This is a genomic window from Methylomonas aurea (genome assembly GCF_024505045.1).
Classification (GTDB): domain Bacteria; phylum Pseudomonadota; class Gammaproteobacteria; order Methylococcales; family Methylomonadaceae; genus Methylomonas; species Methylomonas aurea.
On sequence record NZ_JANIBM010000023.1, the window covers coordinates 1 to 57,671 of the forward strand.

The following is a 57,671-nucleotide window of genomic DNA, read 5'->3' on the forward strand; positions in this document are numbered from 1 at the left end:
GCGAAGCGGCCGGCCGCTTCGCCCGGGAGCACCGGCACCATCGAACTATTTCAGTGCACCGGGATCGGTTGAGTCCGTTATTGGTGCGGCCATTCCTCGTCGCCGGCCGCGATATCGAAATTGCATCACTCGCGAATCGGGCCAAACAATCTTTACCGCAACCCATTCCAGCGCATTCTGCCAGCGGCAACTCTAAAAAAGGACCGATACCCGCATAATCGCGCCTCAAACCCAAAGTCCAACCGAAAACGTAGCCAAGTTATCCGATTCGCCGGCCAAGCCGCGCAATCGCGCCTGCCCTGGCACCGCATTTGCTTGTAGCTGATACTAACAATCAAACCTGCAAACGCCTGCCAGCTCGGATAGACTGCGCGGCTGTTTGGGAATAACTACACTCACCCGATGACCAGACTCAGCGACTACTTCGAATACCGCCAAGACCAGGACGGCAACTCTTACCTGGCGGTGTCTATCCGCGGCATGACCTTGCTGAAGTTGCCGGCCAGCAATAAAGGCACCGCTTTCACCGAGCAGGAGCGCATCGATCTGGGTTTGGACGGCTTATTGCCGCCGCAAGTGACAACGCTGGAACAACAAATCGAGCGTTTGTATTTCAGTTACCGGCAACAGGCCGACGATATTTCCAAATACCAATTTCTGCGGGCCATCCAGGACCGCTCCGAAGTCTTGTTTTACGCGATACTGGAGCGGCATCTGGAAGAGATGGTCCCCATCGTCTATACCCCGACCATCGGTTTGGCGGTACAAAAATTCAGCTCGCTGTACCGCACCGCGCGCGGCTTGACCCTGTCGCCTAACAACATCGACCGCGCCGATGCGATTTTAAAAAACTACCCTTGGCACGACATCCGTATGATCGTCGTCACCGACGCCTCGGCGATTCTGGGCATCGGCGACCAGGGCATGGGCGGCTTGTCGATTTGCATCGGCAAACTGGCGCTCTATACGGTCGGCGGCGGCGTCTGCCCGTTCCAAACCTTGCCGATCAATCTGGACGTCGGCACCAATCGCGACGAATTGCTGGACGACCCGCACTATTTGGGCGTGCGCGCCAAACGCCTGGGGCGGGAGGCTTATTTTGCGATGGTGGATAAATTCGTCGCCGCCGCCCATCGGATCTGGCCCAGAGCCATCATTCAGTGGGAGGACTTTACCAAGGACGTGGCCTTCGACGTGCTGGCCCGCTATCGCGACAAAGTGCCCTGTTTCAACGACGACATCCAGGGCACCGGCGCGATGGCGCTGGCCGGAATATTGGCCGCCTGCCGCCGGCTTGGCCAAACGCTGACCGAACAGACCATTGTCATTGCCGGCGCCGGCGCCGCCGGTATCGGTGTCGCCAGCGTGATCAAGGCCGGCCTGATGGATGCCGGATTGCGCGAAGCCCAAAGTCGGCAACGCCTGTATGTGGTCGATATATCCGGATTGGTCGTCGCAGACCGGGAACTGGAGCACTACAAACACGGCATCGCCCAACCGGCGACAATCGGCCAAACCTGGGGCATTCCTGAGCATAGCCAGCCCTCGTTATTCCAGGTGGTCAGCCACGCCAAACCCGGCGTATTGATCGGACTAACCGGCGCCGCCGGCTTGTTCGGCGAAGAGCTGATCCGCACCATGGCCGGCAACTGCCTAAACCCGATCGTGATGCCGCTGTCCAATCCGACCGCCAATTGCGAGGCGACCCCGGCAGATATCATTCGTTGGAGCGAGGGCCGCGCCATCGTCGCCACCGGCAGCCCGTTTGCCGACGTCGAATACCGCGGTGCCCGCCATAAAATCGGCCAAGGCAACAACGCCTTTATCTTTCCGGGCCTAGGCTTGGCGGCGATGCTCGGCGAATGCCGCCGTATCAGCGACGCGATGGTGCTGGAATCGGCTTATGCCCTGGCCGACTATATCGCCGAATTCGAACCCGACGCCGGCGCAATCTACCCGCCTATTGCCGATTTGCAGAAAATCAGCAGCTACGTCGCGGAGCGGGTGTTAGCCAAAGCCATCGCCGACGGCTCGGCTAGCCGCGACGACCTCAACCCCACTGACTTGGCCGCATTTATTGCCGCCAACCAATGGCATCCGCGCTATTTGCCGTTTCGTTACGTGGGCTGACGCGCAGTGCCGGAGCGCTCGCACGAATTCTATGGACTGGATTATTTTCCGCGCCGCCGGCAACGCTAAATTGCTAAAATGGCGTTAATTTTGCCGTTGCCAATCCCAAGCTCCTCACCTCGTGCTCAACCTGATCTGGGTCTTTTTCTTCCTGTCGGCGTTCGCCGTCGCCAGTTTCAAGCTATTGCTGCTGGGCGACACTCGAGTGTTTTCGGAAATGGTCGCGGCGATGTTCAGTCTGGCGAAAACCGCGTTCGAAATTTCTTTGGGCCTGGGCGGTATATTGGCGTTGTGGATGGGCATCATGAAAATCGGCGAACACAGCGGTTTCATCGAATTATTGACCCGCGCGCTGAACCCGTTGTTTAGCCGGCTGATGCCGGAAATTCCGCAGGGCCACCCGGCGTTGGGATCGATCACGATGAACATCGCCGCCAATATGTTGGGCCTGGACAACGCCGCTACGCCGATGGGCATCAAAGCCATGCAGGAAATGCAAACGCTGAACCCACGGCCGGAGCAAGCCAGCAACCCGCAAATTCTGTTTTTGGTGATCAACACCTCGTCGGTGACATTGTTTCCGGTGACGATTTTCGCCTACCGGGCCCAGCTCGGCGCCGCCAATCCGACCGACGTGTTCCTGCCGATTTTGATCGCAACCTATGTATCGACCTTGACCGGCTTGCTGGCGGTGGCCTGGGTGCAAAAGATCAACCTGTTAGACAAAGTGGTACTGGCCTATTTGGGCGGCATCAGCGCATTGCTGGCCGGACTATTGAGCTATTTCTCCGGCTTGAACCAAGCGGAGATGCTGGCGCAGTCGTCGCTGGCCAGCCACGTTATTTTGCTCGGTTTGGTGGTCGCATTCATCGCCGCCGCCGTAATCAAAGGCCTCAACGCCTACGAATTGTTCATCGAAGGCGCCAAGCAAGGCTTTCAAACCGCGATCGGCATCATTCCCTATTTGGTGGCGATGTTGGTGGCGTTCGGCGTGTTCCGGGCCAGCGGCGCGTTGACTTTTGTCACCGACGGCGTGCGCTGGCTTGCGGATTATTACGGTATCGACAACCGCTTTATCGACGGTTTGCCGACTGCATTGATGAAGCCGTTCAGCGGCAGCGGCGCGCGGGCGATGATGATAGATACAATGCAGGCCCACGGCGCCGATTCGTTTGCCGGCCGGCTGGCTTCGGTGGTGCAAGGCAGCACCGAAACCACGTTCTACGTGCTGGCGGTGTATTTCGGCGCGGTTAACGTCAAACGCATCCGCCATGCCGCGGCCTGCGGCATCATTGCCGACATTGGCGGCATCGTTGCCGCGATTTTGGTGACTTATTGGTTTTTTGGCTAAACGCCGAACCGGCGGCTCGATTCGCCGCAAAATTTGGAAACGAATAGCAAATGCAGATACATTTAAAAACCCTCGGTTGCCGTCTGAACGAGGCGGAACTGGAAACCTGGGCCCAGGCCTTTCAAGCCAAAGGCCATGCCATCACCCGCAACGTTAACGACGCGCAACTGGTCGTGATCAACTCCTGCGCGGTGACACAAGATGCAGTGAAAAAATCCAAACAATTGATTCGCCGCGTACACCGCGACAATCCGCAAGCCAAACTGGTAGTCAGCGGGTGTTATGCCACCTTGAACGAAAGCGAAGCGGCACAATTGATGGGCGTCGATCTGATTGTCGGCAATAACGACAAAAACCAGTTGGTCGAGCGCACGCTGAGCGAACTGAACATGGACAGCATGCCGGCAATGTCGACCGAACCCGGCGAGGTGTCGTTATTTAGCCGCGGTCGCCAACGCGCCTTCGTCAAAGTTCAAGACGGTTGCCGTTACCGTTGCACTTTTTGCATCGTCACCGTCGCCCGCGGCGAGGAACGCAGCCGCGGCGTCGACGAGGTCGTCGCCGAAATCAATGCACTTCATGCGCAAGGCATCAACGAAGCCATCATTACCGGTGTGCACCTGGGCGGGTACGGCAGCGATATCGGCAGCAATCTGGCCGAACTGGTACAGGCCATTTTGGCACGGACCGACATCCCGCGTCTGCGCATGGGGTCTTTGGAACCCTGGGAATTACCGGACGGTTTCTTCGAGCTGTTCAAAAACCCGCGGCTGATGCCGCATCTGCATCTACCGTTACAGAGCGGCAGCGACAGCGTGTTGCGGCGCATGGCGCGGCGCTGCAAAACCGCCGAGTTTGCCGAATTGGTGAACCAAGCCCGCAGCGCGATTCCTCATTTCAACGTCACCACCGACATCATCGTCGGCTTCCCCGGCGAAACCGAGCAAGAATGGCGGGAAAGCGTCGAATACATCCAGCGCGTCGGCTTCGGCCATATCCATATCTTCAGCTACTCCCCGCGCGAAGGCACCAAAGCCGCCGGGCTGCCCGATCAAATCTCGCAGGACCTGAAACGGCAACGCAGCCGGGAATTGCACGCGCTGGCCGAAACGATGAAACAGGCATTTACCGAAGGCAACCTCGGATGCGTGGTGCCAGTGTTGTGGGAAGGCCAGACCGAAACGTTAGCAAACGGCGACCAACGCTATTTCGGCTATACCCCGAATTATTTGCGTGTGACCTGCGACGCCCCGGCCGGCCGATCCTTGGAAAACCTGATTGTGCCGGCCCGGCTGGAGTCGGTGGCGGCAGACTTCGTCAACACCAGCCTCGCCGAATAAAAAAGGCCGCAAGGCTTTACGCCCAGCGGCCTTGGTTTAGTATCGGAAAAAACTTAATACGGGTTAGGGTCCCACGGCCCGTAACCCTGGTCTTTCAGCTCGTCGAATTTCAGCACGTCGTCTTCCGGCACGTTGCCGTCGTGGATCAGGTAATTGCGTCTGGACAGATAGGCGTTCTTGAAAAACTCGTACCGATCCAACGCCGCTTCGGTCGCGACTTTTTCCAGACCCAACAAATCGGCACGGGCATCGATCACTTTCAACGCACCCGGCCCGATGGATGCGGCGGCGCCTACCCAACCCGGGTTCAAGTAGATGCCGGCATAAGTAAACGGATTCATCGCCGCATCGCCGACCAACCCGAATACGCCGCGCGGCGAGCTGGGTCCGAAGAACGGCAACACCAAATACGGGCCGGTCGGAACCCCCCAGTAACCCAGAGTTTGGTCGAAATCTTCATTGTGTTTAGCCAAGCCTATCATGCTACCGACATCGATCAAACCAGCCACACCGGCCGTAGTATTGACCAGGAAACGCGCGCCGTCGGCCCCGGATTGGGCGAATTTGCCTTGCAGCGCGTCGTTGGCGCAAACACCGATGTCGTCAATGTTGCTGAAAAAATTGGTCACGCCCTGGTCGACGAAATCCGGCGTCACCCAGCGGTAACCTTTGGCCACCGGCTTCATCACGTAGTCGTCGACGCCGTCGTTAAACGACTGTACGCTCCGGTTCCAACTCTGCCAAGGGTCCTTCGGATCGACGGTATGGACCGTCGCACAACCATTGGCCAAAGCCAACAATCCTGCGACCAACCAAACGGCATTTTTATTTTGCATAACAAACCTCGTCAAATTGAATATTGTTTATACCTATCCAAAACTCACGTAACATAGCATACAACCTACTCTTTTTAGCAACCCGCAGCTCGATGCAAAGCACTTTCAATCCGTTAGGCGACCGTTTCAGAGGCTATCTACCCGTCATTGTCGATATCGAAACCGCCGGTTTCAATGCCAAAAAAAACCCGTTGCTGGAAATTGCCGCGGTGATCGTCGAGCCCGATGCAGAAGGGCTGCTACGGGTTACCGAAAAACACCATTGCAATATCATCCCGTTCAAAAATTCCGAACTCGACGAAGCCGCCTTAAAGTTCAACGGTATTGATCCCTACCACCCGTTTCGCATGGCAATCGAAGAAAAAGAGGCGTTGAACAAGTTGTTTACGCCAATCAAGGCCGCCGTTAAACGCAACCATTGCAAACGGGCGATCTTAGTCGGCCACAATCCGGCATTCGATATCAATTTCCTGAATGCCGCAATCGACCGTACCAACCATAAGCGCAGCCCGTTTCACCCCTTCAGCAGCTTCGATACCGCTACCCTGGGCGGCCTGGTATACGGCCAGACCGTGCTAGCCAAGATCGCGCAAGCCGCCGGACTGGATTGGGATAACTCCCGAGCCCATTCGGCACTGTACGATGCCGAACAGACCGCCGAATTGTTTTGCCTGATTATTAACCGCTGGAAGAAATTAAGCGAGTTGGAAGCGCTACAAAACTCGCCGATTAGCGACTTGGCGCACAATAACGCGGCCTCCGGCGGCCTCGCCGAGCTATGAAGCGTTTACGGAAGTTACCAGCACGAACTTAAGCCTGCCGACTCAAAACCGAAGCCAGATTGACCTGTTTCGGACTGTAAATGCACAGAATGACTGGGCCGACACTAAGCATGGCCAGTTTGTGGTCGGCGCCGACGATGACGATTTGCTCGATAGCGCCCAAACTCAGCGAAACTTGGCCGTGCTGGGCGGCACGAATGGTTTCCTGAATCACTGCACCGAAAGCGTCGATATGCGGCACTTCGGCCGATTGCGCCAGAATCAGGCCGTCGTGGTAGGCCGCGCAAGCGGCTATACCTTTGATTTTGACCACCTTATCCACCAGCGCCTGTACGGCGTCGATGAAGGCCGCGCGCTTAGTCCTGGCGGATTCGCTAACGTTGACGATGTCGCCGCCCGCTTGCTTTTGCGCAGAGGTATAGTCTGCGGCGAGCCGGTTCAGCGCCGCCAACTGGGTTTCGAACCAATGCATGTAGGAATCTGCCGAGTGTCTTAATTGGCCAAATAACTGCTGAACAAACGCTTCAAGACCGGAATGGTTTCCTTCAATTCGAAGCGTACCCGGCCCAGCAGCGCCTCGCGTTGCGTGACCAAAGCCAACATGAAACCGGCCTCGATCGGCGTGGATAAGATATAGCCCTCGGAATTTTCGCAAATCACCATGTTGGTGGAATGGTGGCCGACGTGCTGCGCGGCTTTGGCAGCGGCACCGAACACCACCTGCACCGAAGCGCCGATCGCATCGGTGTTGATTTCGAAATCGCGGTGAATATGGGTGACGAAACCGTCGCTGTCGACAATCGCCGCCGCAGATACTCCCTGAATACTCATTAGATTGCGCAAAATCGCATCGATCTCGTTGTTTTGAGATTTCCTGGGATCGAGAAATTGGACGTTACTACTCATGCCGTACTCCTGATTATCGTTTTAATGGGCCCGCCTAGAGCAAATCGACGCGAATCAGGCAGGTCTTATCGCCCAATGCATTGCATTTGGTCTCGGTTGCCTTGACGTTGCGTTTGAAAAACGTCTTGACGATACCGCCGACCATACCGGCCTCGAAATGGCAGATCGGCGCCGAGACGTTATGAATGCCGGCGCAGGAGACGCACTCGTCGACGCGCAACTCCAGCACACCGGCCGACAAATCGACTTTATCCGGCACTACCAGGCCGATGCTTAATTGCCGGCACAACATTTTGATCTTGCCGACGTAGGTCTCCAGATCTTTATCGATGTTGGCCACGGCGATCTGGCCCATGGCTAAGCCCAAGCTCTGGCCTGAGTGGTAAACCAAAGAAGGCGCGCCCTGGCCCAGGATGTCCTCGACGTTCGACCCTAGAGCCACCATCCGCAGGGCTTGAAACAGGCGGATCGGGATCAACGGCCCCAAATCGTTGCGGTTTTCGATTTCGAACTGGCCGGAAATAATGCCGTCGAGAATTTGCTGCTGGGCGATCTGATAATCTGACTTGGTATTTTGTAACATGGCCTCTACTCTCCTCGTTCGGTTATTGGTCCAGGCAATGCAGTTCTACCCTGCGGTTCAGCGCCTGGCCTGCTCTACTGTCGTTGGGCGCCGCCGGCCGCGCCATGCCCTCCGAGGCGGTAACGATGTTTTGTTTTGGAATGCCGCGGGCGACCAGCATCTTTTTCACCACGTTCGCTCTGATCCGGCCGAGCGCGAGATTGCCGGCGTCCGTGCCCAGGTTACAAGTATGGCCCACCAAACGCACTTGGCCGGAACAACTTTGCGCCGCAGAAACCAATTCGTCGACCTTAGCGGCCGACTGCTGAGCCATTTGGCCGGAGTCGAATTTAAAGTACACGGTGAAGCGGGGAACGGCGAAAGTGTCTGCCGCCGCTTTGGAGACACCCGCCGCAGTCGGTTCGGTCGGCAAACTGGCTATCGCGTCGGTTAACTGCTGTTCGCCCTCGATACCTGCCTGTTCCGTCTGCTGCGCATCCGGCGCAGGCCCAGCTTCGGTTTTTGCTTCGGCAACCGGCATCGGAGCCATTGCCGCAGCAGCAGGGCCGGCCGGAGCCTCGGGTTTAGTTGCCGCTATCTCCGGCTGCTGCCGGCTGATTTCGGCCGACGGCTCGACCAGGATTATTGGCTTGCTCAAGGCCGCGGTTCCGGTAGTTGACTCCGGTATTTTCGATAAATCGATCGTCAAAACCGCAAGCAAGGCCAGTAAACCGACCACGCCAACCAACCACGGCACATTGCTGCGCTTCGGCTTTTTCAAAGCTTTTTCCGGTTTGACCCGCAAATTGCCTGAATCCAGCCGTGCTTTATCCAGGGACGGCAGCACGCCGTCCAAGCCGTCGTGATCGAGCGATCGAGTTTTTTTCATGCAATGTCCTTGGTTCCATTCGGCGTGAGCCAGCGAAATTTGCCGGGACGGTTTAAGCAAGCGGTGGCTGATGCTGGTCGGCTATCATATGCAAGTTTACATGCATAATCAAAGTTGACACTACTTCAAACAATTCGACTCGGTGAATTGACAACGAGCAAATGTATAGCTCGCGATTAGAGTCGTTTCCAGCAACACCAACATTATCGAAATAACCATCGTTACCAAGGAATTTGGCTACAATTCGCTGACCCGATTGCTAATACTCGTCGAAAGTTAAATCGCAGAAGAAACAGCAACGATGAGACACGCCCGACATTGATTTTAGAGACCGCTCCATGCCGCACCAACCCGCACCAAACGCCAAAGCTCCCGCTACCGAAAACAGCTCGCCCGCTTGCAATCGTTGCCAGGATCTGGACGAACTGGATTTCGACTTTAGTTTCGCCTACCAACCCATCGTCAATTTTTTCGCCCGCACTATATTCGCCCATGAAGCCTTGGTGCGCGGCATTAACGGCGAATCCGCCGCTTCGGTATTGTCCAGAGTCACCGACGAAAACCGCTACCGCTTCGACCAAAGCTGCAGAGTCAAGGCGGTGGAAGGTGCCGCCAAGTTAGGCATACAGGAATTTCTTTCTATCAATTTTCTGCCGAACGCGGTTTACCAACCGGAAGCCTGCATCCGCTCCACCTTCGAAGCGGCGCACACATACAATTTTTCCAAGGACCGCATCATTTTCGAGGTAGTCGAGGGCGAAGACGTTTCCGACCGACCGCATTTGATCGATATCTTCACCGAATACCGCCGCTTCGGATTCAAGACCGCAATCGACGATTTCGGCGCCGGTTATGCCGGCCTGAATCTGCTCGCCGAATTTCAGCCGGACCTGATCAAGCTGGATATGGATTTGATACGCGACATCCATCTCAACAAGGCCAAACAAGCCATTGTCGGCGGCGTGGTCCAGATGTGCCGCGATCTGGAAATCGAGGTACTGGCGGAAGGCATAGAAACCAAAGCCGAGCGGGATTTTTTATTGTCCTGCGGCGTGACGCTATTCCAAGGCTACTTGTTCTGCAAGCCGGCGTTTCAGGCTATCGGCCAAATTAACCCGGACGCTTGGTGCTGACCGCCAACCGCGCACTAAAAACGTAACGCCCGCCGCTTTGCCCCCCAATCGCCGGGCTGGGCTTGAAACAGGCCGGCGCAACGCGTACCGCAATAGCGGCAATTGCCCGCAGCATCCAGATTCCAATCCGACAACACGTACCAGTCTCTGCCGATCAACAGCTCGCCGCAATGGTGGCAGTAGGTACTCTCTGCCGCCTTGTCGTGCACATTGCCGACGTAGGCGTAACGCACGCCGTTTTGTAACGCAATACTCCGAGCCGTCAGCAACGTCGCCAACGGCGTATGCGGTTTGTCGGTCATTTTCCAGTCGGGATGGAAGGCGGTGAAATGCATCGGCACCTCCGGCCCCAGATTCTCGACCACCCACTGCGTCATCGCCTGCAATTCGGCCTCGGAATCATTTTCTCCCGGAATCAGCAAGGTAGTCAGCTCAAACCAGACCTGGGTTTCCCGCTTCAAATACAACAGTGTATCCAACACCGGCTGCAAATGGCCGCCGGTAATTTTGTGGTAAAAATCCTCAGAGAACGCTTTCAGATCGACGTTTGCCGCATCCATATAACGGTAAAACTCGGCGCGCGGTTCGGCGCAAACGTAACCGGCGGTCACCGCCACCGACTTCAAACCCAGTTCGCGGCAGGCCTGGGCGGTATCGATGGCATATTCGTGAAACACCACCGGGTCGTTGTAGGTGTAAGCCACGCTGCTGCAGCCCTGCTCCAACGCCGCCTTGGCGATTGCTTCCGGGCTGGCGCAACTCATCAAAGTATCCATTTCCCGCGATTTGCTGATATCCCAGTTCTGGCAGAATTTGCAGGCCAAATTGCAACCGGCGGTACCGAACGACAGGATAGGCGTACCGGGCAAAAAATGGTTCAGCGGTTTCTTTTCGATCGGGTCGACGGCAAAGCCGCTGGAACGGCCGTAGCTGGTCATGACGATTTGCTGTCCCAGATTCTGGCGGACAAAGCACAAGCCGCGCTGGCCTTCGTGAAGTTTGCAAAAGCGCGGGCACAAATCGCATTGCACTTTGCCGTCGGCCAGTACGTGCCAATAGCGGGTGGCGGCTGTGTCGGAACTGATTAATGTAGCCATGGTGTTGCTCCTTGAACCTAGCCGAAAAAATCCGGTCGTTACCGGTGCGGATAGCAGTAGAATAACTCCGGAGCAGCCGCGAACTGTAGTTATTTCGACAGCCGCGGCCGGCCCGGGCTTACTGATCGATTACAACTCTAATAAGGATCAGCGCATGAACAGAAAACCAGCGGTCGCCGGCCGCTTCTACCCGGCGCAACCCCAACAACTTCACGCCGAAATCGTCGGCTTTCTGCAGCAGGCCGAACCGGCCGACCCAGTTCCCAAAGCCATTATTGCCCCGCACGCCGGCTATATCTATTCCGGCCCGGTCGCGGCCAGCGCTTATGTACGCTTGAAGCCGGCAGCGGGCTCGATCAAACGCGTGGTATTAATCGGACCCTCGCACCGGGTGGCGTTCCGCGGTCTGGCGGTCAGCAGAACCCACGCCTACACCACGCCGCTCGGCGACGTCCAGGTGGACCGGGCCGCAGTGGAAACCTTGTTACAACTACCGTTCGTCGAATATATCGAACAGGCCCATACCCTGGAACACAGCCTGGAAGTCCATTTGCCGTTTCTGCAGGAAGTCTTGCGGGACTTCAGCCTGGTGCCGATCGTGGCCGGAGACGCCAGCCCGGACCAGGTCAGCCAAGTGCTGGATCGACTGTGGGACGGTCCGGAAACATTGCTGGTGGTCAGCTCCGACCTGAGCCACTACCACCCTTACGCGACCGCGCAACGCATGGACCGCAATACCAGCCAACTGATCGAACAATTGCGCTACCAGGACATCGGCGGCGAGGACGCCTGCGGCAAGGTGGCGGTCAACGGCCTGTTGAAATTGCTCGCCGAAAAAGGCCTGTCGATCAAAACCATAGACCTGCGCAACTCCGGAGACACCGCCGGCGACAAGCAGCAAGTGGTGGGCTACGGTGCCTATGTCGTTGACTGACGACCAACGCCAGCGCTTGTTGGCGCTGGCCCGGCAATCGATCATTCACGGCCTGAAAACCGGCCGGCCGTTAAGCGTCGATCCGGCGCAGTATCCCGGCGAATTATCCGCCCGCCGCGCCACCTTCGTCACGCTGGAACGCGCCGGCCAGTTGCGCGGTTGTATCGGCATGCTCGAAGCGCGGCGGCCGTTGGCGGAAGACGTGGCCGAAAACGCCTTCGCCGCCGCCTTCCGCGATCCGCGCTTCCCGCCGCTGCGGGACAGCGAACTGGCCGGACTCGATCTGCACATTTCGGTGTTGGCACCGGCCGAATCGCTGCCGGTCGAGTCGGAAGCCGACTTGCTGCAACAGCTTCGCCCCGGCGTCGATGGCTTGATTCTGCAGGAAGGCGGCCGGCGGGCAACGTTTCTACCGGCGGTTTGGGACGATCTGCCCGAACCTGCCCATTTCCTGAACCACCTGAAACAAAAAGCCGGCCTGCCGGCCACTTATTGGTCGGATAGCCTGCGATTTTTCCGCTACACCACGGAAAGCTTCGGCTGATCCGCCGCCTTCTTAAAACCCAGTAAATTCGCGGCCTCCAGGCTTTTTTCTTGTTCGAAAAGCCCTTGCAACCTTATAATGGCGGCATTTTCGGCTGATTTCGGCCCGCCTCAATTTACAGGCACCGGCAGCGAACGGATTTCGGCGTATTTGGGTACCATTGAATGAAAAACCACACTTACAAACCCTGCGACTTAGTGATTTACGGTGCGCTGGGTGATTTGTCCAAGCGCAAGCTGTTGATTTCGTTATATCGACTAGAAAAATCGGAATTACTCGAGCCCGACACCCGCATCATCGGCGTCGACCGGCTGGACGAGACCAGCGAAGGCTTCGTCAACATTGCCCGCGCCAGTCTCGATGCGTTTTTGAACAACACCATCAACGAAGCAATCTGGCAGCGTTTTTCTAAGCGCCTGTCTTATTTGAAAATCGACCTGACTCAGCCGGAACAATACCTGCAGCTGAATGCCGTCGTGGAGCCGGACAAAAGGGTCATGGTCAATTACTTCGCCGTTGCGCCATTCCTGTTCAAAAACATTTGCCAGGGTTTGCAAAGCTGCGGCGTGTTGACGCCGGAATCGCGCATGGTGATGGAGAAGCCGATCGGCCACGATTTGAAGTCGTCGATAGAAATCAACGATGCGGTCGCCGACGCCTTTCACGAAGATCAGGTCTACCGGATCGACCATTACCTGGGCAAGGAAACCGTGTTGAACCTGTTGGCCTTGCGCTTCGCCAACTCGATTTTCACGACCAACTGGAACCACAACACGATAGACCACATCCAGATCACGGTCGGCGAAGACATCGGCATCGAAGGTCGTTGGGAATATTTCGACAAGACCGGCCAGTTACGCGACATGTTGCAAAACCACCTGTTGCAAATTCTGACCTTCGTCGCCATGGAACCGCCGGCCGATCTGGAAGCGGAAAGCATCCACATGGAGAAAATCAAGGTCCTGAAAGCGCTACGACCGATCACGGCGCGCAATGTCGAGGAAAAAACCGTACGCGGCCAATATACCGCGGGTTTCATCAAAGGCCAGGCCGTGCCGGGATATTTGGAAGAGGAAGGCGCCAACAAGGAAAGCACCACCGAAAGCTTTGTCGCGATCCGGGTCGACATCGACAACTGGCGCTGGGCCGGCGTGCCGTTTTACATGCGCACCGGCAAACGCATGCCGAACAAGCGCACCGAGATCGTGGTCAACTTCAAGCAGTTGCCGCACAACATCTTTAAAGACAGTTTCCGCGATTTGCCGGCCAACAAACTGGTGATCCACCTGCAACCCAACGAGGGTGTCGAGGTGGTGATGCTGAACAAAGTGCCTGGCATCGACGGCAACATCAAATTGCAGCAAACCAAGCTCGACTTGAGCTTCTCGGAAACTTTCAAGAAAAACAGCATTTTCGGCGGCTACGAAAAACTGATTCTGGAGGCCCTGCGCGGCAATCCGACGCTGTTTTTGAGCCGCGAGGAAATCGAACAGGCCTGGACCTGGGTCGATTCGATCCAGGACGCCTGGGCACACAGCCACAGTGCGCCCAAATCTTATCCGGCCGGTAGCTGGGGACCGATCGCCTCTGTGGCGTTGCTGGCCCGCGACGGCCGCGCTTGGGAAGAGTAACCATCTAAATCCATCACGAGTACAACGATCATGGTTAGAGAATTTTTTTTCGAACAGCGAAACCACTTGTTCACCGCGTTGGTGGCGGAATGCCACGACGTCTTGTCCGAAGCGATCAGCAAACACGGCCATGCCGTGCTGCTGGTTTCGGGCGGCACCACGCCGGCACCGCTATACGAAGCGCTGTCCAAATCCGACTTGAACTGGAAAAAAATCAAAGTCGCTTTGGTGGACGAACGCTGGGTGGACGGCAGCCATAGCGCCAGCAACGAAGCCCTGATCCGCCGCAGCCTGTTGATCAACAACGCCAGAAACGTCGAATTCGTCGGCATGAAAACCGCCGCCGCGACCGCCGCGGCTGGCCAAGCCGAAACCGAAAGCCGTTATCAGGCCTTGCCGCAACCGTTTACTTTGAGCATCGTCGGTATGGGCATCGACGGCCATACCGCATCGTTGTTTCCACACGCCCCCGGTCTGGCCGAAGCGCTGAGCGAAGACAACAAGCAACTGACCGCGGCAATCAACGCCGTACAGAGCGAAGTTACCGGCCCGAACACCGAACGCCTGACATTGACCCGCAACGGACTGCTGAAATCCGAGCGTATCATTATCCTGTTCACCGGCGAGGACAAACTGACCGTATTCGGCAAAGCCCAGCAGCCCGGCCCGGTCGAAGACATGCCGATCCGCGCGCTATTGAACCAGGAGCAAGCGCCGGTCGAATTGTATTGGGCCCCTTGAGCACCCTACATCCATCAGCACGGGTTAGACGCGCATGACCCGAGTATTCTCGAACCCAAGTGAGCCGCGCGTCGCAACCAAATCGGCGTAATTACAGCCAGGAGAGTCTATGCACCCCATTTTAGAAAAAGTCACCGCCGACGTGGTCAAACGCAGTAAGGAAAGCCGTGCCGCTTACCTGGCCCGGATCGAGGCCGCCGTGGAAAAGGGCCCGCATCGTGCAAAACTTCCCTGCGCCAATCTGGCCCACGGTTTTGCGGTGTGTTCGGCCGCGGAAAAAGAAGAGCTGGCCCATGGCCCCAAAGCCAATGTCGGCATCATTTCCGCCTACAACGACATGTTGTCAGCCCACGAGCCCTACAAGGATTACCCGGCATTGATCAAACAAGCCGTGCGCGAGGCCGGCGGCGTGGCCCAGTTTGCCGGCGGCGTGCCGGCCATGTGCGACGGCGTCACTCAAGGCATGCCCGGCATGGAGTTGTCGTTATTCAGCCGCGACGTGATCGCGCTGTCCACCGCCATCGGCCTCAGCCATAACATGTTCGACGCCGCGTTGTACTTGGGCGTCTGCGACAAGATCGTGCCGGGCTTGTTGATCGGTGCGTTGAGTTTCGGCCATTTGCCGGCCGTGTTCGTGCCGGCCGGCCCGATGACCAGCGGCCTGTCCAACAAGGAAAAATCGCGCGCCCGCCAAAAATATGCCGAGGGCAAAATCGGCGAAAAAGAATTGCTGGAATCCGAATCCAAATCCTACCACGGCCCCGGCACCTGCACCTTCTACGGCACGGCCAACAGCAACCAAATGATGGTCGAAATCATGGGCCTGCATCTGCCCGGCGCGTCGTTCGTCAATCCTTATACGCCGTTGCGCGACGAGTTGACCAAGGCGGCTGCGAAGCAGGTGTTGAAATTTACCGCGCTCGGCGACGACTTCCGGCCGATCGCCCACGTCGTCAACGAAAAAGCTATCGTCAATGCCATCATTGGCCTGTTGGCGACCGGCGGCTCGACCAACCATACCATCCATTTGATCGCCATCGCTCGCGCGGCCGGCATCATCATCAATTGGGACGACTTCGACAAACTGTCGAAAATCATTCCGCTGCTGACCAAGATTTACCCGAACGGCCCGGCAGACGTCAACCAATTCCACAATGCCGGCGGCATGGGCTTGCTGATCAAGGAACTGCTGGAGAACGGCCTGTTGCACGGCGACATTCTGACCATCGGCGACCAGCGCGGCATGGCTCAGTACAGCCAGGTTCCCGTTCTCGATGGCGCAGGCCAACTGCACTGGCAAGAGGGGCCGGCCCAATCCCTGGATCCGGAAGTAATCAGCAGCGTCGCCCAACCGTTCGCAGCCGGCGGCGGCTTGCACGTCATGCACGGCAACCTGGGACGCGGCGTCTCGAAAATTTCCGCCGTTGCCGAAAAACACCAGGTGGTGACGGCGCCGGCGATGGTCTTCGACGACCAACTCGACGTGGTCGCCGCCTTCAAACGCGGCGAATTGGAAAAAGATGTGATCGTGGTGTTGCGTTTTCAAGGCCCGAAAGCCAACGGCATGCCGGAGCTGCATAAACTGACGCCGGTGCTGGGCGTGTTGCAGGACCGCGGCTTCCACGTCGGCCTGGTCACCGACGGCCGCATGTCCGGCGCGTCCGGTAAAGTCCCTTCGGCCATCCACATGTGGCCGGAATGCATCGACGGCGGCCCGCTGGCCAAGGTGCGCGACGGCGACATCATCGTGCTCAACACCCAGACCGGCGAAGTCAACGTCCAAGTCGACCCGGCCGAGTTCGAGGCCCGCGAGGCCGAGCCGAACCACGCCACCGGCCATCACTACGGCATGGGCCGGGAATTGTTTGGCGCGATGCGGGCACAGGCCTCATCCGCTGAAACCGGTGCCACCAATTTGTTCTTTGTCGATTGACAAAACCAGCGTTTAACCGATTTGGCCGCGGCAGTGTTCGAGCTAAGTTGAATCGAATTTCAAATATGGGCAACTTTTAGCGGCAGGTGAACATGAAAGCAGATATCGGTTTAATCGGATTGGCAGTGATGGGCCAGAATCTGGTCCTGAACATGAACGACCACGGCTTCAAGGTAGCGGTGTACAACCGCACCACCAGCAAAGTCGACGAGTTCCTGGAAGGTCCGGCCCAGGGCACCCAGGTCATTGGCACCCGCTCGCTGGCTGAACTGGTGGAAAGTCTGGCGTCGCCGCGCAAGGTGATGCTGATGGTCAAGGCCGGCAGCGTCGTCGACCAATACATCGAAGATTTGCTGCCGCTGCTCGCGCCTGGCGACATCATCATCGACGGCGGCAACTCATTGTTCACCGACACCAACCGCCGTACCCAATACCTGGCCGACAAGGGTTTGCTCTATGTCGGCACCGGCGTATCCGGCGGCGAGGAAGGCGCCCGCCACGGCCCTTCGATCATGCCGGGCGGCAATAAAGCCGCATGGGCGGCCGTCAAGCCCATTTTTCAGGCGATCAGCGCCCACGTCGATAACGAACCGTGTTGCGAGTGGGTCGGCGATAACGGCGCCGGCCACTACGTGAAAATGGTGCATAACGGCATCGAGTACGGCGACATGCAGTTGATTTGCGAGGCCTACCAATTGTTGTCCGAAGGCCTGGGCTTGAGTACCGACGAAATGCAGGCGATCTTCGCCGACTGGAACCGGGGCGAGTTGAGTTCTTACCTGATCGAGATCACCGCCAACATCCTGGCCTACAAAGACGAAAACGGCGAGCCGCTGCTGGATAAGATTCTTGATACCGCCGGCCAAAAAGGCACCGGCAAATGGACCGGCATCAATGCGCTGGATTTGGGTATCCCGCTGACCTTAATCGGCGAATCGGTGTTTGCCCGTTGCCTGTCCGCGCAAAAAGACGAGCGCGTCAGAGCCGCCAAAATACTGCCTAAGCAACGTAAAAGCTTCAGCGGCGACCGCCAAGCCATGGTCCAGGCCATACGCCAGGCGTTGTACGCGTCGAAGATCATTTCTTATGCCCAAGGCTTCCGCCTGATGCGCGAAGCCGCCCACGAATACAAACTGGCGCTCAATTACGGCGATATCGCCTTGATGTGGCGCGGCGGTTGCATCATTCGCAGCCAATTCTTGAACAATATCAAGCAGGCTTACCAACGCAACCCCGAACTGGAAAATTTGCTGCTGGCCGATTTCTTCGTCGACGCGATGCAGCAAGCCGAGGCCGGCTGGCGTCAAGCGGTGGTGATGGGCATCGAATTGGGCATTCCGACGCCGGCGTTTTCGTCGGCACTGGCCTACTACGACGGTTACCGCACCGAACGTTTGCCGGCCAACCTACTGCAAGCGCAGCGCGACTATTTCGGCGCCCATTCTTACGAGCGCATCGACCGGCCCAGAGGCGAATTCTTTCATACCGACTGGACCGGCCGCGGCGGCAAGACTGCGTCGACGACATATACGGCGTAATCGCCGGAATCGGAAAGATTGTCATCTGATAAACACGAGTTGGGTTGGCGTAGCGTGGCCCGACAATTAACCGCGGGTGGGTTAGGCTACGCTAACCCGACCTGCCAAATCTGGATAAAGCAATGAGCGTATCAATCAAAGAAGTCATGACCACCTCGCCGGTAATGCCGGTGATGGTCATCAATAAACTGGAAAACGCCGTGCCACTGGCTAAAGCCCTGGTCGAAGGCGGCTTGAAGGTACTGGAAATCACCTTGCGCACCCCAGTGGCGCTAGACGCGATCCGCCAGATCAAAGCCGAAGTGCCGGGAGCGATCGTCGGGGCCGGTACCATCATCAACGTGCAGACCCTGCACCACGCGATCGAGGCCGGTGCTCAATTCATCGTCAGCCCCGGCGTGACCGATAATTTACTGGACGCAGCACTGGAAACCAGCGTGCCTCTACTGCCTGGAGTGATTACGCCAAGCGAAGTCATGCGTTTGTTGGATAAAGGCATTACCGCGATGAAGTTTTTCCCCGCCGAAGCCGCCGGCGGCATTCCGATGCTGAAGTCGATAGGCGGACCGCTGCCGCAAGTCACGTTCTGCCCGACCGGCGGTGTCAATCCGAAAAACGCACCTGAATATCTGGCTCTTAGTAACGTCGCCTGCGTCGGCGGCTCCTGGATGGCACCGGCCGAACTAGTCGACGCCGGCGATTGGACCGAAATCACCCGCCGCGCGGCGGCCGCATCGGCGTTAAAAAAATAATCTGCCGGACGTCGCCATCCCGCCGCTTTGGCCATCGGCCGCCAGCCGATGCATGGCCTTATCAGCTGCCGTTCGAAAATCCATTGGCGGGCGGACGTCCCTCCGGATTACAAATCCGATAACCGTTCCGCCCCCGCTTGATTCAACATTACCGTTGCCGGCCCAGGGCGCTGCCCATGAAAAAACCGCTATTGCGCTATTTTCGCCGCGAATTCAACGCCATGGGGACGCCGTGCGAAATCCAGTTGTTCGCGGCCGGCAAAGCCGCAGCGATGGCCGCCGCCGATGCGGCCATCGCCGACGTTCAGCGCTTGGAAGCGCGTTATTCGCGTTACCGCAACGATAGTTTTTTATCCGAAATCAATCGCGCGGCAGCCGTCGGCGCTGCGATCGAAGTCGACGAGGAAACCGCCGGCCTGCTGGATTACGCCGCAACTTGCTACGCGCAAAGCGACGGCCTGTTCGACATCACCTCCGGTATCCTGCGCCGGGCCTGGAAATTCGATTCCGGCCAATTGCCGGAGCAATCCTTGCTCGACGAATTGTTGCAGTGCGTCGGCTGGCACAAATTGAGCTGGCAACGTCCGTGGCTGACCTTCACCGTGCCAGGCATGGAAATCGACTTCGGCGGTGTAGTCAAGGAATACGCCGTTGATCGGGCCGCGGCATTGTGTATCGCCCATGGTATCCGCCACGGCCTGGTCAATCTGGGCGGCGATATCAAAGTGGTCGGCCCCCGTGCCGACGGCAGCCCCTGGCAGATTGGGATCCGCCACCCCCACCACCCCGGCAGTTTATTAGATACCTTGGCGCTGACAGCGGGTGCGGTTGCCAGCAGCGGCGATTACGAGCGCTGCATAACCCTGAACGGCGCGCGTTACGGCCACGTCCTGAATCCGCGCACCGGCTGGCCGGTCAGACATCTGGCCGCGGTCACCGTGTTCGCAGAATTCTGCGTCGTGGCCGGCAGCGCATCGACGATTGCGATGCTGAAAGAAGGCGACGGCCCCGCTTGGTTGGCCGACCTACAACTGCCGCATCTATGGGTGGACGTGAACGGGTTTTGCGGCGGCTCGCCGGAACTTGGGATTCCGCCATCGACCGGCCAGAAGCGGCAATCCTGAACGCTCAAGGTCCTTCCGGCTCGGTAAATTCGTAGAGTTTGTATTTTTCCACCAAGGGCCGCAGAACCTGCTGGGCAAGCCGCAGATATTCCGGATCTTTCAGAAATTGCTCGTAAGCCTGCCGGCTTTCGAACACGGCGGAAACTGCGACATCGTAGCTGTCGTCCAGCGCAGCGTTGGGCCGGCTACGGCTGACTGCGGCCGGGGTGCCGGCGTCGTAAGCGACCACTCCCGGCAGTCGGGCCAAAGGCCGGCTGGCCGCAATGTATTGCTGGCGCAATTGCTCGTTGCCGGACTGCTTCAACCAAACGACGGCGACATGATGCACTCTAGCGCCGGCTTCCCCGGCTCGAGGCGGCACGGTCTGGGCACAGCCAGCGGCTAACAAGGCCACCAGCAATAAGCAAATTAACGGTTTCACGATCCGCTCTCCTGATCGGGTGAATGGGCCTGCACCAGACTCATTGGCTGCGCAGGCGTTGGATACGTTCTTCGCTGGTCGGGTGGCTGGACAGGTAATCCGAACCGGCGCCGAGTTTTGCGTCTAGGCCGCGTTGCCGGGCGGTTTCCAGTTTCAGCAGCATATCCGCCAGGCGGCCGGGCGGAATCGCATTGGCCTGCAGCGCTTCGGCGGCAAAACGGTCGGCATCGCGTTCGAAATCGCGCGAATAGCGCGCTTCCAGCATCAAGGCCGGCGCCGCAGCCAGCATATTGCTGAAATCGCCGATATACCAGGCCATCGCCAGCCCGACCGCCGAAGCCTGCAACATCTGGCGCAAAGCATGACGCCCGGCAACATGGCCCATCTCGTGCAGCAAAACCGCAACGATTTCCTGGTCGTCTTCCGCCAATTCGACCAGCGCGTCCAATACCACCACGGTACCGCCCGGCAACGCGAAGGCATTAGGACCCAACTCGGCACTGAACCGAAACTCGATTGCGCCGGGCCGACCCGCCGGATCGGGTAACACCAACTCCGCGACTCTGGCTTCGAGTCCGCGCCGCCGATCCGGGCTTAGCCGGCTGGTCTGAAATACTTTACCGTCCAGGTCCGCCAAAACTTCGCGGTCCAGGCTCGCGGCAAGTTCGGCCGGAATGCGTTGTGCCAGCCTTTGTGCGGCGTAGGGCAACCCCCAAAGATAGCCGGCTCCGGCCAGCGCCAGTACCAATAACAAGGCCAATCCCGACCAGCGCCAACTATTCTCCAACACTGCCACCCGGCTGTCGGCGCCCGGGAACAACTCGGCGAAACCGCGGTTGTCGGCTACCTCGCAGCGGGCACCGTCGGCGAACAAAACCACCCGCGGCGTGCTGCCGAGCGGCGGTTGAATCTCAAGCGCGGATATCGCATCGCGGCGGACGATTTCCTTACCTTGCAGCAACAGCTTATCGCCCTCCAAGCACAACGTGACCGGATGGGCCTTGGCGTTGCGGCCATCGTAGTAAACCGCCGCCAACCGCATTTACAAGGCGATATCGAAATCGAACATTTCGGCCATTTCGTCGCCGGCCGCCGAGGCGCCGGCCTGCAGTCCGGCGACGAAATCGTCCATACTGCCCTCCACCAGCACCTGCAGATGTTCGATCCGGTAACGCGCCAGCCGGATATCGGCAAACGGCTTGTATAGGCCCAGGGTCAACACCACCAACACGACGTTGCTCAGCATCAAGCCCAACAATTGGTAGGCGCTGAGATTGGCAACGAAACGGTGTCCGCCCAACGTCGTCGAACCCCAGACCAGATTTTGCAAACGCGCCGTGACGTAGGGATAGGCGAACAGCAACAGCCCCAGATACGTGCCGAGCGCAGCCAACAGCAGGCTCATGGCCGTTAACTGGCCCTCTTCCACTGCGAACCAGCCGTTGCTGCCGAGTACGCTGGTCAACACCATCAATCCGGCGAACAACACCACGCCCAACATCAGCGTCATCAGATAAATGCCGTAGTAAGCGCCGGCACCCGCGGAGAACCTAAACTCGGCGCCACCGTAGGCGCTGTTATTGCGGGTATAGGCCGCCATGCGCTGTTGCGCGAACGGCCACAACAAACCCAAGCTAAGACCGGCCAGCAGCGGCCATAACAAAAACACCAGGTAAGCCGGCCCGATCCGGCCGCGAAACGCGAAACGTAAGCCGCGGTAGCTGGTATTGTGCAATCTGAACCGTAACGACCTTACCAACAACCAGGGGGCCAAGGTCACGATCAGAATCAAAATGAACGCCGCCGCCGTGGGCGCGAAGCTGCTGGCGGCGGTATAGGCAGCGAACAGGGCAAAGGCAACCAGCCGACCTTTCAGGATGGCCTTGGGGTCGCCGTGGTAATCGAAACCCGCACCGGCCAAACGGGTGTGCCGGTAAAAGTACTGGTTACGGCGCACCTTGGCCCAGGCCGAATAGATTCCGAGCGTCGCGATACTCAAGCAAACATTGACGATCCAAAGTCGAAAATACTCGCTGCCGCTACCGCTGAAATGCAGGGGCTGCGCCTGATGCTGTGCCATGTGGACCTCCCTTTGGTTAAAATTTCGGACCAAGCATAGTGCATGTCTTGGCCCTGGTAAAAATATTGGCGTTGGCAATTACGGGCCGTGGCCTATAATGCCTAGCCGGAGCTCTGAGTTGTTCTGCCGTGGTTTAAAACTCAGCCGCAGACCGTGGCCGCCGTAAGCTCGACACCAGCCACTGCTCCCGGTGAAAAATCCTGTCCACCCGGAACCGAATAACAAGAATAACGATGAAAAACAATCAACCTGTCACGCAGCGGGAAATCTCTTACGGCCCGGAAACCACCATCACCTCGGCCACTGACCCGGCCGGCGTCATCAACTACATCAACCAGGATTTTCTGAAAATCAGCGGTTTCGGCCAAGACGAACTGGTCGGCAAAAGCCACAACGTCGTCCGCCATCCCGACATGCCGCCGGCGGCTTTCGCCGACTTATGGCAGACCATTAAAAGCGGCCGCCCCTGGATGGGTATCGTTAAGAACCGCTGTAAAAACGGCGACCATTATTGGGTCGATGCCTTTGTGACGCCGCGCTTCGCCAACGGCAACATCGTCGGCTACGAGTCGGTGCGGGTGAAACCAGACGCGGGTTGCGTCGCCCGCGCCGACGCCATCTACCGGCAATTAAACGTCGGCAAAACACCCGCGGCCGGCAGCGGAGTCGGCCTGGCGGCCAAGCTGGCGCTGGGCTTTGCCGCGATCCAAGCGGCCGGCTGCGCCGGCTTGGCCTTGGCCGGCTCGATTTCGCCGGCTATCGCGGCGATAACCTTCGCCGCCACGGCGGCAGCGGCCTACGCCTGGACCGCGTTGGCGCTCCGGCCGTTAAAGGCCGCCGCCAGCGAAGCCCGAGACATCATCCGCAACCCGTTGATGCAACAAGTCTACACGGCCGACGCCGGCGAAGCGGGCCAATTGCTGTTGGCGATCAAATTGCTGAAAGCCAAGTCCAGAACCATCATTCGCCGCCTGATCCAAGCCACCGAACCGCTAGCCGAAAAAGCCGAAGCCAGCGACCGCGCCGTGAAAAGCGTCAATCTGGCCATGGCGCGGCAGATGGGCGAAATCGAACAGGTAGCCGCCGCGATTCACCAGATGAGCGCAACGGTCAGCGAAGTCGCCCGTAGCGCCGCCCATGCCGCGCAAGCCACCAATGACGCCAACCGCCAATCCCAGGACACTCTGGCCCGGGTGAACGACAGTATCGAGATGATCAACCGGTTGGCTACCGCCGTCGACCAAGCCGAAGCGGTAATCCAGGTACTAGCCGACCGCAGCAAACAAATCGGCGGGGTATTGGATGTAATCCAGGGCATTGCCGAACAAACCAACCTACTGGCGCTGAATGCCGCGATCGAAGCCGCGCGCGCCGGAGAACAGGGCCGCGGCTTCGCGGTCGTGGCCGATGAAGTACGCACCCTCGCCGGCCGCACCCAAAACTCGACCGAGCAGATCCATAAAATGATCGAGGCCTTACGCGGCGGTGCCGACAATGCGGTGCAGGAGATGGCCAAGGTCCGCGAACTGGCTATCTCCGGCGCGGCGCAAGGTAAGAATTCGACGCAACTGCTGCAGGAAATCGGGCGTTCGGTGGGCGTGATCAACGACATGATCGTGCAAATCGCCAGCGCGGCGGAACAGCAGCATGCCGTTGCGGAAGACATATCCCGCACCGTGGAAGCGATCGGCACCTTATCGCGCGAGACCACCAATCACGCCAATCTGGCTAGCGCCGCCAGCGGTAGCGTATCGGAGCTGAGCAAGGAACTGGATATGATGGTCGAGCAATTCGACGACAGATCGAATTAGCCCGCCAACCGCACTATTCCGCCACCTTCCATTTGATATTGCAGCCGATGCTCGGTATCTGCTCGGCACTGACCGGCCGGCCGGCGAGCAGATCGTCCAAGGCGTTGCGCAAATCGGCACCGGTTACCAGCTCGGCGTTCTTCGGCGTCGCCGCATCCAACCGGCCGCGGTAGACGCAAGCCAGATCGGCATCGAACAGATAGATGTCCGGCGTGCATGCCGCCTGATAAGCTTTGGCCACCGCCTGGCTTTCGTCGTACAGGTAGGCGGCAAACGGATTGCCCCACTCGGCCATCATCGCTTGCATTTTGTCGGGCGCATCCTCCGGGTAATTGACGACGTCGTTGGCGCTGATGGCAATCGTCGCTACGCCGGCCGCGGCATATTCGCGGGCGATCGCGATCAGCTGTTGTTTGACGTGCAAAACATAAGGGCAATGGTTGCAGATGAACATGATCAGCGTCGCCCGCTTGCCGCGCAATTCCTGCAACGTCAACTCGCGACCGGTCACAGTGTCGGGCAAACGAAAGTCGGGAGCGACGGTACCGAGCGGCAACATCGCGGAAGCAGTAGCGGCCATAAGAATTCCTGTCTGGATTGAGAAACGGCCGCGATTATAAAACAAGCCCGGTCTGGTTTTAGCCGGAAAATCGCATTAACATCCGTCACCGGTTTCGGTTTATTACAGCTTTATCCGCATATGATCGAATCAGCACACACCGCACGGTTGGCCGGCGCTCCCTATCTGGAAAGCTACGTATTGACCGAAAAGCTCGGCGAAAGCCTGCAAGCCTCGGTTTACAAGGGTTACCACAAGCACGTTCCCGAATACCCGCTAGTGATCAAGTGCCTGAAACTGCTGTCGAGCTGGGAAGACCAATCCAGGCATTTGCGGCAAAAAATCGAACGACTAAAAGTCTTGCACGACCCGCGGGTCAGCACACCGCTGGCGCTGGAATCCGACGACGGCGAGCAATTCATCGTCCAGCCCTGGTTCAACGGCCAACCGCTCAACCACTGGGCCGCGCTAAGGCAAGCCGTGCCGCTCCGCGATTTCTTCGCCCTGGCCTGCGCGCTGGCCGAAATTCTGCAAGCGGTACACGATGCCGGCATCACCCACGGTGGCGTCAAACCGAATAACATTCTGGTCCACAACGGCAATCTGAACCTGCGTTTGACCGATTTCATCACACCGCTGGACATTCGCGACGTCAGCCATTTCATCTACGACCCGGAGTTCGTCCGCAACACGCTGGCTTATACCTCACCGGAGCAATCCGGCCGGATCAATTACCGGGTGGACTTCTCGACCGACCTGTATTCGCTGGGTATCGTGTTCTACGAGTTGCTGACCGGCCGCCTGCCTTTTTTTTCCAACGACCCGTTGGAATTGATCCATTCCCACTTGGCCGAGGAGGCGGTCAAAGTCCACGACATCTGCCCCGGCGTGCCGCGCCCGCTGAGCGAGATCGTCGCCAAACTGACGCTGAAGCAGCCGGAAAAACGCTACCAAAGCGCTTCCGGCCTGTTGGCCGACTTGCTGCGTTGCCAGAAAGAATACGCCGCCGGCGCCGCGGTCGGCGATTTTGCGATCGGTCAGCACGACCGCAGCCGCCGGGTGATTTTCATTTCGAAAATGGTCGGCCGCCAAACCGAAAGCGATTTGATCCGCAGCGAATACGAACAGGTCGGCCGCGGCGAGTTCCGTTCGGTGTTCATTTCCGGGCTATCCGGGATCGGCAAAACCCGCTTGATCCAGGAACTGCAAAAACCGCTAGTCAAAAACCGCGGTTATTTCACGTCGGGTAAGTTCGACCAGTACCAGAAGAACATTCCCTACAGTTCGCTGATCCAAGCCCTGCGCAACCTTATCCGCACCTTTCTAACCGAGAGCGACACCCAGCTTCGGCACTGGCGCGACAAAATCCTGGAGGCGGTGGAACACAACGGCGGGGTCATCATCGACGCGGCGCCGGAATTGGAATTCATCATCGGCCCGCAGCCGGAACCGGCGCATCTGCCGCCGATGGAAGCTCGCCACCGTTTCAATAACCTATTCGGCCGCTTCCTGGCCTGCCTGGCCAGCGCCGAAAATCCGCTGGTGTTGTTCATCGACGATTTGCAATGGTGCGACAGCGCCAGTTTCGACTTTCTGCAAAACCTGTTCGCCAACCACCGCGAACATCCTTTCTTATTTTTCATCGGCGCCTACCGCCATAACGAGGTCGACAATGCCCACCCGCTGACCAAGTTGATCCGCAATGTCGGCGAGCAAGGCGGCCCGTTGCGGGAAATTCGGCTGGAAGCGCTGAGCGACGCCGACTGCCACGAAATGGTGGCCTATATCCTGGACTCGCCGTTGGCGGCGACGGCAAAACTAGCCGAATTCATCGCCCATCTGACCGAAGGCAATCCTCTGTTCGTCAGCGAGAGCCTGGCCTGGCTGTATAACGAAGGCTTGCTCAGCACCGACGCCAACCGCTTCTGGCGCTGGGACATGCGGCGCATCCGCGACTCGCGGATGCCGGCCAACGTGGTCGAACTGTTCGGCGCCAAGGTACGCAAGCTGCCGGCCGAAACGCTGCGTGTCTTGGAGCATTGCGCCTGCATGGGCAACCGTTTCAGTGTCGAGGAACTGGCGCTGGTCATGGATCTGCGCATCGAACCTTTGTTCGAAGCGCTTAAGCCGGTGTTGAGTTCCGGACTGCTACTGGAGAATAAGGCCGATCTGCAGTTCGTCCACGACCGGGTGCAGGAAGCCGTGCTGCAACACGTCGACCCCGCGGCTAGGCCCGGCATTCACTGGCGTATCGGCAACCGCCTGATGCGAGGCATCGCGGTCGGCGGCGATCTACAGTGTCTGGATAACCTGTTTACGATCGCCGCGCACCTGAACCGCGGCCGCCCGGAGATACTCGACAAAGAGACGGCTTATTGGCTGGCCGACATCAACTTCCAGGCCGGCAACAAAGCTCTGGATGCCCTGGCCGGCGAAGCTGCCAACGAATTTTTCCAGAAAGCCCACGATTATTTACCGGAAGATAGCTGGGAAGCGGCCTATGCCCTGACCTTCCGGATATACCAACGCCTGGCCAAAACCCATCTGATGTGCGGCCGCTACGAAAGCTCGGAGGCGTTGCTGAACCGTTTGATCGAGTGCGCGGTCAGCGACCTCGATAAAGCCGAGGCTCTGGCCGAACAAACCACCTCGCTGTCCTCGTTCGGCAACTTCAAGCAAGCCATCGCCACCGCCAACCGCGGCTTGGCTTATTTCGGCAAATCCATTCCCGAGGATGCCGACCAGGCCCGGCAACGCATGCTGGAATTGATGGCCAGCATCGACCGCTGCGGCGACGTCTGGCAGACCATACTGAATATGCCGTTTACCGAACAACGGCAAAGCAAAATCGAGCTGGCTTTTTATAGCGAGCTGATCCCGGATTTGTACATGTGCGGCTTGGTACCGCAGTTGTATTTGTCCGCCGCGCAATCGACGCTGCATTGCCTGGAAGGCGGGATGGACGAATCGGTGATCTATTCGTTTTCGATCATGGGCTTGAATCTAGGGGAACAGGGCCGCTTCGAACAAGCCTTCAAATACCAGGATCTGGCGCACGACTTGTGCGCCAAGTACCCCAATACGTTCGGTGCCACCCGCGGCATGAACGGCATCGTCTGGTGCAACATGCATTCGCGCAGCCATCCGGCGCAAATCGTCGAATATGCGCAAAAAGCCATCCAATGCGGCAAAAACTGCGGCGACCTGTACAACGCCGGCCTGTCCTACGGGCCGTTAATGTGGAATCTGCAAGTCCAAGGTAAAAATCTGCGCTTGGTCGAGGAAGCCGCCGAGGAATGCCTGCAGTTTTCCCGCAAAAACCAATTGTCGTTTTCGGTCGGCCTGGCCGAAGCGGTATTGGCCGGTTGGGTGACACCGTTGAAACCGGAACGGCCGGCAATCGACATGCAGGCGACGCTGCGGCATTGGGCCGAAAACAATTACGTCGCTGCATCCGGCAGTTATTTCGTCTTGCTGGGTTTTGCCCAATATTATCTCGGCGACCATGGCGCTGCGGCCAAGTCCTTGGCCGCAGTGGAACATTACCTGCACGGCCTGACCGACAACGTGTTGAAGCGGATGTGGTACGTGTTCCGCATCCTTAACCGCTTGCGCCTACCGGAATATTTGGATTGGCCGGAAATCGACCGGGAGATCGCGCCGCTGCTGAACTCACTGGAAACCTGGGCTGCGCTGGGGCCGTTGCTGAAACCGTATTTGGCCCTGATTCATGCCGAAATCGCGCGATGCCAGCAGCAGTACCGCGAAGCCCGCAATTTATATCTGGACGCCATTGCTTTGGCTCTGGAATGCCAGTATGGCCTGTTAGCCGGCCATATCTACGAATCGTTGGCCGATTTGCTGGTCAATCAGCATTTGGGCGACGCCGAGCTTTACTACGGCGAAGCCCGCCGCCATTACCGGCTGTGCCGGGCCGATGCGTTGGGCAAGCGCTTGCAGGAACGCCACCCTTACGTCAGCCCGGAAACCGGCGCCCGCAGCATTCCCAAAACGGAGCCCGCCTCAGCCACGCTGCCGAACCTGGATATCAACTATCTGATGAAATCGGCGATGGCCTTGTCGGCCGAAACCGATCTGGCCCAACTAATGCAAAAAATTCTGGCCGTAGTGTTGGAAAGCTCCGCGGCCCAACACGCCTATTTGTTGATCGGCCAAAGCGAAGAATTGTACGTTGCCGCCGAACAGCATGCCGGCAAGAGGCGAGCGCTCGCTAAATCCCAATACAGCCTGAATCAGGCGCAGGGCGTCTGCCGGGCCATTGTCAATTATGTACATAGAACCAGGGAAAAAGTCGTGCTACGCGAAGCCGGCAGCGAAGGCGAGTTTCAAAACGCGCCGGAGGTCGTGGCTTACGGCTTGCGTTCGATTTTATGTCTGCCTGTGGTCAAGCAGACCCAGTTGATTGGCCTGCTCTATCTGGAAAACCGGCTGGCCGACGGCGTATTCACACCGGAAAAAATCCTGATGACGGAATTGCTAACCGCCCAGGCTGCGATCTCTTTGGAAAACGCCCGCCTGCTGGAACAGACCCGGCAGGCTTACAAGCAATTGCAGGAAAACCAGGAACACATGCTGCAGATGGAAAAGCTGTCCGCCTTAGGTACTTTGGTTGGCGGCGTGGCCCACGAAATCAACAATCCGCTGATGGGGCTGATGAATTTCGTCGAATTCGCGGCCGAGCGCAGCGACGATCCCAAATCAAAACAAATCTTGCAGCAGGCGATGAAGCAGATTCAACGGATCAAAAACATCGTCTCCAACATGCTGGTGTTCATGCACAACCAAACCGCGCAAATCGGTAGTTGCTCGTTAGCGGAAGTCCTGGAACAGACCCTACTGCTGATCGGTGCGGAACTGCGCAAGGCTGGCGTGGAGGTGCGTACCGAATTGCCCGAGGGCTTGCCTAACATCGGTTGCAGCGCGGAAAGCTTGCAGCAGATATTGCTGAACCTGCTGATCAACGCCCGCGATGCGCTGGCGGGCTGCGAGCGGCCTACCATTGAAATCTCGGCGGCAATCTCGGAAAAAATGCTAGAGTTGACGGTAACCGACAATGGCCCCGGTATCAGCGACGAAGTGCAAAGCCGCATGTTCGATCCGTTCTTCACCACCAAACCTCCCGGCAAAGGTACCGGCTTGGGCTTATCGGTAACGCGGCGCCTGGTGCAGGACAACGGTGGCAGCATTGCCGTGGAAAGTGGCATTGGCCTGGGTTGCCGCATCCGGTTAAAATTTCACCATTTTTAATAGTAATATTTGAAATTAACGGACCTGAACAATGGTAAACAGCATTTTGGTGATAGACGACGATCCGGCGGTACGCGGCGCGTTCAAGCTGATTTTGGAAGACGAAGGTTACAGCGTACGCGAAGCCGAGAACGGCGAAGACGGCATAGCCATGGTCCAGACCGAACGTCCCGATCTGATTTTTCTGGACCTGCGCATGCCCGGTATCGACGGCGTGGAAACCTTGCGCCGACTCAAAGCGATTGACAATAGCCTGAACGTTTATATCGTCACCGCGTTCTCCGCGGAATTCATGGACCAGTTGAAGAACGCCCACGACGAAGGCCTGCAATTCGAATTGGCGAGCAAGCCACTGTCGGCCACGCAAATCCGTAATATCGCGCAGGTAGTGCAAATTGCCAAGATTCATGAAGAACGCCGCGCCAACCACCACAAACTGGTCTTGACACTATACGTGGTGTCGCTGAATCCGGAAACCCGAAGACTAGTGGAGCAAATCACTGCGGTGTTGGCCGGTATTTACGAACCGGGCCACTGGGTTTTCGATGTAGTCGAGGTACTGGGCATGCCGGAAAAAGCGCTGGAGAAGGAAATCTTCGCGACGCCGATGCTGGTGCGCGACTTGCCGGAACCGGTATTGAAGTTGCTCGGCGACCTGTCGCGAATGTCTTCGGTGATGGCGGCAATCACTACCCAAACTCAGGGCAGCGGCATCCAAGCCGTGATCATCTGAAGCCGGAACCTGGCCTAAACGATGCCGTAGACCCTCAAGCAACTGGAACTGATCTTGGACACCATCACCGACGGCGTGATGGTGGTCGACCCGCAAGGTATCGTACTGTATTCCAACCAAGCCGCCGAACAACTGTTGGAACGCGGCCCGCTGATCGGCCACGTCCTGGCGATTCCGGCTTCCACCGACGAAACCGTTCACCAGGATATTAATCTGATCCGGCCCAGCGGTATCGCTTGGGCCGAAATGCGCTCCGCCCCGCTGGAATGGGAAGCGGCGCCGGCTTTCGTGATTGCGCTACGCGATATCACGGCGCGCAAACAAGCCGAACTCGCGCTGCAGGAAAGCGAATTGCTATTCCATACCTTGTCGAAAATCGCTCCGGTCGGCATTTTTCGCACGGACGGGAGCGGCCATTGCGATTACGTCAACCAGCGCTGGTGCGAAATCACCGGCCTCAGCCATAGCCAATCGCACGGCGAGGGCTGGCTCGGCGGCTTGTACATCGGCGACCGGGAACGGGTCAAGGCCGAATGGGCGGAGTGCGTGGCCAACGCCAAGCCTTTCACGCTGCAATACCGGTTTCAACATAGCGACGGCCATCTGCGCTGGGTTATCGGCCGGGCCGAGCCCGAATTGGACGAAGACGGGAATTTGCGGGGTTACGTCGGCACGATCACCGATATTTCGGAAATCAAAGCCAACGAAGAATCGCTGGGTCAGGCCGCCGCGGTGTTCGAAAGCACCCGCGAAGGGGTCATGGTCACCGATGCCGACCGCCGCATTTTGATGGTCAACAAGGCATTCACGACAATTACCGGCTACAGCGCGGAAGAGGTGATCGGCAACAGTCCGAGCCTGCTCAGTTCCGGCCGGCACGACAGTGAATTTTACCGGGAGATGTGGAGCAGCATCTCGGCCACCGACCATTGGCAAGGCGAAATCTGGAATCGGCGCAAGAACGGCGAAGTCTACCCGGAACTGCTCAGTATCAGTACCGTGCGCGACGGCGACGGCACTGTCTGCCACTATGTCGGCGTGTTTGCCGACATTACCAAACTGAAGGATTCGGAAATGGAGCTCGAATTTCTGGCCCACCACGATCCGCTGACAAAATTGCCGAACCGGATGCTGTTTCTGTCCCGGCTGCAACATATCATCGAGAAAGCCCGGCGCCAGTCAACGCAAATGGCGGTATTGATGCTGGATCTCGACCGTTTCAAGGACGTCAACGACAGCTTCGGCCATCTGGCTGGCGATGAATTATTGCAAATGGTCGCCAAGCGCCTGACTGCTCGCCTACGCAGTTCGGATACCGTGTGCCGCTTGGGCGGCGACGAATTTGTCGTGTTGCTGGAGGAAATCGGCCACCCGGAAACGGCAGCCCACGTCGCAACGCAAATTATCAAGACCTTGAGCCAGACCTGGCGCCTGCCCAGCGGCAACGAAGTGCGCATCGGCGTCAGCGTCGGCATTTCGACGTATCCGAAACACGGTAGCAACCCGGACGAATTGATCCAGCATGCAGATACCGCGCTATATCAGGCGAAGAACGAAGGCCGCAACCGTTTCAAATATTTTTCCGAAGAATTGACGCGGGCGGCCCGCGAACGCATCGATATCGAGATTCGTCTGCGCCAAGCCATCGAACAGGGAGAACTGCGGGTATTCTTCCAGCCACAAGTCCATGTCGAAACCGGCGAAATTCTGGCTGCCGAAGCGCTGGTACGTTGGCATACGGCGAGCGGAGAAACGATTCCGCCGACCCGCTTCATCCCAATCGCCGAGGAAACCGGTCTGATCACCGCGATCGGCAATTGGGTGCTGCGCGAAACCTGCCGCCAGGGCCGGGAGTGGCTGGATGGCGGTTTGCCGCCGTTACGGCTGGCGGTCAACCTTTCGCCGCAACAGTTCCTGCACAGCGATATCCGGGCCGAGGTGACCAAAACCTTGCGCGAAACCGGCTTCCCGGCCCGACTGCTGGAACTGGAATTGACCGAAAGCGCGTTGATGAAACGGGAAAAGGAGGCGATTCAGATCCTGCACAACTTGCACGATTTGGGCGTACACCTGGCGATCGACGACTTCGGCACCGGTTATTCGTCGCTGGCCTATCTGAAATTGTTACCGCTGGATGTGCTGAAGATCGACCGAAGCTTTATCGAGGATATCCCGCACCATACCGACGACATGGAAATCACGGCGACGATCATCGCCATGGCCAAAACCCTGCGTATGCGCGTGATTGCCGAGGGCGTCGAAACTGCGGAACAACTGGCTTTTCTGAAAACCCGCCAATGCGATTTGTACCAGGGCTTTTTGACCAGCGCACCGTTATGCCCAGAGGAATTTTCGGTATTTTTGGCGGCGTACCGCCGGGAGCGGTTGGGGACGGTTTCGTAATCGGCCGCCAAGCGCAAGGCCGATTAAAATGGCCGCCATCCCGGTTTTAGCCAAACCGCGGAAAAAAGTTATAATGCGGCTTTTTAACCCGACCCATAAGGATCAAAAGATGGCCGACAATCTGATTGCACCTTCCATTCTTTCCGCAGACTTCGCGCGCTTGGGCGAAGAAGTCGTCAATGTTTTAAATGCCGGTGCGGATATCGTGCATTTCGATGTGATGGACAACCATTTTGTGCCTAATTTGACTATCGGTCCTCTGGTCTGCGAAGCGTTGCGCAAGCACGGCGTCACCGCACCGATCGACGTCCATTTGATGATCGAACCGGTCGACCGCATCATTCCGGATTTCGCCAAAGCCGGCGCCAGTTACATCACCTTCCATCCCGAAGCCTCGCGCCACATCGACCGCAGCCTGCAAATGATCCGCGACCACGGCTGCAAATCCGGCCTAGTGTTCAACCCGGCCACGCCGTTGTCGTTCCTGGACCACGTACTGGACAAATGCGACATGATCCTGTTGATGTCGGTCAATCCCGGCTTCGGCGGCCAATCCTTCATTCCTTCGGCGCTGGACAAACTGCGCCAGGTCAGAAAAATCATCGACGACAGCGGCTTCGATATCCGCCTGGAAATCGACGGCGGCGTCAAAGTGGACAACATTCGCGAGATTAAAGAAGCCGGTGCCGACACCTTCGTTGCCGGTTCGGCGATTTTCGGCAAACCGGACTACAAAGCCGTCATCGACGAAATGCGCGCGGAGTTGGCTAAAGCCAAATAATCTAGCCTGATAAACAGCCGCTCCGGAAATCCTCTGCAGCGGCTAAACCATCACCCGCCCCACACCGGCCGGCCTAGCCGGCAAAATTAGGACTTTGTAGCGCCATGGATGCGACCCGCTTCGCCGACCCAACCTATCCAACGTAACGCGGCCGAGTTTCCTGACCGATTTACAAACCCGGTGTTGCGGCGAAGTTAAACTTCTAATCCGCAATAGCGATTGATAGAATCCGAATACCGTTTAGCAACCGAGACCAACCATGAGCGTTATTGAAAAAATTCAAAACCAGTTATCCGAAAACCGCGTGATGTTGTACATGAAAGGTACTCCGGAATTTCCGCAATGCGGTTTTTCCAGCCGGGTGGTGCAAATATTGGAGGCGTGCAACGCCGAGTATAGCCATTTCAATATTTTCGAAGATCAAGAGTTGCGCGAAGCATTGAAGGAATATTCGAACTGGCCGACTTATCCGCAGTTGTATATCGACGGCCAACTGATCGGCGGTTGCGACATCGTCACCGATCTGTACAGTAAAGGCGAGTTGGCAGCGATGTTAGCCGCCGCTGGCGCAACCGAGTAAACCGTCCGCAAACATAAAACCCCGCTCGGCTTGCGCTTGCGGGGTTAAACCGGACGATCCGGGGATAATAGGATTATTTCGCGTAATAATCGAAGTCTTCTTTTTTTTCCAACTTGAAGCGCGGTTCGACGTCGATCGTTTGGTCTTTCATCTCCTCTTCGGCTGCCGGCTCAGGCTGCTTGTGCAATTCCTCCAGAAAATCCTTGAACCACTGGCTGCCGATCACCGCCGCCATGTCCGGATCCTGCAAAATGTTCTGCTCATCCGGCAAACTGCCAAACTCGCGCGCGGTTTGCAGCGCTTTCAGACAAGCGTCCTGATCTCCCCGTAACGCATGAATACAGGCTAAATTGTAGGCTGCACTGCCTTTTTGAATCGCTCCGGCTTTTTCGAAAAAATCCTCGGCGAATTTGTATAACTCGGGTTTTGCCGAATCCGGACTGATGCGGGCCAGTTCCATGAAGGCAACGCCGCCGTCGATCGCAGCACCCAAGTAGCTCGGCGCGGTCAACAGGCAGAACGAAAATTTGGAAATTGCGTCTTCGTATATTTCGATAGCTTGTTGCGCTTCCCGACCTCGAGCTTCGTGCAATAACGCAAATCCCCAATGGTATAGCGCTTCGGACACAATCAAATGGTCGGCGATCACACTGGCGAAACCTTGATAGGCGCCTTTATACAGTTGCTCGGCCTTGCTGCCGTCGCTTTTGCGGGCCTGAGCGACTTGTTTGATGGCGGCATCCAAGGTCGAACGCTTCTTAAATGAACTCAACAACGACATGAAGATTCCTCACTTCTGTTTTACAAACCGGGTTGCGATAAAATAGCGCAGCATACTACAACATCCCGCCACAACCGGAAAAGGTAAATGAGCGAAACTATCGCCGAGCTGGAAAAAGCCAAGATGAATCTGGAAACGTCAACGATTCCTTGGTCGGAATTACAGCGTTTTTTTGCGGCCGGCCTGGCGATTGCCGTTGCCGACGAATTGGATTTGATCGAGGTCGCCAGCCAATTTGCATCGGATAACAAAATCCAGGTCGAGGCTTGGCTCAAAGCCGGACAAGTTGGCCACGTTTCCGACGCCCAGGCTTCCACCTGGATCGCCGCCGACAGCTCGGTCTGGGCCGTGGTGGTTAAACCTTGGGTGCTGGTACAAAATTACCGGAGCTGATAGCTTCGGGGAAGGCCAAGGCCCACCGGCAACGCCGGCGGACCGATAAAATCACTCTATCCCGTAATGGCGGCGCAACCAGTAATCGGCGCTGACGAAACGGCCACCACCTAAGAAAAACAAAGCCAGCAGCATCACGAAATAGGTCGCGGCAAATTCAATCCCGTTATTCAAAATCACCAACGCCCCGTTTTCGGTGATCCATTCGTAATCGCCTTGCGCCTGCAAAATCTCCTTGGCTCGCTCCAGACGCTCGATGGCGCCGGTAGTCCGGTCGGTGGCGAAAATTCCGCTGCCGGTGGCGATGGCCAGCCAACCGTTTTGCAGATGCGCCGAGACTGCAGCCACCACCATGATCACCATTAATGGCAGACAGATCGGCCGGGTAGCGAAACCGAACAACAGGCACAAAGCGCCGACCAGCTCGAACAACGCCACCAAAAACACCAGCACGTAAGGTGCCGGCAGTCCCAGCCCCCATTCCGCGTTGCCGAACCACTCCGCCGTATCGGAAAAACTGGCGAATTTTTTGGTGCCCGCCATCCAGAACACCGGCGCCAGATACAGGCGGATCAACAACGGCGCCAGAAAATCCAAAGTCCCGGCTTTGTCGCAGAAGCGGCTGGACAGCCGCATCGCATCCGGTATATTGCCGATCAGTGTCCCAATTACAGTATTCAACGGCGTAATATTCATTAGCAACCTCCCCCAAGTTTTTATTATTAATCTGCCATATGCACATCAGCAGTTCGTCTATTTTTACAGGCATTCCAGTTCAGTTGCCAAATGAATTTTGCCAAACCTTGCTCGCCGCGCCCAATCTGCGCATCGAGCGCATTGTCTCGCGCGGACATTTCACTGAAAAAGACGCCTGGTACGACCAAGCCTGGGACGAATGGGTGATGGTATTGCAAGGCGCTGCGCGGCTGACTTTTAAAACCGCGCCGGCGTTGGAGATGGTTGCCGGAGACTATGCGCTGATTCCGGCGCATTGCCTGCACCGGGTCGAGTGGACCAGCCCGGACCAGGATACGGTCTGGCTGGCTATCCACATCGGCGCTGCCGCTGCTAACGGGGCTTAGCGGCGCCAGCGTTGCCGCGGCGCGGTTTCCGCGGCTGACTGCGTTTGTCCGGCGCGGTCTTTGCGGTACCGGATTGGGCGCGGCGCCCGGTTTGCTGCGGTTTGGGCTGCGCCGCCACCGGCTTTGCCGGCGGCTTGGGGTTGCCTGGCTCCAACGACACCCGAGGGTAACCGGTATCGGCAATGCGCGGGATCTGCCGTTTCAATAATTTTTCGATTGCCGCCAACAGATGCGCCTCTTCCGGGTCGACCAACGAAATCGCCTGCCCTTCCGCACCAGCACGGCCGGTACGGCCGATACGGTGCACGTAATCTTCGGCGACTTGCGGCAAATCAAAGTTAACCACATGCGGTAATTGGTCGATATCCAGCCCGCGCGCGGCGATATCGGTGGCAATCAACGCCGTAATCGTGCCTTTCTTGAAATCGTCCAACGCCCGGACCCTGGCACCCTGGCTCTTGTCGCCGTGCAAAGCCGCACAGCGAATGCCGTCTTTGATCAATTGCTTACATAAGCGATCCGCGCCGTGTTTGGTGCGAACGAAAACCAACACTTGTTGCCAATGGCCGTGACCGATCAAATACGACAATAGCTCGCGTTTATATTCGCGCTGAATGCCGTAAACCAGTTGCGATACGGTATCCGCGGCCGCATTGCGCTTGGCCACGGCAATCTCGACCGGATCGTTCAACAATTGCTCGGCCAACGCGCTGATTTCCGGGGCGTAAGTCGCCGAAAACAACAGGTTTTGCCGTTTTTCCGGCAACAACGCGATGATTTTGCGAATGTCGCGGATGAAGCCCATATCCAGCATCCGGTCGGCTTCGTCGAGCACGAAATGCTCGACGCGGGACAAATCCAAGTGCTGCTGCTGAATCAAATCCAGCAAACGCCCCGGCGTGGCGACGACGATGTCGGTACCGCGACGGATTTTCTGAATCTGCGGATTGATGCTGACGCCGCCGAAAATCGCTTCGGCAAACAAGGGCAGATGCTTGCCGTAAGTTCTGACGCTTTCGTAGACCTGCAGAGTCAATTCGCGGGTCGGCGTTAACACCAACACTCTGACCGGCCGCGGCTTTTGCGGAATCGGCTGCTGCTGCAGGATGTGCAATAAAGGCAGCGTGAAGCCCGCCGTCTTGCCGGTACCGGTCTGCGCACCGGCCAATACGTCGCGGCCCTGCAGAATTACCGGAATTGCCTGCGCCTGAATCGGCGTCGGCGTTTGGTAGCCTTGTTCGGCAACCGCCCGCAGCAATTGTTCGGACAAACCCAGTTCTGAAAATAACATTGATCAACCCATCAGATGGCGTCCGCTGAGCCGGACGCGAAACTATTAGTCACTCAGTGCGCGATTTATCGCCCGGAAAAATCGGCAAACATACACTTTTTATCTAAAATAACCACTCTAACAGGCAAGTTATTCTTTCTAAGGAGGTCCCGCATGACCGAGAAACGCAATCACCCGAGATTACAACCGAAAGGCCTGCAAGCCGGCCTCCGCTTCTACTCCGCCGAACAGGAAATCGCGCTGGATGCCGATATTCTTGACATCAGTTACAGCGGGATTCGCGTCAGGCTAAAACAACCGATTGCGGCGGAAATCATCGGCCATATCAAAATCACGATGACGCTGCCCGAATCCGGCACCTCCTTCAGCGTCCACGGCATCCTGAAGCATCAACAAAACGAAACCGAATGCGGCGTGCATTACGTGGATCACATCGACGGTTCTATCGACGATGTGATGTTCGAATGCATCGAACTGGATAACTCCACCGTATTCATCAAAACCCATTGACCGCTAGCTGGTAATGACGAAGCGCACCGCATCCAGCCGTAACTGGGTATCCTGGATGCATTCGTGAGACAGCATGGTTTTCTGTTTCAGTTGTTCGATTTCTTGCGGCTTGATACCCGGATTGATTTTTTTCAAGCGCACCAACCGCTTGATCTCGCCGGTCAACGCCGCGATCATCCGGTTGCCGCTCTCGGTAATCAACCTTTGCATCTGGGCAGCAGCTAGACCCTCAGCTGCCTGGATCATGTCCTGAATATGCTGGCGCTGGCTGTGCAAAAATTGGGCAATCTGCAGTTTATCGAAGCTATCTCCAGTCTCGGTCAAGCTATCGTGGGCAACGGCCGCCGTCAGATCTTGTTTGTTTTGGTCCACCAGAATGCGGATCGGCGTATGCGGCAAAAAGCGGCCGAGCTGCAATTCGGCCGGCGCGCTGCATTCGGCAACGAACAATAGCTCCAACAAAAACTGGCCGGCTTTCAACTGCGGGTGCTTGACCACGCTGACTGCAGCATTGCCGGTTTCGCTGGACAATACCAAATCCATGGCCGACATGACCATCGGATGCTCGGCCGTCAGAAATTGCATATCCTCGCGCGCTAGAGCTATATCCCGGTTGGTCGTCACTGTCAGACCATCGTCCTGCAGCATCGGAAAATGGGCGATGCGCAGATTTTCGCTGGGCCATAAGATAAAGCAATCCCGGGAATGGTCCTCGACATCGACCCCGTAACAGTCGAACATCGCCTCCATGTAAGGCCACAAAGTGCCGTCCCGCTCGTTCTGGTAGATCGTTTCCACCAATTGCGCAGCCTCCTGCGGCCGGCAGGAATTGAGCTCCAGCAATAAATCACGGCCTTTGTGCAGTTCTTCTTCAACCCGTTGATTCAGATCGCGGGTTTTGGCAATCAACTCGTCGATTGCAGCCGGGGCGCGCACTCGCAACACCTCGTGCAACTCGTTGCCGAGCAATTTCAGCACTTGTGCGGCACCCGAACAGTTGTGCCTGAACGCATCCAAACCTTCTTCATACCAACGGTAGAGCACATGCTGGGCGCTGCCGACCAGATAAGGAATATGGATCTGAATCACGTGCTTCTGCCCGATTCGGTCCAGCCGGCCGATGCGTTGTTGCAGTAAATCCGGATTTTCCGGCAAGTCGAACAGAATCAAATGGCGGACGAATTGGAAATTGCGGCCTTCGCTGCCGATTTCCGAACACACCAACAGTTGCGCCCTGCTCTCTTCGTCGGCAAAAAACGCCGCAGCCCGATCGCGCTCGACGATACTCATGCCTTCGTGAAACACCGCCGCAGTATGGCCGACATGGTGCCGCAGCAACTGTTCCAATTGGATAGCGGTGTCGGCCCGTTTACAAATCAGCAAGGCTTTTTCGTCGCCCAGCGCTTTTAGCTGAGCGACCAGCCAATGCAAGTACGGGCTGTTGGCCAAATCGGCGCTATCCTCACCCTGCAACGGATAGGCATGGCGTTGCCGATCCGGAAATCCCTGTACGGTATGCCGCGAATTGCGGTATAGAATCCGTCCGGTCCCGTGATGGTCCAGCAACAGTTTGATCAATTCCTCCCGCGCGTTGCCGTCGGCCGCATTGACCTCTCTCAGCCAATTATCAACATTGTCGTGCTGCAGCAAACGTTGCAACAGCGCTTGCTGCTCGGCATCCAACCTTTCGCCGGCAATCAACAAATTCGCCAGGCGGGCGACCGGCTCGAACTGGCTTTCCTCGGCCAGGAATTGCTTAAAATCGTAAAAGCGGTCCGGGTCCAACAAGCGTAGGCGGGCGAAATGGCTTTCCTTGCCCAATTGCTCCGGGGTGGCGGTCAATAACACCAATCCCGCCGCCGCCGCGGCCAGTTGCTCGACGAACAGATATTCTTCGCTCGGCGCCTCCGCGCTCCATTCCAGATGGTGGGCCTCGTCGACCACGACCAAATCCCAGCCGGCATCCAGCGCCTGATCGCGCCGCTCGGGGAAGTCGGCGAAGAACTGCTGGCTGCACAGGATCAATTGTTCGTGCTGGAACGGATTGCCCTCGTCGGCAAACGACATGCAGCGCGACTCGTCGAACAGACTGAAACGCAAATTGAAGCGGCGCAGCATTTCCACCAGCCATTGGTACATCAGGCTTTCCGGCACCAGAATCAAGACTCGCTGGCTCAAGCCGTTGATCAAGCGGTGCTGAATGATCAAGCCGGCTTCGATGGTCTTGCCCAAACCGACCTCGTCGGCCAGCATGATGCGCGGCTCGGAGCGGTTCGCGGCCTGGTGGGCAATGTACAACTGGTGCGGAATCAGCGCAGCGCGGGCGCCCTGCAAGCCTATAACGGCGGATTGTTGATGTTGCTGTTGCCGACGCCAGGTCTCGTAGCGCAACAAAAACCAGGCGGTCGGGTCGAATTGGCCGGTAAACAAGCGGTCTTGCGGTTTGTTGAACTGAATATGGTGGTTCAATTCCATTTCATCGACTTGCTGCAACCGGCCGTCTTCATCCAAGCCGATATAAGTCAGCAGGCCGGCGTGTTGCTGCACCTGCTGCACCGTAATCTTGGCGTATTCCACCGATTCGATAACGTCGCCCTCGCTGAACTGTACCCGCGTCAGCGGGGCATTGTCTTTGGCATAGACGCGCCGGTCGCCGGTGGCCAAGAATAAGACGGTGACGCGGTTGGCTTCGGCCTCGACGACCATGCCCAAACCCAGTTCGGATTCGGTGTTGCTGATCCAGCGTTGGCCGGGAATAAATTCGTTCATGTATTTCTTTTTATTGATTGATTTCCAGTCGGTACCGAGTCGAACCATCGGTCCGTCGCCGGATAGCACTTTAGTCCGGCCGGCGGGCATGTCATACCGAAGGCACCATTTGCTATGCCTCGCACATTTCTGCCGTCGGCCAAAACCGGTATAAACTAGGGCCGACAATATTTTAACGCTTAACCCAGCCTCATGACCGCCATGCCAAAACCGATTACACCGCTACTTGCCGCCGACATCCTGATCGAATTGATCGACCATCCGCATCGCCCATTCGTTCTGATCGAACGCAAATATCCACCACACGGCTGGGCAATACCCGGCGGTTTTGTCGACGTCGGCGAAACCGTCGAACATGCGGCGATTCGAGAAGCGAAAGAGGAAACCGGATTGGACGTCGAACTGACCGCATTGCTCGGGCTTTATTCCAACCCGGCCCGGGATTCGCGCAACCACACCGTCACCGCCGTTTACTTAGCAACAGCCCACGGCGAACCGTTGGCAGCGGACGATGCGAAAAATTGCGGATTGTTTACATTCGACAGTTTGCCGGCCGTTCTGGCTTTCGATCACGCCCAGGTAATTGCCGACTACCGGCATTATAAACTGACGGGCGAAGTAACGCCGCTGAGAATATAAGATTTTTCTGATTTTACAACATTGAGGCCGGGCTTGAACCCGGCCGCTACACGCCCGACTCAGGTTTTCAAGCCCAGCACGTCCTGCATATCGAACAAGCCGCGCGGTTTGTCCGCCAACCAAATCGCAGCGCGCACCGCACCGTTGGCAAACGTCATCCGGCTACTGGCCTTGTGAGTGATTTCGACCCGCTCGCCTTCATCGGCAAACATCACGGTATGCTCGCCGACGATATCGCCTGCCCGAATCGTCGAAAAACCGATGGTTTTGCGGTCGCGGGCGCCGGTCTCGCCTTCCCGGCCGTAAATCGCGCAGTCTTTTAGATCTCGCCCCAACGCCGCCGCGACGACTTCGCCCATTCGCAATGCAGTGCCGGACGGCGCATCGACTTTATGGCGGTGGTGGGCTTCGATCACCTCGATATCGGTGTAATCGCCCATCACCTTCGCGGTCATTTCCAACAATTTGAGCGAAAGATTGACGCCGACGCTGAAATTAGGCGCAATCACCATCGCCACGTCGTTAGCCGCGGCAGCAATGCCTGCTTTCTGCGCGTCGGAATAACCGGTAGTGCCGATCACCACTTTTTTTCCGGCCTGACGGCAAATTTCGATGTAATTCATCGACGCGTCGGGACGGGTAAAGTCGATCAACACGTCGAAGCGGTCGGCAGCCGCCGCCAAATCGTCGGTAACGCTCACCCCAGCCGGCGCCAAGCCGGCCAATTCTCCGGCATCCCGGCCGACGGCCAGACTGCCCGGCCGCGATACCGCAACGGTCAATTCGGCTTGCTGGGCGGCCAGTGCCGCTTTGATCAAACACAAGCCCATGCGCCCGGAAGCGCCGGCAACAGCGATTCTTTGCATGGCTTATCCTGTCAGTTTGTCGAAGAAGTTTTTCACGCCATCCATCCAGCTATGTTCTTGCGGACTGTGGTGCTTGCCGCCGCCGGACAAGGATTCGCCGAGTTTCTCGATCAGGGCTTTTTGGTCCTTGGTCAAGTGCACCGGGGTTTCCAGTTGCACCTTGCACAGCAAATCGCCGACCGCCCCGCCTCGGACCGGCTTCACGCCCTTGCCGCGTAAGCGGAACATGCGGCCGGTTTGGGTTTCCGGCGGGATTTTCAACATGACCTTGCCGTCCAGGGTCGGCACTTCCAGTTCGCCGCCCAAACAGGCCATAGGGAAACTGATCGGCACTTCGCAATACAGATTGGCGCCGTCGCGGGTGAAAATCGGATGGTCCTTGACCTGGACTTGCACGTACAAATCGCCGGATGGGCCGCCGTTCAAGCCGGCCTCGCCCTCGCCCGCCAATCGGATGCGGTCACCGGTATCGACGCCGGCCGGCACCTTGACGTTGAGGGTTTTGGTTTCCTGCACCCGGCCCTGGCCATAACATTTCGGGCACGGGTCTTTGATCTGTTTACCGGCACCGCGGCAGGTCGGACAGGTTTGTTGTACCGAAAAAAAGCCTTGCTGCATCCGCACCTGGCCATGGCCGTGGCAAGTAGTACAAGTGACCGGGCTGCTGCCTTTTTTCGCGCCGCTGCCGTTACATTCGCCGCAAGCGACCAGCACCGGCACCTTGACGGTAGCTTCGGTACCGCCGACCGCTTCTTCCAGCGTCAATTCCAGGTTATAACGCAAGTCGGCGCCGCGCTGAACACTGCTGCGCTGCTGGCGGCCGCCGCCGAAAATATCGCCGAACACGTCGCCGAAAATATCGCTGAAGCTCTCCGCTCCGGTAAAGCCGCCGCGACCGCCGCCCATCGACGGATCGACGCCGGCATGGCCGAACTGGTCGTAAGCCGCGCGTTTTTTCGAGTCGGACAATATTTCGTAGGCTTCTTTGATCTGCTTGAACTTCTTCTCGGCCTCTTCCGGATTTTCCTTATTCCGGTCTGGATGGTACTTCATCGCCATCCGCCGATAACTTTTCTTGATTTCGGCTTCGCTGGCGTTGCGATCCACTTCCAGCAATTTATAAAAATCTTCTTTTGCCATAACGAGGAAAACCGCCGGCGGAAACCGGCGGTTAATTAAGATGTTGAATTGAAAGAATGACGGACGCGACCTGAACAGCGTGCGCGTCCGTCCTACCCTCTCTCAGGCCGCGAGAGAAACCGAACGAACTTTACTTCTTGTCGTCCTTGACTTCCTCGAACTCGGCATCGACCACGTTGTGGTCGGGCTCGGCTTGTTGGCCGCCGGCCGCGTGTTCGTGGCCGCCGGCTGCAGCCGCTTCGGCGCCGCCTTTTTGGGCGTAGACGCGTTCGGCCAGTTTACCCGATAGCTCGGTCAGGGCGTTGGTTTTAGCTTCAATGGCGTCTTTGTCGTCGCCTTTCAATACCGCATGCAGGTCTTTGATCGCCGCTTCGATCGCCGATTTTTCGTCGCTGCTGACTTGGTCGCCCAATTCTTTCAGCGATTTTTCGGTGGCGTGAATCATGCCTTCCGCCGCGTTGCGGGCTGAAACCAGTTCCTTCAGTTTGCGGTCTTCGTCGGCGTGAGCTTCCGCGTCCTTGATCATGCGCTCGACTTCGTCGTCCGACAGACCGCTGGAGGCTTTAATGACGATGGACTGTTTCTTGCCGGTGGCTTTGTCTTTGGCCGACACGTTCAAGATACCGTTGGCGTCGATGTCGAACGACACTTCGATTTGCGGGATGCCACGAGGCGCCGGCGGAATGTCCTGTAGGTCGAAGCGGCCCAGCGATTTATTGCCGGACGCCATTTCCCGCTCGCCTTGCAACACGTGCACGGTAACGGCAGTCTGGTTGTCTTCGGCGGTCGAGAACACTTGCGAGGCGTTGGTCGGAATCGTGGTGTTTTTCTCGATCAGCTTGGTCATCACGCCGCCCAGGGTTTCGATACCCAATGACAGCGGGGTAACGTCCAGCAACAACACGTCTTTGACATCGCCGCCCAATACGCCGGCTTGAATCGCCGCGCCCAAAGCCACGGCTTCGTCAGGGTTGACGTCTTTGCGCGGTTCTTTGCCGAACAATTCTTTAACGAATTGTTGCACTTTCGGCATCCGAGTTTGGCCGCCGACCAAAATCACGTCGTTGATTTTCCCGGTCGAGACGCCGGCGTCTTTGATCGCTTGCAGGCAGGGGCCTTTGGTGCGTTCGATCAAATCGTCGACCAAGGACTCCAATTTGGCGCGAGTCAGTTTGACGTTCAAGTGTTTCGGACCGGAAGCGTCGGCGGTGATGTACGGCAAGTTGATGTCGGTTTGCTCGGCTGAAGACAACTCGATTTTGGCTTTCTCCGCCGATTCTTTCAGCCGTTGTAAGGCCAACGGATCGTTGTGCAGATCGATGCCGGTGTCTTTTTTGAATTCACCCGCCAAAAAGTCGATGATGCGCAAATCGAAGTCTTCACCGCCCAGGAAAGTGTCGCCGTTGGTGGCCAGTACTTCGAACTGGTGCTCGCCTTCGATTTCGGCGATTTCAATGATGGAAATATCGAAAGTACCGCCACCCAGGTCATAGACCGCGATAGTGGTGTCGCCTTTCGGTTTGTCCATACCAAACGCCAACGCCGCTGCGGTCGGCTCGTTGATGATGCGCTTGACGTCGAGACCGGCGATACGGCCGGCGTCTTTGGTGGCTTGGCGTTGCGAGTCGTTGAAATAAGCCGGTACGGTGATGACCGCTTCGGTGACTTCCTCGCCCAAAAACGCTTCGGCGTCTTTTTTCAGTTTCATCAACACCCGGGAAGACACTTCCGGCGGCGCCATTTTCTTGCCGTGGCATTCGACCCAAGCGTCGCCGTTGTTGGCTTCGATGATTTTGTAAGGCACCATCTTGATGTCTTTTTGTACCGCGTCTTCTTTGAAGCGGCGACCGATCAAACGTTTGATCGCGAACAAGGTGTTTTCCGGATTGGTTACCGCTTGGCGTTTGGCCGATTGGCCGACCAGGACTTCGTTATCGTTGGTAAAGGCGATGATGGAGGGCGTGGTGCGGGCGCCTTCGCTATTTTCGATGACCCGCGCGGTGCCGTTTTCCAGCACGGCGACGCAGGAGTTGGTGGTTCCTAAATCGATACCGATCATTTTGCCCATTGAAATTCTCCAGACTTGAATAAGGGGTAAGTTAAAAAGTTGTTAGCGATATGCGGTTGATCGTTGGATTTTCAAGCCTGCTCATCGATTTTTGCACTGTCGGCGGGTTTGTCGGCGGCCTTGGCCACCACCACCATGGCCGGGCGCAACAAACGGCCGTTCAGAATGTAACCTTTTTGAAATACGTTCAGTACCGAATTCGGCTCGGCCGTTTCGCTGGGCTGCATGACCATGGCTTGATGAAATTCGGGATTAAACGGCTGACCGAGAGGATCGATAGTCTCGATGTTGAACTTGGCGAACACCGATTCGAATTGTTTGATGGTCAGCAAACTGCCTTCGCGTAACTTGACCACTTCCGGACTGTCGCCGCTTGCGGCTTGAATGCCCAATTCCAGACTATCGAGCACACTGAGCAATTCCTTGGCGAATTTGGCCAGGCCGTATTTGCGCTCGTCGTCCAAATCCTTTTGCACTCGCTTTTTTAGGTTCTCCATCTCGGCCTGAGCCCGCAACGCTTTGTCCAGATTGGCAGCCGCGGCTTGTTGGGCTTGTTCCAATTGCTCGCGCAAGGATTCGATGCTGACCGTTTCTTCCGTTGCGGTTTCTTCGGCGCCGGCTTCCGCCGCGGTCGGCTTAGTTTGCTCTAATACTTCGGCGATCAGTTCGGCGTCCGTCTGCTGTTCGTGACTCGATTGCTGGTGACTCATATTTTCTCCATGGTTCTAATTTTTTGAGTTGGGCTAACGATAGGGGCTATTATTTCGGATTCAAGGCCGCGCCCAATAATTTTGCCGTGACGTCGACGAACGGAATCACCTTCTCGTAAGCCATCCGGGTTGGGCCGATCACGCCGAGCACGCCGACGACTTCGTCGTTGACCGAATACGGCGCGGTCACCAGGCTGCACCGTTCGAACACGCTGTAGCCGGACTCTTCGCCGATAAAAATCTGCACGCCGTCGGCCTGCAGGCATTGGTCCAACAAGTGGATTACGCCGTGTTTCTGGCTGAAGGCGTCGAATAGTTGTTTGAGCCGTTCCATGTCGGACAGCTCGGAAAAACCCATCAAATTGGTTTCGCCGCTCAACACGTAATCGTCGTCTGGCTGCTGCGCAAACGCCAATTGCGCCATGTTGACTGCATCGATCATGCCCTGGTTGACCGAATGCCGATCTTTTTCCAGGTCCTTGACCACCAAGTCGCGGATCTTGGCCAGACTGCGGCCGGTAAACACCGAGTTCAAATAGTTGGCGGCCTGTTGCAATTCGGCGGTAGAGAATTGTTTCTCGGTATGAATGATCTTGTTATGGACCTCTTCGGTATCGGTGACAAAGATCACCAGAATCCTGGTACTCGACATCGGCAAAAATTCGATGTGGCGCAACGAGACGCTGTCGCGGCGCGGCAAGGTTACCACTCCGGCCATTTTAGTGACGTCGGATAGGAGCTTGGAGGCCTTGCCGAGCAAATCGGTGGCGGTTTCGGTCTGGCTGTGCAGACTGGCCTGTAACTGGTCCAATTCAGCCGACGCCAAAGGCCTGACCGTCAGAAGACTATCCACGAACAAACGGTAGCCGCTGACCGTCGGCACCCGCCCGGCGGACGTATGCGGCGAATGGATCAAGCCCATCTCTTCCAAATCAGCCATCACGTTGCGGATACTAGCCGGGCTCAATTTCAAGTTGGGATCTTTCGACAGCAGGCGCGACCCAACCGGTTGACCGTCTTGGATATAACGCTCCACCAGGGTTTTTAGTAAATATAACGATCGTTCGTTTAAATCCTGTCCGCCAGCCACAGTTCGTTACCTTCAAAATTCGTTAGCACTCCACACTGCCGAGTGCCAACAGCAAAGCTATCAGTTGCCTAAAACCTTGTCAATGCTGCAAAAATCTTAACCAATACCCATTCCTGGTTATCGGTGCCAGACAAACCGACTCGGCTTATCTAAACTTAAGCCCCTCGCAAGCCAACGATTGCGACCGATACCCAGTAACCCGAAGCGCTAAACCAGCGAAATTTTGCGCAAACCGCGATTGCCGTGCCACCGCGCCGGTTGGCGGTGAAACTGATTCGATATGGACGGAAACAAAAATATCCTGTTCGTCGACGACACTGAAAATGTGATCAGCGGCATCCAGCGGCAACTTCGCCCTTATCGCGAACAATGGCATTTGTATTTCGCCACCAGCGGTAAACAAGCCCTGGAATTAATGCAGCACCAGCCCATCGATCTGATCGTCTGCGACATGATGATGCCGGAAATGCGCGGCGACGAATTACTTAAACGGGTGGCAGAGGCCTATCCGGGCACGGTACGCATGATCCTCAGCGGCTACGCCGACGAAGAAACCTTGACTCGGGGATTGGAGGTGGCTCACCAATACTTGGCCAAACCGTGCAGCGCCGAAATCTTGCGGGAAACGATCTGCCAAATCTTCAATATCCAGGCTTGCGTCAATAATCCGCGCATCGCGGCGGAAGTCGGCGAAGCCAGCCAGTTACCGAGCTTACCCAAAATCTATAACGAGTTGAACTCCGCGATTGCCGACGAACGCACCACCAGCACTCAAATCGCCGATATCTTCGCCAAGGACATGGTGCTTTCCGCCAAACTGCTGCATCTGGTCAATTCGCCGTATTTCGGCTTGCAGCGCAGGGTATCCAATCTGACCGACGCGATCAATCTGATCGGCCTGAAAAAACTCAACAGTCTGGTGTTGTCGGTACACGTCAAAACCGCCTTTCCGGTCGACGATCAAGCAGCGGAACGCTATATGGAATACTTGTGGCAGGACGCCGGTCGGGTGGCCGAACTGGCTCGCTTGATCGCGCTATCGGAGCAGCAAAGCGAAGACCGGCCGGACCAAGCTTATTTGGGCGGCCTGCTGCACAATATGGGTTTGCTGATCTTTATGTCGCGCGGCGGTCATAAACTCAAAATGCTGATCGAACAAGCCCTAATCAGCGATACGCCGATCGCCGAACTTGAAACCGCCATCTTCGGTTTTACCCGCGCGGAGGCGGCCGCTTACGTGCTGAGTTTATGGAAAATACCACCGCGCATCATAGAATCGATTTTGCTGCAACAACGGCCAAGCGATTCCGAATACGACGGCGTCAACGCACTGACTGCGGTACATGTCGCATCCTGCCTGCTCAAGCCCTCGGCAATGGGCGGTTACGACCGTTTATTCGATATGGCTCTGGATCTAGCCTATTTGCAGCGGCTCGGCAAATTGGACCGTCTAAACGAATGGCGAACGCTGGCCGATAACGTCATGGCATGTTTTGCGACAAAATAGGAGGGCTAGATGGTGGAAATATTGCAAAACAAAATCCTGTGCGTAGATGACGAACCGAATGTTCTGGACACGTTCAAACGCACGTTGGGCCGCCAGTTCGCATTATTCACCGCAAGTTCCGCCGCAGACGCACTGCGCATCCTCGAGCAAGAGCGCGACATCGCCGTGATCGTGTCCGATTACAGCATGCCCGGCACTGACGGCTTGGCATTCCTGAAGCGAGCCGGCGAGATTTCCCCAGACAGCGTGCAAATCGTGCTGACCGGAAACATCGAGTTGGACATCGCCATCAGAGCGATCAACGAGGCCCATATTTTTCGCTATTTACCCAAGCCCTGCCCGCTGGAGGTTACCAAGAAAATCATCGCCGACGCGCTGGCACAATACCGGCTGGTGGTTGCCAAGCGCCTGTTAAGCGAACAATTGGAACAGAAAAACCTGGAATTGTTACAGCGCAATGCAGAGTTGGCCGAAAAACAGGCGCTGCTGGAGCACGAACTGGAGACCGCTAAAATCGTTTGCAGCAAATTCGGTAAAAACGGCTACCAAGTGCCCGACGGCCTTGATTTTTTCATCTCGGCCAAAGACGCGGTGGGCGGCGATTTCATTTTGAACGCCGTCAGTCGCGACGGCCAGGCATTTTACCTGATGATGGGCGATTTGACCGGCCACGGATTACAGTCCGCACTGGGCGGTTTATTAGTCACCGAGATCTTCGACGAGCAATGCCTGGACCATCCGCCGCTGGAACAGTTGGTGAATACGATTAACCGGAAAATGTGCCGCAAATTGCCGACCGGCTTATTTTGTGCGGCATCGCTGATTGCGTTGGATTTGGCGGATGGCCGTCTGCAAGCATGGAACGGCGGCATGCCGGATATTTACTTTTTAGACCAGCAAGGCCAAATCGCCGACAAATTGCACTCTGCGAATCTGCCGCTCGGCATTGCCGCCGACCCTGGTCTTATCGGCAACATTGCCGAGTACGACGTCGGCGGTATCGAATCGGTATTTCTTTATAGCGACGGCGTGACCGATCAAATCGGCGCGGACCTCAACTTATTCGGAGTAAACGGTTTGCAGCGGGCACTGGAGGCCGATCTTGCTAGAGAGAGGCGTATCGACCGAATTGAGGCACAGTTGCGAGCCCATCAGCAGCAACAGCCCCAATCGGACGACATATCGATGGCGGAAATCAATTTGCCGCGAATTTGCCGGGCCTTGGCGATCCGATGAGCGGGTACGGTGGATTTTCGCCAACGCAGTGCGCACCAGAACGCATAACACCGGAGTCTGAGCATGTTCATTGAGGCAGAAGAGCATTACCGGATCCTGGCGGTCGATCCGGACCCGGCGTTGCGCAGCCGACTCGACTTGATGTTCAACGGCAGTGAGCACGCGTCGTTGACATACCGCCCAGAAAATCTGAGTTATATGTTTCTTGGCTGCACAACTATGGTAGAAGCGAGTGCAGCCATCGGCCGCGGCGTCAAGTCCGGACAAATTTTCCAGCTGGTTTTCGTGGAAAACAACCTGCCGGATGGCGAAGGTCTGGATTTAATCCGTCAATTGTGGCTAACCGACGCCGACCTGCATGTCGTGCTATCTACCACCAGTCCAGGGCCGAACTGGGAGCAAATTGTCGCCACATTGGGGGAAAGCGACCAATTGTTGATCTTGGAGAAGCCGTTCAGTGACCTGGAATTGCGCCAAGTGGTTCATGCCGCGCTGCGAAAATGGCAGTTAAGCAAACAGTCGCAAAACGTTATGCGCTACATGGAGCAGCAAATCGAGCAGCGCACCCGCGCTATCGAACAAGCCAACAAAAACCTGCTGCAAGCCGAGAAATTAGCCGCCGTAGGCCAACTCGCCGCCGGCATCGCCCACGAAATCGCCACGCCGGCACAATACGTCGGCGACAATCTGCGAGCCATCGGCGATTTCTTCGCCAGCATCACCCATCTGCTGGAACGGTACCGCACAATACTGTCGGCACAGGCCGACCATCGACAGGTTATCGACGACCTGGAACGTCAGGCCGATCTGGCGTTTATCCTGGAAGACGCTCCGTTGGCCATCGAACAGTCGTTGGAAGGCATTGCCCAAATCGTGCGTATCGTCCAGGCCATGAAGGGGTTTTCGCATAGCGGACAGAGCAACGCCGGATGGATCAACGTCAATCTGGCATTGGAGAATACATTGCTGATTGCCCGTAACAGCTATAAATACGTGGCGGAGGTGGAAACGCATTTTGGCGACGTACCGACCATAGAATGCTTTCCGGGAGAATTGACTCAGGTTTTTTTGAATATCATCGTCAATGCGGCGCAAGCCATTGAGGACGGCAAAAACGGCGGCGGCAAAATCGAAATCCGCACCTCGGCGGTAGACGACTTTGTGGAAATCCGGATCGCCGACAATGGGCCCGGCATTCCGGAACCGATTCGCGACCGCATCTTCGACCCGTTCTTTACCACCAAAGACTTCGGCAAAGGCAGCGGCCAAGGCCTGCATATCGCCTACCGTATCGTCACCCAGCAACACGGCGGCACGCTGAGCGTCGTCAGCGAAACCGGACAGGGAACCGAGTTTCTGATACGGCTGAACCGGCAATTGCGCCGTTAACAGATTGCCGACCGCCTTACCCCGCTATTCCTGAGCCACGAAGCGTTTGCGTTCCTCCGCGCTCTTGCCCAATGCCTTGGCCATCCAGGGCGGCGGCGCGTCGAACACTTTCTGGAATTCCCGCAGTTGGTCGGTCGCTTCGATCACGTCCGGAATTTTGATCGGGTAAATGTCGGCACGGATCACTTTTGCCGCCGCCGGCCCCCCGATCGATTGCACGAACAGCACGTGGCAATCCTTGATCAATTCGGCGCGGAACAGGTTTTTGTCATCGGCGGTATCGGCATCGACCGTAGACCGAATATCCACCAGCCGCAAGTCGTCGCGCGACAACTGGTACACCAGAAAGCGGATACAGGAACCGAAATGGCCGTTCAATAATGCCCCGCTATTCGACGCGATCGCGACCCGGATCGACTCCGGCAAGTCACCGTCCTTGTAAGGCATGATTTCCGGCAGGCCCTCGTCGCCGTCTTCCTCGCCCCACAAGTACCGCACGGCCAGTTTGATATTGGCCAGGCCGATATCGATATCCTCGCCATCCTCCTCGCCGTCGTGGCTACCGATGCCGGTCTTCAAATTGGTCACGGTAATCGACTTCAATTTCTCGTCCGACAGCGGCGAGCCGACCTTTTCGTGCAGGATGCCAATCAGTGTCGCGACATCGACTCCTGGCAGCACGCGCGACGCCAACGCAATCCGCAACGCCAAATCTCGTGATAGTTGTTCCATAGCCTCACCTTTCAAGTTTGTGCTGCTCTTTCCAGTCGGCATAACCGCCGGCCAGGCTGTAAACCGCTTGGAAGCCGAAATCGCCGAACATTTCCGCCAAATGTTCGCTGGCGTGGCCGTAATAGCAGTAAATCAGCAGCGGCTTGGTTTTATCCGCCTTGCGCAGCAGGGAATCGCGCAACTGTTCGTGCACATGCATGGCATTTTCGATATGGCCGGCCCGGTAATCCTTCAGATCGCGGCAATCCAGAATCATCGGTTGCTGCGCGGCTATCAGTTGTTCCGATTCGGCGACGGAAACCGTTTTAAAGTTTTTCATGCTCGCTCCCAACCTGGGCAAAGCCGGGTTAGACCGGACCGTAGCTGGCTTCTCGTTTGACTTCTATGGTCTTGCTCAAAGCCGTTTGGTAATCCACCGTTTCCGCCTTGAATTTGAAATCTTTGGCAGCTTCGTAAACGGTCACCACCTTGTCTTCGGCCGACTGGCCTTTCAGGTCTGACTTTTCGATGTAGAGCAATTCCATGGTTTCGTTCCAAACCATACCTTCGCTGTACGGCAATAATTTGAACTTGACGCCGCCGATTTCGACTTCCAGATTGTCAGCAATGTTTTCTACATAGATCAAAGCCAGGGTTTCGGGCGTCAGTGCGGACTGGTATTTCTCGACAAACACTTCCAGCGAATCCAGTTTGTAAACCACGCCGTTTATGAACAAGATTTTCTCGCTATCGGCCAACATCGCGGCTTGATGAATCAGCAACTTAGGCGGATTACGATCGTTAGGATTCGTGGCGCCCTCACGCATCGCGCCTTCGACCAAAACCAGGTCGCCACGCCAGGCCGAAACACCGGCCATGCTGGTCTTGCCCAACACGGAAGTAATGGTTAAAAGGCCCTGGCTGTCGTAGCTCTCGAGTAACATCGGAAAAGTCTCCTGTCGAATGAATAGAATCGTGTTACTTGAGAACGATGCAAGAGGCTTGCCAGCTTGTTAAACCCTTATCAATATTGGGAATATTGCAGCGACATTCCGGATAACCGGAGGTAAAACAAGCCAATTCGGCTATCCAATGGCTGACATTGTCGCAAACCCGACATCAGGCTTAAGCTTTCGCAGCCCTCTGTGTCGTATTTGCGACGATCCGATTCATTTAGGCGGTTGCAACTGGAGCGGTATCGTTACTAAACCGGCCGCCTGCCCGACTCGTTTTCCAGGAAAATCAAACACCGTCGCCGATATGGACGCCATTCTCCGCACGATTTTCGCCGAATCCGAACCTGGTCTCGCTTGTGACAACTGCAAACTAACCCAGCAAACCTCAATTTCATACCGACCTTTGGAGAGAGGAAATACCGCTTCAGTTTGCAATTGTTGCCTTAACGAAATTAAATTGTTCCCAATTTTCGTTATTTACACAGATACATAACGACAAGTAAGCTCAATCCAGACGTTGCCTGGCAGAAGCGGAAAAATACCGCGCCCAGGCAAATCGATGCATAACACTACTGCACGCGCAGCGTATTAACTTCGATATCGGGTTGAACCATGAAACTACCAGCAGTCAGCAAGGCGATAACGGTCACCGCCGGCATTTATGTTTGTGGCGCAGTAGGCGTTCTACAAGCCGCCGAGAAAAAAACCTACAACCGGCCGCCGTTTGCCGCATTTTCCAGCCAAATGTCCGATGCTTTGCTGGGCAACGACAAATACGAAAAACCGGTGTGGAACCTACACGACAACCTTGGCTTGCCGAAATGGCTATCGCTCGGTCTGGAACAGCGTACCCGTTATGAAACGCTGGACAACGCTTTTAAAGCCAACGGCAAAGGCGGCGACCAGCAAATCGCGCTGCAAAGCGATCTTTGGCTGCAAGCCGCTTTCGATGCCTTCCGCCTCGGCGCGGAATTTCTCGATGCCCGAGCCTTGGCTGCCGACAGCGGTTCCGGTATCAACAACACCCACGCCGACCAAGCCGACTTCATCCAGGGTTACTTAGCCTGGGCCAAACAAAATGTGTTCTACAGCGGTCTCGGTTTCGAAATGGTGGCCGGCCGCCAAACCTTGAATCTGGGCAGCCGGCGTCTGGCGGCGCGCAACGCGATGCGCAACACAATCAACAGCTTCACCGGCGTCAAATTGCGCTTGTTGGACTACGACGCTTGGCAGTTGACCGGCTTCGTAACGATGCCGGTCAACCGCTACCCGACCGCTTCTATCGATTTGCTCGACGAAACTCACGAGTTCGACGAGGAAGACACCCACACCTGGTTTTCCGGCGGTTTTCTGGAGCTTTACAAACTGGCGTGGAATACCAACGCCGAGATTTACTTGTACCATCTGGACGAAGGCGACAGTATCCGCAATCCGACCCGCAACCGCCGCTATTTCACGCCGGGGGTTCGGTTATTCAGTAAACCGGCCAAGTCCAGTTACGACTTTCAATTGGAGACCATCGGCCAGTTCGGCACGGTCAGAGCCACGAGCGGCGCCCGCGACGGCCTGGACCAGCAGCACAGCGCCTGCTACCAGCACGCCGATGTCGGCTACAGTTTCGATGCGCCCTGGTCCCCGCATCTGACACTGGAATACGATTACGCCAGCGGCGACGACAACCCCAACGACAACCAAGAACAGAGGTTCGATACCTTATACGGCGCCCGCCGCTTCGAATTCGGCGCCACCGGCATCTACGGCGCGTTCGCTCGCACCAATATCAACTCGCCCGGCACCCGCATCACATTTTCACCGCGGAGCGACTTGCAAGCATCGGTTTCCCATCGCTTGTTCTGGCTGGCCTCGCCGACCGACAGCAGGGCCGGCACCGGCTTGCAGGATAAAACCGGCCGCAGCGGCGATTCGGTCGGCCAACAATTGGAATTGACGGCGCGCTGGGACGTGAACAGCAGCCTGAATTTCGAAACCGGCTGGAGCCATTTGTTCAAAGGCGAATTCGCCAGATCCGCACCGTCCGCACCGCGCACCCCGGATACCGATTACGTTTACTTGCAAAGCTTGCTAAGGTTTTAACGGAGCTTTCAGGCCCTGCCGAATCCGGCGTCGCCTTCCAGGAAGTCTTCGAGATGTATCGGCCAACAGCCTTCAGCTTCAGCCTGCGTTTTGTCCTGCGGCAGATTGTAACCCCATAGGGCGAATCCGAGCCGCAACTCGGCAAGTTCGCTATGTTTGCGTACGTTCTGCAGAGATGGCAAGCGGTCTTCGACAAAATAAATCGGCCGGCCGGGATGCGAACGTTGCAGACCTTTCAATACCTCCGGCTTGCTCATATTCCGATCCAAGCCGAAAATGCGGTCGGCGGCCAGTTCGATGTCGTTCGCATTCAGGATTTTCTTTACGAAACGCTCCTGCTTGGTAGTAACGACGTACCAGTCATGGTTACTACCCAACCGGTTCAGCTTTTCGGCCATGCCGGCGAACAGCGGATTCACGGCGATCCAACCCGCTTTGTCCTCGGCGATCCATTGGTCGCGCGTATCCCCGAACAACTGTTTCAGCCCCTCCACCGTCAGACCGGCATCCGCCATCAAGGCTTGGGCCTTTTCGCCATAACCGGCGTAGATCGACTCGGTAGTCTCGCCCGCATACAACAACCGAATCACGAGTATGGCTTCGTAGCCGGTTTCTATGATCGGGCGAACGGCGCGGAACTGTTCGACCAACTCCGGCGGAGCAGTTTCCGCCATGCCGTTCCATATCGTGGCAGCGGCTTTCCAGCCGGTCAGCGCGGTTTCCAGTGCGCTGTCGCAAATCACGCCGTCGAAATCCAGCGCGTAAATAATTGAATCAGTCATTAACAAACCAGGGGATGGGAAATAAAAACGCGGTTATTGTACCGAACCCAGCCGCCGATAACCTCGACCGCGTCACTATGCCGGACCAAACCCGGCCAAAAGCAACTATTTCAACGAATTATGCTATAAATCGAATCGGACTACGGCAACGCCATCCCGAATTTCGGCCCGGCACCGCCCCTGTCTGCGCCGTCAATGGACGCCGGACGGCCACTACAACAACGCAGAGTGCGCCCAGTCGGGAAACCGGGCCGGTCGTGCAGATAACAACACTCTTTCAAAGGAGGACCGTCATGTTGGTAATTTTATCGATTCTCGGCGTATCGCTGCTGCTATTAGGCATTTTGATCTGGGCATTCATCCGCCATCGCCGGAAAGCCAGAGCCGGCGCATCGGCGCCAATACCGAAACCAACGCAAACCTCGCTTAAAACCGATCAGGCAGTATCGCCTCCCGCCGAGCCAGCGTCACCCGCAGTAACATCCCCGTCCGCGGAAGCGGTGACCCCACCCGCGCCGGACTCGACTAGTCAGAGTGTAAAGGTGAGCGCGGCTACCGCAACTACGGCAAGTAATGAGCGCGAGCCGGAAGATTCCATATTGCGCCGTCATTATCAAGCCGCCAAACTGGCCGAAAAGGAGGTGCGGACAAATCCCTATCCGACCGATTCAGTTTTGCGCCGTCACTACGATACCGCGCATAAGGCCGACTCAACGGCGGAGCGAAATGCCGATAACCGGCCTAGCCGGGTTGCATCAGAATCAGCCGCGCCTGCCATTGCAACGGTAGCCGCAAAAT

51 protein-coding genes (1 of these 51 running past the window's edge) are annotated in these 57,671 nt (G+C 56.9%); 28 read left to right on the forward strand and 23 right to left on the reverse strand.

The features are described from left to right. The first annotated feature begins 402 nt into the window (after positions 1-402). From NP603_RS14940 to mtaB, 3 genes are all read left to right on the forward strand, one after another. Complete coding sequence (locus NP603_RS14940; protein WP_256611723.1) at positions 403-2,130, forward strand: NAD-dependent malic enzyme; 1,728 nt, start codon at positions 403-405, stop codon at positions 2,128-2,130. Between the two features lie 121 nt (positions 2,131-2,251). Next, the gene (locus tag NP603_RS14945; protein ID WP_256611724.1) at positions 2,252-3,481 is read left to right on the forward strand and encodes a spore maturation protein; all 1,230 of its coding nucleotides are present in this window, start codon (positions 2,252-2,254) and stop codon (positions 3,479-3,481) included. 50 nt (positions 3,482-3,531) lie between these two features. Further along, positions 3,532-4,821 (forward strand): tRNA (N(6)-L-threonylcarbamoyladenosine(37)-C(2))-methylthiotransferase MtaB, encoded by a 1,290-nt coding sequence (mtaB, locus tag NP603_RS14950; RefSeq protein ID WP_256611725.1) that lies wholly within the window; start codon positions 3,532-3,534, stop codon positions 4,819-4,821. Between the two features lie 53 nt (positions 4,822-4,874). Here mtaB and NP603_RS14955 read toward each other — a convergent pair whose 3' ends face one another. Beyond that, complete coding sequence (locus tag NP603_RS14955; RefSeq protein ID WP_256611726.1) at positions 4,875-5,657, reverse strand: MlaA family lipoprotein; 783 nt, start codon at positions 5,655-5,657, stop codon at positions 4,875-4,877. 92 nt (positions 5,658-5,749) lie between these two features. Between NP603_RS14955 and rnt the strand changes: the two genes are divergently transcribed. Continuing rightward, positions 5,750-6,439: a ribonuclease T gene (rnt, locus tag NP603_RS14960; RefSeq protein ID WP_256611727.1), complete on the forward strand. Its 690-nt coding sequence runs from the start codon at positions 5,750-5,752 to the stop codon at positions 6,437-6,439. Positions 6,440-6,467: 28 nt separating this feature from the next. Here the strand turns inward: rnt and NP603_RS14965 are convergent, their stop codons facing one another. From NP603_RS14965 to NP603_RS14980, 4 genes are read right to left on the reverse strand one after another with little or no spacing between them, the layout of a single operon-like run. After that, a complete protein-coding gene (locus tag NP603_RS14965; protein WP_256611728.1) occupies positions 6,468-6,911 on the reverse strand; it encodes a roadblock/LC7 domain-containing protein in 444 nt (147 codons plus the stop codon). A gap of 20 nt (positions 6,912-6,931) precedes the next feature. Then, positions 6,932-7,345, reverse strand: coding sequence for a roadblock/LC7 domain-containing protein (locus NP603_RS14970; protein ID WP_256611729.1), 414 nt, complete (start codon positions 7,343-7,345; stop codon positions 6,932-6,934). A gap of 34 nt (positions 7,346-7,379) precedes the next feature. Next, positions 7,380-7,928, reverse strand: a complete 549-nt coding sequence (locus NP603_RS14975) for a V4R domain-containing protein (RefSeq protein WP_082877652.1) — start codon at positions 7,926-7,928, stop codon at positions 7,380-7,382. Positions 7,929-7,950: 22 nt separating this feature from the next. Next, complete coding sequence (locus tag NP603_RS14980) at positions 7,951-8,796, reverse strand: OmpA family protein (RefSeq protein WP_256611731.1); 846 nt, start codon at positions 8,794-8,796, stop codon at positions 7,951-7,953. A gap of 338 nt (positions 8,797-9,134) precedes the next feature. Here NP603_RS14980 and NP603_RS14985 point away from each other — a divergent pair, with 338 nt between their 5' ends. Further along, positions 9,135-9,929, forward strand: coding sequence for an EAL domain-containing protein (locus NP603_RS14985; protein WP_256611732.1), 795 nt, complete (start codon positions 9,135-9,137; stop codon positions 9,927-9,929). A gap of 14 nt (positions 9,930-9,943) precedes the next feature. Here the strand turns inward: NP603_RS14985 and amrS are convergent, their stop codons facing one another. Next, a complete protein-coding gene (gene amrS / locus NP603_RS14990) occupies positions 9,944-11,026 on the reverse strand; it encodes an AmmeMemoRadiSam system radical SAM enzyme (RefSeq protein ID WP_256611733.1) in 1,083 nt (360 codons plus the stop codon). Positions 11,027-11,180: 154 nt separating this feature from the next. Between amrS and amrB the strand changes: the two genes are divergently transcribed. The 8 genes from amrB to NP603_RS15030 all read left to right on the forward strand — a co-directional run bounded on the left by amrB (position 11,181) and on the right by NP603_RS15030 (position 20,223). Then, positions 11,181-11,960: an AmmeMemoRadiSam system protein B gene (gene amrB, locus NP603_RS14995; RefSeq protein WP_256611734.1), complete on the forward strand. Its 780-nt coding sequence runs from the start codon at positions 11,181-11,183 to the stop codon at positions 11,958-11,960. Beyond that, positions 11,947-12,504 (forward strand): AmmeMemoRadiSam system protein A, encoded by a 558-nt coding sequence (gene amrA / locus NP603_RS15000; RefSeq protein ID WP_256611735.1) that lies wholly within the window; start codon positions 11,947-11,949, stop codon positions 12,502-12,504. The genes amrB and amrA overlap by 14 nt, the downstream gene beginning before the upstream one ends. Before the next feature lie 164 nt (positions 12,505-12,668). Continuing rightward, positions 12,669-14,135, forward strand: coding sequence for a glucose-6-phosphate dehydrogenase (gene zwf / locus NP603_RS15005; RefSeq protein ID WP_256611736.1), 1,467 nt, complete (start codon positions 12,669-12,671; stop codon positions 14,133-14,135). Between the two features lie 30 nt (positions 14,136-14,165). Beyond that, entirely contained in the window at positions 14,166-14,876 is a 711-nt protein-coding gene (pgl, locus tag NP603_RS15010) for a 6-phosphogluconolactonase (RefSeq protein WP_256611737.1), read from the forward strand. A gap of 109 nt (positions 14,877-14,985) precedes the next feature. Then, positions 14,986-16,809: a phosphogluconate dehydratase gene (edd, locus tag NP603_RS15015; RefSeq protein ID WP_256611738.1), complete on the forward strand. Its 1,824-nt coding sequence runs from the start codon at positions 14,986-14,988 to the stop codon at positions 16,807-16,809. Between the two features lie 92 nt (positions 16,810-16,901). Beyond that, complete coding sequence (gene gnd / locus NP603_RS15020; RefSeq protein WP_256611740.1) at positions 16,902-18,347, forward strand: decarboxylating NADP(+)-dependent phosphogluconate dehydrogenase; 1,446 nt, start codon at positions 16,902-16,904, stop codon at positions 18,345-18,347. 122 nt (positions 18,348-18,469) lie between these two features. After that, positions 18,470-19,099: a bifunctional 4-hydroxy-2-oxoglutarate aldolase/2-dehydro-3-deoxy-phosphogluconate aldolase gene (locus NP603_RS15025; protein WP_256611741.1), complete on the forward strand. Its 630-nt coding sequence runs from the start codon at positions 18,470-18,472 to the stop codon at positions 19,097-19,099. 176 nt (positions 19,100-19,275) lie between these two features. Continuing rightward, complete coding sequence (locus tag NP603_RS15030) at positions 19,276-20,223, forward strand: FAD:protein FMN transferase (protein ID WP_256611742.1); 948 nt, start codon at positions 19,276-19,278, stop codon at positions 20,221-20,223. Positions 20,224-20,227: 4 nt separating this feature from the next. On the opposite strand, the gene NP603_RS15035 is transcribed toward NP603_RS15030, so the two are convergent. The 3 genes from NP603_RS15035 to NP603_RS15045 are packed head-to-tail and all read right to left on the reverse strand — an operon-like array spanning position 20,228 to position 22,724. Continuing rightward, positions 20,228-20,644 carry a Dabb family protein gene (locus NP603_RS15035; RefSeq protein ID WP_256611743.1) on the reverse strand — a complete coding sequence of 139 codons (417 nt, stop codon included), beginning with the start codon at positions 20,642-20,644 and terminating at the stop codon, positions 20,228-20,230. 40 nt (positions 20,645-20,684) lie between these two features. After that, entirely contained in the window at positions 20,685-21,686 is a 1,002-nt protein-coding gene (locus tag NP603_RS15040; protein ID WP_256611744.1) for a M48 family metallopeptidase, read from the reverse strand. Continuing rightward, positions 21,687-22,724: a YjgN family protein gene (locus NP603_RS15045; RefSeq protein ID WP_256611745.1), complete on the reverse strand. Its 1,038-nt coding sequence runs from the start codon at positions 22,722-22,724 to the stop codon at positions 21,687-21,689. It abuts the gene before it with no gap. Between the two features lie 233 nt (positions 22,725-22,957). Between NP603_RS15045 and NP603_RS15050 the strand changes: the two genes are divergently transcribed. Further along, complete coding sequence (locus NP603_RS15050) at positions 22,958-24,535, forward strand: methyl-accepting chemotaxis protein (RefSeq protein ID WP_256611746.1); 1,578 nt, start codon at positions 22,958-22,960, stop codon at positions 24,533-24,535. A gap of 13 nt (positions 24,536-24,548) precedes the next feature. Here NP603_RS15050 and NP603_RS15055 read toward each other — a convergent pair whose 3' ends face one another. Beyond that, complete coding sequence (locus NP603_RS15055; RefSeq protein ID WP_256611747.1) at positions 24,549-25,115, reverse strand: thioredoxin family protein; 567 nt, start codon at positions 25,113-25,115, stop codon at positions 24,549-24,551. A gap of 120 nt (positions 25,116-25,235) precedes the next feature. On the opposite strand from NP603_RS15055, the gene NP603_RS15060 reads away from it, so the two are divergent. From NP603_RS15060 to grxD, 5 genes are all read left to right on the forward strand, one after another. After that, positions 25,236-30,362, forward strand: a complete 5,127-nt coding sequence (locus NP603_RS15060; RefSeq protein ID WP_256611748.1) for a trifunctional serine/threonine-protein kinase/ATP-binding protein/sensor histidine kinase — start codon at positions 25,236-25,238, stop codon at positions 30,360-30,362. Between the two features lie 31 nt (positions 30,363-30,393). Continuing rightward, the gene (locus NP603_RS15065; protein ID WP_256611749.1) at positions 30,394-31,095 is read left to right on the forward strand and encodes a response regulator; all 702 of its coding nucleotides are present in this window, start codon (positions 30,394-30,396) and stop codon (positions 31,093-31,095) included. A gap of 42 nt (positions 31,096-31,137) precedes the next feature. After that, positions 31,138-33,498, forward strand: a complete 2,361-nt coding sequence (locus NP603_RS15070; RefSeq protein ID WP_371928874.1) for a sensor domain-containing protein — start codon at positions 31,138-31,140, stop codon at positions 33,496-33,498. A 109-nt stretch (positions 33,499-33,607) separates the two neighbouring features. After that, the gene (gene rpe / locus NP603_RS15075; RefSeq protein WP_256611750.1) at positions 33,608-34,279 is read left to right on the forward strand and encodes a ribulose-phosphate 3-epimerase; all 672 of its coding nucleotides are present in this window, start codon (positions 33,608-33,610) and stop codon (positions 34,277-34,279) included. 259 nt (positions 34,280-34,538) lie between these two features. Then, on the forward strand, positions 34,539-34,859 hold the full coding sequence (gene grxD, locus NP603_RS15080; RefSeq protein WP_256611751.1) for a Grx4 family monothiol glutaredoxin: 321 nt from the start codon (positions 34,539-34,541) through the stop codon (positions 34,857-34,859). Between the two features lie 73 nt (positions 34,860-34,932). Here the strand turns inward: grxD and NP603_RS15085 are convergent, their stop codons facing one another. Beyond that, the gene (locus tag NP603_RS15085; protein ID WP_256611752.1) at positions 34,933-35,640 is read right to left on the reverse strand and encodes a TPR end-of-group domain-containing protein; all 708 of its coding nucleotides are present in this window, start codon (positions 35,638-35,640) and stop codon (positions 34,933-34,935) included. Positions 35,641-35,727: 87 nt separating this feature from the next. Here NP603_RS15085 and NP603_RS15090 point away from each other — a divergent pair, with 87 nt between their 5' ends. Continuing rightward, the gene (locus tag NP603_RS15090) at positions 35,728-36,033 is read left to right on the forward strand and encodes a DUF2288 domain-containing protein (protein ID WP_256611753.1); all 306 of its coding nucleotides are present in this window, start codon (positions 35,728-35,730) and stop codon (positions 36,031-36,033) included. Between the two features lie 51 nt (positions 36,034-36,084). Here the strand turns inward: NP603_RS15090 and NP603_RS15095 are convergent, their stop codons facing one another. After that, a complete protein-coding gene (locus NP603_RS15095) occupies positions 36,085-36,729 on the reverse strand; it encodes an HvfX family Cu-binding RiPP maturation protein (RefSeq protein WP_256611754.1) in 645 nt (214 codons plus the stop codon). Positions 36,730-36,812: 83 nt separating this feature from the next. Here NP603_RS15095 and NP603_RS15100 point away from each other — a divergent pair, with 83 nt between their 5' ends. After that, positions 36,813-37,115, forward strand: a complete 303-nt coding sequence (locus NP603_RS15100) for a cupin domain-containing protein (RefSeq protein WP_371928872.1) — start codon at positions 36,813-36,815, stop codon at positions 37,113-37,115. Here NP603_RS15100 and NP603_RS15105 read toward each other — a convergent pair. Then, complete coding sequence (locus NP603_RS15105; protein ID WP_256611756.1) at positions 37,102-38,406, reverse strand: DEAD/DEAH box helicase; 1,305 nt, start codon at positions 38,404-38,406, stop codon at positions 37,102-37,104. The genes NP603_RS15100 and NP603_RS15105 overlap by 14 nt on opposite strands. 153 nt (positions 38,407-38,559) lie before the next feature. On the opposite strand from NP603_RS15105, the gene NP603_RS15110 reads away from it, so the two are divergent. Beyond that, positions 38,560-38,916 (forward strand): PilZ domain-containing protein, encoded by a 357-nt coding sequence (locus tag NP603_RS15110; protein WP_256611758.1) that lies wholly within the window; start codon positions 38,560-38,562, stop codon positions 38,914-38,916. Positions 38,917-38,919: 3 nt separating this feature from the next. Here NP603_RS15110 and rapA read toward each other — a convergent pair whose 3' ends face one another. Next, positions 38,920-41,685 carry an RNA polymerase-associated protein RapA gene (gene rapA / locus NP603_RS15115; RefSeq protein WP_256611759.1) on the reverse strand — a complete coding sequence of 922 codons (2,766 nt, stop codon included), beginning with the start codon at positions 41,683-41,685 and terminating at the stop codon, positions 38,920-38,922. Positions 41,686-41,886: 201 nt separating this feature from the next. Here rapA and NP603_RS15120 point away from each other — a divergent pair, with 201 nt between their 5' ends. Next, positions 41,887-42,324 (forward strand): NUDIX domain-containing protein, encoded by a 438-nt coding sequence (locus tag NP603_RS15120; protein ID WP_256611760.1) that lies wholly within the window; start codon positions 41,887-41,889, stop codon positions 42,322-42,324. 59 nt (positions 42,325-42,383) lie between these two features. Here the strand turns inward: NP603_RS15120 and dapB are convergent, their stop codons facing one another. From dapB to hrcA, 5 genes are all read right to left on the reverse strand, one after another. Beyond that, the gene (gene dapB / locus NP603_RS15125) at positions 42,384-43,190 is read right to left on the reverse strand and encodes a 4-hydroxy-tetrahydrodipicolinate reductase (protein ID WP_256611762.1); all 807 of its coding nucleotides are present in this window, start codon (positions 43,188-43,190) and stop codon (positions 42,384-42,386) included. 3 nt (positions 43,191-43,193) lie between these two features. After that, complete coding sequence (gene dnaJ, locus NP603_RS15130) at positions 43,194-44,330, reverse strand: molecular chaperone DnaJ (protein ID WP_256611764.1); 1,137 nt, start codon at positions 44,328-44,330, stop codon at positions 43,194-43,196. Between the two features lie 130 nt (positions 44,331-44,460). Next, positions 44,461-46,398: a molecular chaperone DnaK gene (dnaK, locus tag NP603_RS15135; RefSeq protein ID WP_256611766.1), complete on the reverse strand. Its 1,938-nt coding sequence runs from the start codon at positions 46,396-46,398 to the stop codon at positions 44,461-44,463. 71 nt (positions 46,399-46,469) lie between these two features. Next, on the reverse strand, positions 46,470-47,108 hold the full coding sequence (grpE, locus tag NP603_RS15140) for a nucleotide exchange factor GrpE (protein ID WP_256611767.1): 639 nt from the start codon (positions 47,106-47,108) through the stop codon (positions 46,470-46,472). 49 nt (positions 47,109-47,157) lie between these two features. After that, the gene (gene hrcA / locus NP603_RS15145; RefSeq protein WP_256611768.1) at positions 47,158-48,198 is read right to left on the reverse strand and encodes a heat-inducible transcriptional repressor HrcA; all 1,041 of its coding nucleotides are present in this window, start codon (positions 48,196-48,198) and stop codon (positions 47,158-47,160) included. A 280-nt stretch (positions 48,199-48,478) separates the two neighbouring features. Between hrcA and NP603_RS15150 the strand changes: the two genes are divergently transcribed. From NP603_RS15150 to NP603_RS15160, 3 genes are all read left to right on the forward strand, one after another. Then, positions 48,479-49,705 (forward strand): response regulator, encoded by a 1,227-nt coding sequence (locus NP603_RS15150; protein WP_256611769.1) that lies wholly within the window; start codon positions 48,479-48,481, stop codon positions 49,703-49,705. Between the two features lie 9 nt (positions 49,706-49,714). After that, a complete protein-coding gene (locus tag NP603_RS15155; RefSeq protein ID WP_256611770.1) occupies positions 49,715-50,941 on the forward strand; it encodes a SpoIIE family protein phosphatase in 1,227 nt (408 codons plus the stop codon). A gap of 63 nt (positions 50,942-51,004) precedes the next feature. Beyond that, positions 51,005-52,330 carry a sensor histidine kinase gene (locus NP603_RS15160; RefSeq protein WP_256611771.1) on the forward strand — a complete coding sequence of 442 codons (1,326 nt, stop codon included), beginning with the start codon at positions 51,005-51,007 and terminating at the stop codon, positions 52,328-52,330. Positions 52,331-52,354: 24 nt separating this feature from the next. On the opposite strand, the gene NP603_RS15165 is transcribed toward NP603_RS15160, so the two are convergent. The 3 genes from NP603_RS15165 to NP603_RS15175 are packed head-to-tail and all read right to left on the reverse strand — an operon-like array spanning position 52,355 to position 53,985. Continuing rightward, positions 52,355-53,062 carry a dinitrogenase iron-molybdenum cofactor biosynthesis protein gene (locus tag NP603_RS15165; protein ID WP_256611772.1) on the reverse strand — a complete coding sequence of 236 codons (708 nt, stop codon included), beginning with the start codon at positions 53,060-53,062 and terminating at the stop codon, positions 52,355-52,357. A 4-nt stretch (positions 53,063-53,066) separates the two neighbouring features. Next, complete coding sequence (locus NP603_RS15170; RefSeq protein WP_054758556.1) at positions 53,067-53,381, reverse strand: rhodanese-like domain-containing protein; 315 nt, start codon at positions 53,379-53,381, stop codon at positions 53,067-53,069. Positions 53,382-53,409: 28 nt separating this feature from the next. Continuing rightward, positions 53,410-53,985, reverse strand: coding sequence for a hypothetical protein (locus NP603_RS15175; protein ID WP_256611773.1), 576 nt, complete (start codon positions 53,983-53,985; stop codon positions 53,410-53,412). A gap of 624 nt (positions 53,986-54,609) precedes the next feature. Here NP603_RS15175 and NP603_RS15180 point away from each other — a divergent pair. Beyond that, positions 54,610-56,091, forward strand: coding sequence for an alginate export family protein (locus tag NP603_RS15180; RefSeq protein WP_256611774.1), 1,482 nt, complete (start codon positions 54,610-54,612; stop codon positions 56,089-56,091). An 8-nt stretch (positions 56,092-56,099) separates the two neighbouring features. On the opposite strand, the gene NP603_RS15185 is transcribed toward NP603_RS15180, so the two are convergent. Further along, positions 56,100-56,873, reverse strand: a complete 774-nt coding sequence (locus NP603_RS15185) for an HAD family hydrolase (RefSeq protein WP_256611775.1) — start codon at positions 56,871-56,873, stop codon at positions 56,100-56,102. A 293-nt stretch (positions 56,874-57,166) separates the two neighbouring features. On the opposite strand from NP603_RS15185, the gene NP603_RS15190 reads away from it, so the two are divergent. Then, positions 57,167-57,671: the 5' portion of a prolipoprotein diacylglyceryl transferase gene (locus NP603_RS15190; protein WP_256611776.1), read on the forward strand. 170 nt of this gene lie beyond the right edge of the window; only the first 505 of its 675 coding nucleotides appear in the window; it begins with the start codon at positions 57,167-57,169; its stop codon lies beyond the right edge, outside the window.

Excerpts from the sequence above, each read along its gene's own strand:
- NP603_RS14940 (WP_256611723.1), top strand. The coding sequence starts at position 403 with ATGACCAGACTCAGCGACTACTTCGAATACCGCCAAGACCAGGACGGC.
- mtaB (WP_256611725.1), top strand. The coding sequence starts at position 3,532 with ATGCAGATACATTTAAAAACCCTCGGTTGCCGTCTGAACGAGGCGGAA.
- NP603_RS14955 (WP_256611726.1), bottom strand. The coding sequence starts at position 5,657 with ATGCAAAATAAAAATGCCGTTTGGTTGGTCGCAGGATTGTTGGCTTTG.
- rnt (WP_256611727.1), top strand. The coding sequence starts at position 5,750 with ATGCAAAGCACTTTCAATCCGTTAGGCGACCGTTTCAGAGGCTATCTA.
- NP603_RS14965 (WP_256611728.1), bottom strand. The coding sequence starts at position 6,911 with ATGCATTGGTTCGAAACCCAGTTGGCGGCGCTGAACCGGCTCGCCGCA.
- NP603_RS14970 (WP_256611729.1), bottom strand. The coding sequence starts at position 7,345 with ATGAGTAGTAACGTCCAATTTCTCGATCCCAGGAAATCTCAAAACAAC.
- NP603_RS14975 (WP_082877652.1), bottom strand. The coding sequence starts at position 7,928 with ATGTTACAAAATACCAAGTCAGATTATCAGATCGCCCAGCAGCAAATT.
- NP603_RS14980 (WP_256611731.1), bottom strand. The coding sequence starts at position 8,796 with ATGAAAAAAACTCGATCGCTCGATCACGACGGCTTGGACGGCGTGCTG.
- NP603_RS14985 (WP_256611732.1), top strand. The coding sequence starts at position 9,135 with ATGCCGCACCAACCCGCACCAAACGCCAAAGCTCCCGCTACCGAAAAC.
- amrS (WP_256611733.1), bottom strand. The coding sequence starts at position 11,026 with ATGGCTACATTAATCAGTTCCGACACAGCCGCCACCCGCTATTGGCAC.
- amrB (WP_256611734.1), top strand. The coding sequence starts at position 11,181 with ATGAACAGAAAACCAGCGGTCGCCGGCCGCTTCTACCCGGCGCAACCC.
- amrA (WP_256611735.1), top strand. The coding sequence starts at position 11,947 with ATGTCGTTGACTGACGACCAACGCCAGCGCTTGTTGGCGCTGGCCCGG.
- zwf (WP_256611736.1), top strand. The coding sequence starts at position 12,669 with ATGAAAAACCACACTTACAAACCCTGCGACTTAGTGATTTACGGTGCG.
- pgl (WP_256611737.1), top strand. The coding sequence starts at position 14,166 with ATGGTTAGAGAATTTTTTTTCGAACAGCGAAACCACTTGTTCACCGCG.
- edd (WP_256611738.1), top strand. The coding sequence starts at position 14,986 with ATGCACCCCATTTTAGAAAAAGTCACCGCCGACGTGGTCAAACGCAGT.
- gnd (WP_256611740.1), top strand. The coding sequence starts at position 16,902 with ATGAAAGCAGATATCGGTTTAATCGGATTGGCAGTGATGGGCCAGAAT.
- NP603_RS15025 (WP_256611741.1), top strand. The coding sequence starts at position 18,470 with ATGAGCGTATCAATCAAAGAAGTCATGACCACCTCGCCGGTAATGCCG.
- NP603_RS15030 (WP_256611742.1), top strand. The coding sequence starts at position 19,276 with ATGAAAAAACCGCTATTGCGCTATTTTCGCCGCGAATTCAACGCCATG.
- NP603_RS15040 (WP_256611744.1), bottom strand. The coding sequence starts at position 21,686 with ATGCGGTTGGCGGCGGTTTACTACGATGGCCGCAACGCCAAGGCCCAT.
- NP603_RS15045 (WP_256611745.1), bottom strand. The coding sequence starts at position 22,724 with ATGGCACAGCATCAGGCGCAGCCCCTGCATTTCAGCGGTAGCGGCAGC.
- NP603_RS15050 (WP_256611746.1), top strand. The coding sequence starts at position 22,958 with ATGAAAAACAATCAACCTGTCACGCAGCGGGAAATCTCTTACGGCCCG.
- NP603_RS15055 (WP_256611747.1), bottom strand. The coding sequence starts at position 25,115 with ATGGCCGCTACTGCTTCCGCGATGTTGCCGCTCGGTACCGTCGCTCCC.
- NP603_RS15060 (WP_256611748.1), top strand. The coding sequence starts at position 25,236 with ATGATCGAATCAGCACACACCGCACGGTTGGCCGGCGCTCCCTATCTG.
- NP603_RS15065 (WP_256611749.1), top strand. The coding sequence starts at position 30,394 with ATGGTAAACAGCATTTTGGTGATAGACGACGATCCGGCGGTACGCGGC.
- rpe (WP_256611750.1), top strand. The coding sequence starts at position 33,608 with ATGGCCGACAATCTGATTGCACCTTCCATTCTTTCCGCAGACTTCGCG.
- grxD (WP_256611751.1), top strand. The coding sequence starts at position 34,539 with ATGAGCGTTATTGAAAAAATTCAAAACCAGTTATCCGAAAACCGCGTG.
- NP603_RS15085 (WP_256611752.1), bottom strand. The coding sequence starts at position 35,640 with ATGTCGTTGTTGAGTTCATTTAAGAAGCGTTCGACCTTGGATGCCGCC.
- NP603_RS15090 (WP_256611753.1), top strand. The coding sequence starts at position 35,728 with ATGAGCGAAACTATCGCCGAGCTGGAAAAAGCCAAGATGAATCTGGAA.
- NP603_RS15095 (WP_256611754.1), bottom strand. The coding sequence starts at position 36,729 with ATGAATATTACGCCGTTGAATACTGTAATTGGGACACTGATCGGCAAT.
- NP603_RS15105 (WP_256611756.1), bottom strand. The coding sequence starts at position 38,406 with ATGTTATTTTCAGAACTGGGTTTGTCCGAACAATTGCTGCGGGCGGTT.
- NP603_RS15110 (WP_256611758.1), top strand. The coding sequence starts at position 38,560 with ATGACCGAGAAACGCAATCACCCGAGATTACAACCGAAAGGCCTGCAA.
- rapA (WP_256611759.1), bottom strand. The coding sequence starts at position 41,685 with ATGAACGAATTTATTCCCGGCCAACGCTGGATCAGCAACACCGAATCC.
- NP603_RS15120 (WP_256611760.1), top strand. The coding sequence starts at position 41,887 with ATGCCAAAACCGATTACACCGCTACTTGCCGCCGACATCCTGATCGAA.
- dapB (WP_256611762.1), bottom strand. The coding sequence starts at position 43,190 with ATGCAAAGAATCGCTGTTGCCGGCGCTTCCGGGCGCATGGGCTTGTGT.
- dnaJ (WP_256611764.1), bottom strand. The coding sequence starts at position 44,330 with ATGGCAAAAGAAGATTTTTATAAATTGCTGGAAGTGGATCGCAACGCC.
- dnaK (WP_256611766.1), bottom strand. The coding sequence starts at position 46,398 with ATGGGCAAAATGATCGGTATCGATTTAGGAACCACCAACTCCTGCGTC.
- grpE (WP_256611767.1), bottom strand. The coding sequence starts at position 47,108 with ATGAGTCACCAGCAATCGAGTCACGAACAGCAGACGGACGCCGAACTG.
- NP603_RS15150 (WP_256611769.1), top strand. The coding sequence starts at position 48,479 with ATGGACGGAAACAAAAATATCCTGTTCGTCGACGACACTGAAAATGTG.
- NP603_RS15155 (WP_256611770.1), top strand. The coding sequence starts at position 49,715 with ATGGTGGAAATATTGCAAAACAAAATCCTGTGCGTAGATGACGAACCG.
- NP603_RS15160 (WP_256611771.1), top strand. The coding sequence starts at position 51,005 with ATGTTCATTGAGGCAGAAGAGCATTACCGGATCCTGGCGGTCGATCCG.
- NP603_RS15165 (WP_256611772.1), bottom strand. The coding sequence starts at position 53,062 with ATGGAACAACTATCACGAGATTTGGCGTTGCGGATTGCGTTGGCGTCG.
- NP603_RS15170 (WP_054758556.1), bottom strand. The coding sequence starts at position 53,381 with ATGAAAAACTTTAAAACGGTTTCCGTCGCCGAATCGGAACAACTGATA.
- NP603_RS15175 (WP_256611773.1), bottom strand. The coding sequence starts at position 53,985 with ATGTTACTCGAGAGCTACGACAGCCAGGGCCTTTTAACCATTACTTCC.
- NP603_RS15180 (WP_256611774.1), top strand. The coding sequence starts at position 54,610 with ATGAAACTACCAGCAGTCAGCAAGGCGATAACGGTCACCGCCGGCATT.
- NP603_RS15185 (WP_256611775.1), bottom strand. The coding sequence starts at position 56,873 with ATGACTGATTCAATTATTTACGCGCTGGATTTCGACGGCGTGATTTGC.